The sequence below is a fragment of the Methylocystis sp. genome (assembly GCF_051061225.1).
GTDB lineage: Bacteria > Pseudomonadota > Alphaproteobacteria > Rhizobiales > Beijerinckiaceae > Methylocystis.
This window is the reverse complement of sequence record NZ_JBPFEB010000082.1, coordinates 1-57,671: the sequence shown is the minus strand read 5'-3', so window position 1 is coordinate 57,671 and position 57,671 is coordinate 1. Positions and strand designations below refer to the sequence as shown.

Here is a 57,671-nt window from a genome sequence, read left to right as displayed (position 1 = left end):
GATTGAACGATCCCCGACAGCCCTGTCGGCCGCAGGCAAACTGTCCGGCTATTGTCTTGAGAGGCAGCGCGCGGCGATGTCCTGCATGCGTTTCATGCGCGCGGCCTGATCCGTCACGCCGGCAAGCGCGGCGCCGCGCCCGGCCTCGGCCGCCGTGCAGCCGCAGAAGCTGTGGCAGAAGCTCTGGCGCGAGCCCTCCGCCACGCAACTTCTTTCGCATTCGGCGATGAAGGCGGTCGCGTTCGGCGCCGGCGGGGCGACCGCCAGCAGCGCCGTGAACAGGCCGAAAAGCAGCGGCTGATGGATGAGATAGATCAGCAGGCTGTGACGGCCGAGAAAGGCGAGCCCCTTCTCGCCGGGCGCGTGGGGACGCGGCGTCGCGGGCGCGGCGGCCCCGGTTTCCGCGCGAAGACGCAGGCGCGCGGCGCCGACGCCGAGCAGCATGGCCCCCGCCCAGGGGAAGAAGGGCCGCCAGTCCTGGGTGAAGGGCTCGGCGGTCCCGAGCCCCAGCCATTGCAGCCAGCCGGCGTTGAATAGCGGCGACGCCAGCACATGCGGCGCGGCGAAGGCAAGGGCGCCAGCCGCCAGCGTCACGGGCCAGGGCGCGCGCAGAAAGACCGCCGACAGCAGGCTCGCCGCCGCGATACAGTGGAGAATTCCGAAAAAGACGAAGGCCGACGGGAAGACCAGCCAGGTGCCGAGGCTCACCAGCGCCGCCGCTCCCGCGACGATCCCGAAGCGTCGCCAGAAGGCGCGCCAATGCATGTGGTCGCGGTGGGCGAGAACCAGCGACACGCCGGCGATGAAGAGGAAGGCGAAAGCGATGGTGTGACCGAAGGCCTTGACCGGCGCCGACCAGGGAATCGCATGGTCGATATAGCCGAAATGGGCCAGGTCCCAGATCAGGTGAAAGACGACCATCGCCACGACGGCGAGGCCGCGCGCGGCGTCGAGTCCTCGCCAGCGCCCGCTCATTTCGCCGGGGCGCCCTGGAATTTGCCGAACACCATGTCGGGCGCCGACAGATTGTGCCGCGACGGCAGATGGCGGCCGACCCAGACTTCCGTGGCGTTGGCGCCGTGGAAGTCGATGACGGGCGCCTCCTCCCAGCCCTTGCCGCGCTTGGAGCGCCAGGCGACGATGGCGGCGTCGCTCATGGTCTCCATCGCATACATGGAGCGCAGCGCCGCGAAGGGGCGCCCGCCCGGCATGGCGTCGTTGAAGGAGACGTCGAGCGCCAGCCGCTCCTGATCCGCGTTCCGGATCGACAGCCGCGCCTCGCCGCCGCGCTTGAATTTCATAGTGAAGCTGCGGCTCTCCGGTTCGACGACGATTTCCTCGAGATCGACGATCGGGCGGTCCTGGGTCTCGACGGGACCGACCAGGAAGGAGGAGCCATAGGCCGTCCAGCGCATGTCCTCGAAGGGGAGCGGCCGCGCCCGCCAGTAGCCGTCCGGCGGATAGAAGACGAGAATCTCCTCCGCGCGTTCGCGGTACCACATCCACACCTGCACGAGATGGAAGCCGCGCTCCACTTTGTCGCCCACGCGCACCGGCACGTCATTGGGCCGCCAGAAGGAGGGGAAGGTGTAGCCGGTCATCCAGAATTCGGGCGTCTCCCAGAAGGTGCGCCGCTGCGCCTTCGAGAACGCCTTGGGGTCGGGCGAGAGATCGCAGCTCGACCAGTCGGGCGCCCAGCGATCCGAGACGATGGTGTTGATGTAGGACGGATGCACCGCCTGGATTTGCAGGCCGCGAATGCGCGACGAGATGAAGTCGATCTCGATATTGTCCTTTTCGGCGCAGAGCTCCGGAACGGACTTGTTTTCGACGCGCACCTGAAGCTCGTCGGCGTAGTCCTGCGCCGAGGGCTGCGCCAGGGCGCGCGAAAGAGGCGGCGTGAGGGAGAAGGCGCCGGCGCCAAGGAGAAAGCGGCGGCGATCAAAAGGCGCGGTCAAGCTCGGCGGACCCTGTGGATGAGTGGCGGACGCCTTCTATTCCACGCTCCGCACGGCAAAAACAAGGAGGGGGACGTCGGCCGTCGAGCGCCTCTCCAGCCACGGGGGCGTTTCGCCGCGCGCCAGCGTCGCGGCGAGCCCCGCGGGCGCCGCCGTGGCGAGCGGCGAGGGCTCGGCCCCGCGCGCGCACCAGACGATCAGCGTCGCCCCCGCCCGGCGCGCCAGCGCCTCGGCCTGCTCCGGGGCGGCGAGAAAGACGTTCGCGGCGACGAGATTGCCATGGTTGTTGCGATGATAGGGCGCGGCGAACGCCGCATGCGGCGTATGCGCCAGGATATACGAGCCGAGACTGAAGGGTCCGAGCACGCGGCCCTCCGGTTGGGCGGCGAGCGGCGCCAGCGCCTCCGGCGTCAGGCATGCGGCGTCGCCCTTGCGCGCGTCGCGGCCGTCTCCCGCGAGCGTCAGCGCGAGGCCGATCGGCGAGAGGAAAAACGCCAGCGCCCCGGCGCATGCGTTGCGCAGCGCCGGCGAAGCGCGCAGGCCCCCGGAAAGGAACGCGATCGCCTCCGCGAGCGCGACCATCGCGAGGGGCGTCACGGACGACAGCACGCGGATGTGCAGGGCGCCCGCGCAGAGGCCGATCGCGATCGTCGCGGCGGCAAGGCCGAAGCGGCGCCGTTGCAGGCCGGCGCTGGCGTGGGCGCGCCACAGCGCCGCCACGAGCCCCAGCGTCACGGGCGCGGCGAGGACGGCGGCCTCGGCGGGGGAACGCGCGGCCAATTGGCTGAGCGGCATGACCTCCGTCACATGCGCCAGCCACAGCTCCCGCAAAAGCGGATCGAGGTCCGCGAAAGGCCCGCCGAGGCACCTTGGCGCGAGGCCGGCGAAGACGGCGAGGCTCGCGGCAATCGTCGCGCCGACGCCGATGGCGCGGCCGCGCATCCGCGTCAGCCGGGGCGCGGCGAGGGCCAGCGCGACGAGGCCGAGCGCGGCCGTGACGATCGCCGCGAGCCAGGGCGCGGAATTGGCGTCGCAGGCGGCGACGGCCCAGGCCGCCGGCGCCACGGTCGCCGCGAAGACAAGCGGGAAGGCGAGCAGCGCGCCGGCGGCGAACCATGCCAGCGGCGCGCGCGCGCCGTCGGCGAGGAAGAGCCACGCCAGCGCTCCGGCCATGGGCGCGAAGAAGGGCAGATTTTCGAGGCTGATTCCCATGGAGAGCGCCATCAGCGCCGCGCAGGCCGCGAGCCAGGCGGCGCGCGCCGGGTTCAGCCCCTGCGACAGGCAGCCGAAGGCGGCCATCAGGGTCACGATCTGCGGCGCGTGATGATCGATGCGGCCGGGCGCGAATTGCCCGAACATCGGCCCCGACAGCGTCACCAGCCAGATGGCGAGCAGGCGCGTCCGCGCGCCGCCGGGACAGGCGGCCACCCAGCCCGACAGCGCGAGCAGCATGGCCAGCAAGGCCAGCGGAAAGGCGAGGCGCATGGCGCGCTCGGCCTGATCCGGCGCGAAAACGGAAAGGAAGGGCGCGCGCAGCGCCGCGAGCGCCACATCGACGATCCGGGACCAGTGCATCGGCAAGCCGCTGGGCGGATCGAGACGGGTCGCGGTCACGTCGAACCAGCCCTGGCCGGCGAGGAAATCCCGCAACTCAACGGCGCGCAGGGCGTCGTCCGGATCGAAAAAGGCGCCTGTCCGCCAGACCGTCCCGACGCGCGGCGCCGCCAGCGCGCAGGCGAGGGCGAGGGCGCCGAGCAGGGTCAGGGCCAGCGCCGCGCGGCCCGACGTCGCCCCCGGCGAGGCGCTCCCGCTCACGCGGCGCGTCCTCCCGAAAAGAGCAGCGCGCGCCGCGCCGTGAAATTGAAGAGGAAGACGAGGCCTGAGGTCGGAATCTTGGCCAGCGGCGCGTCGAGCCCGATCCGGTCCACGAAGAGATACATCAGCGCCTCGGTGAGCAGGAGACCGGCGAGGCCGGTGAGCAGAAAGCCGCCGGCTTCGGCGCCGCCCGAAAGGCTGCGGCGGCCGGAAAAGACGTAGCGCACGCTCAGGCCGTAGATCAGCGCCAGTCCCGAGAGGAAGCCGATGGCCGCCGAAAGGAGATGGCCAAGCCCGAAGAGCCGATGGCAGATCATCAGCGCGGCGACGTCGAGCGCGAGCGCCAGCCCGCTGGCGAGTCCATATCCGAAGAGATCGAACATCACCTGCGCGCCGCGCCGGCGCGGCCCGGCCAAAGCGCTCATGACGCCGCCCGGCGCGGCGCAAGCCGTTCGCTCGCCAGCGCCTCGCGCGCGCCGGAAACGCCCGCCTCGGAATATTCGGCGTCCTCATTGACCGCCCAGACGTCGAACATCTCGGCGCCGCGCACGATGTTTAGGGCGGCGAGCAGGCCCGTCATCATGGCGTGGTCCTGATTATTGTATTTATGCATGCCGTTGCGGCCGATCGGATGCAGCGTCGGAAAGCGCGCGGCGATGTCGCGGCGGATCGCCTCAACGTTGCGGGCGTAGTCCTCGTCATAGACCGGATAGGCCTTGGGCTGGCGAACCACGCAGGCGTCCTCGACCTCTGCCGGGTTCATCAGTCCGATCCGGCCAATCTCGCTCCTGGCGAGGGCGATCAGCTCTGCGTCGGAGGCGGTCCACAGGCCGTCGCCCTCGAAGCAGAAATATTCGAGGCCGAGGCAGGTCGAGACCCCATCGGGGATCATCTCCGGCGACCAGCTCCGGAAATTCTGCACGCGGCCGACCTTCACCGACGGGTCGTGGATATAGACCCAATTGTCCGGCAGCTCCTTCTGCGGCCGGCCGATGAGCACCACGGTGAGAAAGTCCCGATATTTGAGCGCGCGCGCGTTGAACAGGCTGAGCGGCGCCGGCGTCAGCGCGTTCATCAGGTCGCGCAGCGGCGCCGAGGACATGACGTGCCGGGCCTGGAACGTCTCGACCGCGCCCTCATGCGTTCTGGCGCGCACGGTCCAGAGCCCCGCGCCTTCGTCGTAGGCGAGCGCGTCGACGCCGCGCCCCATGAGCAGGCGTCCGCCTCTCTCCTGCATCTTGCGCGCGGCGGCCTCCCACATCATGCCGGGGCCGCGACGCGGATAGCGAAACGATTCGATCAGGGTCTTGGCGCCCGCCCGGCCGCGCAGGCCGAGCGACCGGCGCAGTCCGTCGAGGATGGCCGCGCCCAGCGAAAGCCCCTTGATGCGCTGCGCCGCCCAATCGGCGGAAATCTCGTCGCAGCTCATGCCCCAGACCTTCTCGGTGTAGGTCTTGAAGAAGATGCCGAAGAGCCGCTCGCCGAACTGATTGCGCACCCATTGATGGAAGGTGCGGGGCGCGCGCACGGGGAAGGCTTTGGCCCAGGCGAAGGAGGCCATGCACAGCGCGCTCTCGACGAGCCCCAGATTCTTCAGCGCCTCGAAGGCGCGCAGGGGATAGGCGTAGAAGGCGCCCCGATAATAGATGCGCGACAGACGCGGGCGATCGAGAAAATCGTCGGGCAGGAGTTCATTCCAGAGGTCGACGATCTCCTTCGACTTCGAGAAGAAGCGATGGCCGCCGATGTCGAAGAGGAAGCCCTTGTGCTGCGCGGTGCGGGAAATGCCCCCGACATGGACGGGGTCCTGCTCCAGAACCAGAACCGGGCGGCCATGTTTCGCGAGCGTATAGCCCGCGGTCAGGCCAGCCGGACCCGCCCCGATGATGATCGTTTCGATGATATCGCCCATGCCTGCCCTGCAAGGGCCGCCGGCGATGCGCCGGGGGCCGCCTTTCCGCGCGGCCCTCAATGGCTCCGCTCAAGGCGCAGTCTGCGCAGGCATGGTTAAGACACTGTTACGCTCACGTCCGCTTGTCGACAGTCGTTTAGAACCAGGAGAGCGGCTGCGCCTGCCAGCTGCGCACCGTGCCGCGCGAATGATGGCGGACGGGAGCATAGGCGAGGGCGTGGCTGCGGCCGCCGTGACGCAGGCTGGCGTAGCGGGCCGGATTGTGATGATGGACGCGGGCGAAGCGCGTCCGGCTGGCGGGCGGCGCGCCGCTGATGGCGATGCTGCCGCCTTCGCTCTGGACGATTTCATAGAGCCGCTTGGCGTTGCCCGGCGAGAGGCGGACGCAGCCAGGCGACGCCGGACGGCCGAGCGCGCCCGTGGCGTAGGTGCCGTGAATGGCGTAGCCCCCCCGGAAGAAGATCGAATAGGGCATGGGCGACATATGGTATTTGCGGGAGTAATGCATGCGCTCCATGCCGGTGGGCGCATAGGAGCCCGCGGGCGTGGAATAGCCGGCGCGGGCGGTCGAGACGGGCCAGTCATAGCTGCCGGAGCCGGAGTCGACATGCATTCTCTGCGTCGACAGGTCGATGTGAATATAGGCGGTGGCGAAGGCGAGGCTGACCATCGCGAGCAGCGCCGCGGGCGCCAAAATGACAAGTTTCAAACGCATGACTGGAACTCCGTGAAACGCGTGCGGCCAAGATAGTGGCGCAGCCTTGGCGCGTCGGCAACGTAAATGAATCATTAAGGTTTACGGCGAGACCCGGCGCCGCCGGGGAGTCTTCGACAGGAACGGGGCGACAGACACATGCGCGCATGGGCGAGGGTCATTGCGGCGACGGCGCTGGGGCTTTTCGCGGCCTCCGTCGGCGCCCAGGAAAAGGGGACGCTCGACCCCAGGCCGCTCCCGCCGCTCGCGCATCCGTCCGATCCCGCGACGCCCGCCAAGGAGTTGTTCGGCCGGGCGCAGGACAGCGCGCCGCTCGACCCGGACCCGATCGGTTTCTATTCGCGCGGCTGTCTCGCCGGCGGCGAGCAACTGCCGGTCAACGGCCCCAGCTGGCAGGTCATGCGCCTCTCGCGCAACCGCAACTGGGGCCATCCCGAACTCGTCCGGTTTCTGGAGCGTTTCTCAGGGAAAGCCGCGCGGGCGTCGGGCTGGCCCGGCCTGCTCATCGGCGACATGTCGCAGCCGCGCGGCGGGCCGATGCTCACCGGCCACGCGTCGCATCAGATCGGACTCGACGCCGACATCTGGCTGACCCCCATGCCGACGCGCGAGCTCACCCGCGCCGAACGCGAGGACATGTCGGCGACGGACGTCGTGCGCGAGGATCTGCTCGACATTCGGCCGGACGTCTGGAGCGAGGGCCATCTCGCGGTGATCCGCGCCGCCGCCATGGAGCCGAAGGTGCAGCGCATCTTCGTCAATCCGGCGATCAAGCGGGCGCTGTGCCGCGAGGCCGAGGGCGAGGCCTGGATGCGCAAGGTGCGGCCCATGTGGGGCCACAACTATCATTTTCATATCCGGCTGTTCTGCCCCGACGGATCGAGCTGCAAGGATCAGGACCCGACGCCGGCCGGCGACGGCTGCGACCAGTCTCTCGCCTGGTGGTTCACCGACGAGGCGCTGCATCCGAAGAAATCCGGCAAGAGCTGGCCGCCCATGACCATGACGGCGCTTCCTGCGGCCTGTCGGGAGGTTCTCAAGGCCGAATGAGCCCGACGCGGGCCTCTCAGCCAGCGCCGGTTCCCGTCGGGCAGGACAGGCCCGTGCCGCCGAGCCCGCAATAGCCGCCGGGGTTCTTCGCAAGATATTGCTGGTGATAGGCTTCCGCGTAATAGAAGGGCGGAGCCTCTGCGATCTCGGTGGTGATCGCGCCATAGCCGGCGTCCGTCAATACGCGTTGGTACTGCGTCCGCGACGCCTCGGCGACGGCGCGTTGCTGCGGCGTCGTCGCAAAGATCGCGGAGCGATATTGCGTGCCGACGTCATTGCCCTGGCGCATGCCCTGGGTCGGATCGTGGCTTTCCCAGAAGAGTTTCAGCAGGCTCTCGAAGGAGATCGCCTCCGGAAAATAGACCACCCGCACCACTTCGGCGTGGCCGGTGCGGCCGCCGCAGACGTCCTCATAAGTGGGGTTTCGGGTCGTTCCGCCGGCGTAGCCCACGGCGGTCACGAAGACGCCGTCGCCGGCCTGCCAGAATTTGCGCTCGGCGCCCCAGAAACAGCCCATGCCGAACAGCGCCTCCTCGGTTCCGGCGGGGAAGGGCGGGTCGAGCGGATGGCCGTTGACGAAATGGCGCGCGCCATGGGCGACGGGCGCCGGGCGGTCGGGAAGGGGGCCGAGGAGACGGGCGAGGTCGAGCTTGTCGAAGAGAGCCATGCCGGAAAAGATAAGGCAGGGCTCAGCGGCGCCAATAGCGATCCGCTTCCTGCTTGTGGCTGAACACGATGAGCAGCGCGCCGAGCGTTCCCAGCGTGAGGCTGATCGGCAGCGCCATCAGCATCGACACCGCGTCGAGAAGGTAGGCCGATTTGGCCCCCGCATCCGCCTCGAGCGCCTTGTAGAGGGCCGGCGTCGTCTCCGACAGGCCACGGCGCAGCGTCGTGACGAGAAGCTGACCCCCGGCGATCGAGCGCGTGCCGTCGACGATGAGGGCGATGAACCCTCCCGCGAGCAGCAGCAGGCCGAGAAAACGTGTGAGCAGGCGAAGCATCGCGTCGACCATAAGCGCGCGCCCGCCGCCTGTCCACGCTGGCGACGCATTCGAACATAAGCTCGGCTTTTTGGCGAAGCGTTAACCTTAACCGTATTTGAATGAGGACAGTTGGGCGCGCGTCGCGGTTGGCGCTGCGCCCCGGCAGGTTCAGTCATGCGCAATCGTCTCGAGGGTTCCTACGTCGACGCTTCCGGAGATCTCTTCGTGCCGCTCGCGCGCGGCAACCGCATTCGCAATTACCGTGTGTCCCCGACGGCGCTGATCGGGACGGTCGGAGCCCTCGCGCTTGTCGTGGCGGCGATCGCCGTCGCGGCCGGCTATCTGATTTTCCGCGACGGGCTGCTCGCCGGTCTGATCGAGCGCCAGACGAAGATGCAATACGCCTATGAGGACCGAATCGCCGCCTTGCGGCTGCGTCTCGATCAGATTGCGAGCCGCCAGGTCATCGATCAGGACGGCGTCGAGGGCAAGGTGCAGAGCCTCGTGCTGCGGCAGGCGCAGCTCGAAACGCGGGCCGCCGTCGTCGCCCAGCTTCTCGAGCGCACGCTCTCGCCTGGCGCGGGGCTGACCACGCTCGTGCCGACCCGCCCGGAGGCGCCCGCCGCGAAAATGGTCGGCGCGGCCCAGAAGCAGGCGGCGCAGGCGCGCTCCGCCATCGAGTCGCCCGACACGCCGGAGAAGCCCCAGCCGCAGGGTCTCGAACTGCGTGGCGGCGACGGCGCGGGGAAGCCGGTTCCGCTGCCGCCCGCCGATTCCGCTCCCAGGCGGCAGGGCGCGGCGTCGCTGGGGGCGCCCCGCGCCGCCACGGTCCAGGCCGCCGCGCTGTTCCACGCCGCCCCGCTCGCCCAGGCCGCGGACCCGGCCGCGCCGCTGCCGGATCGGCTGGAGCGTCTCACCCTCTCTCTCGACAGGATCGAGCGCGACCAGACCCGCCGGCTGTCGGGACTCGTCCGCCCCGCCGTCGAAGCGGCGACGCGCCTGCGCGCGGCTTTCGACATGGCCGGGCTGCCGGTCGAGCGCTATCTCTCTCGCGCGCGCCGCAAGGAGAGCGCAACGGCGGTCGGCGGCCCCTTCGTCGCGGCCCCCGCAAAGGCCACCGAGGGGCTCTTCGAGCAGAATCTCGCCGCCGCCCAGACGGCGGTCGCGACCCTCGACGGCCTGCGCCGCGCGCTGCCGGTCACACCGCTCCGCAAGCCTCTCGCGGGCGCGCTGCAAATGACCTCCGCCTTCGGCTATCGCACCGACCCCTTTTTCGGCCGGCCGGCGCTGCACAGCGGCGTCGATCTGCGGGAGGACTATGGCGCGCCCGTCAAGGCGACGGCGGCGGGCGTCGTCACCGCGGCCGGGCCGCAGGGCGGCTATGGCAATCTCGTCGAGATCGACCATGGCGGCGGCCTCGCCACGCGCTACGGCCATCTTTCGGCGATCAACGTCGCGGTCGGCCAGCAGGTGGCGCCCGGCGCCGTCGTCGGACAGGTCGGCTCGACCGGCCGCTCCACCGGTCCGCATCTGCATTACGAGGTGCGCATGGATGGCGAGGCGGTCGATCCCGCCCGCTTCCTCAGCGCGGCCTCGGCGCTGGGCGGCGTCCTGCAGTAGAGGCGACTTTCCAGCCTCGTTGTGCATACGCAGATTGACAGGCGGTCGGGCAGGTGGGACCCTGCCGGGATGGGGACGACGAAGGTTTTCAAGTCCGGCAACAGCCTCGCGGTGCGCCTGCCGCGCGGCGTCGCCTTTCCCGAGGGGGCCGAGGTGGTGGTGACGCGCCAGGGCGAGAGCCTCCTCGTCTCACCCGCCCGGCTGAGCATGAATGAGCTGGTCGCGCGGCTGGGACTGGGTCCGGCCCCGGGCGCCCTGGAGCGGCCGGCGTTCAAGCCCCCCAAAGCGCGACTGGGCGGGGGAGGACTGACGTGACCCGCTATCTGCTCGACGCCTCGACCGTGTTCGCCACCGCCAGCGGCGAGGCGGCGACGCTGTCGAAACTCGCGCGCCTGCCCATCGACGCGGTGGCGATCCCGGCGATCGCCTATGCGGAATTGCTCACCGCCGCGGCCTCGGCGGGACGGCGTCCCAGACTTTCGGAAAATCTGGCGCTGCTCGGCCAGAACCTCGACATTCTGCCCTTCGACCGCAAGGCGGCCGAGGCCTATGGCGCGCTGCTGCGCGAGATCGAGCCCAAGCGGCGGCGCATGCTGGACCGGATGATCGCCGCCCAGGCGCTGGCGGAGGGCCGCACGCTCGTGACCCTCGCGCCGCAGGATTTTTCCGGCGTCCCCGGCCTGTCGCTCGAAAGCTGGGCCTGAGTCCGGTCAGTCCACGTCCTCGATCTTCTCCGGCCCGCCGCCATAGATGCGCTGCGCGAGAGAGGCTTGCATGAAGTCGTCCAGATCGCCGTCGAGAACCTCCGACGGCGTGCCGGAGGTCGTGCCGGTGCGCAAATCCTTCACGAGCTGATAGGGTTGCAGCACGTAAGAGCGGATCTGGTGGCCCCAGCCGATGTCGGTCTTGCTGGCGGCGGCCTTGTTGGCCTCGGCCTCGCGCATTTCGAGTTCGCGCTCATAGAGCCGGGCGCGCAGCATGTTCCACGCCGTGGCGCGGTTCTTGTGCTGCGAGCGCTCCGCCTGACAGGCCACGACAATCCCGGTCGGCATGTGGGTGATGCGGATGGCCGAGTCGGTCGTATTGACGTGCTGGCCGCCCGCGCCCGATGATCTATACGTGTCGATACGGCAGTCCGACTCATTGATGTTGATCTCGATCCGGTCGTCGACGACCGGATAGACCCACACCGAGGCGAAGCTCGTATGGCGGCGCGCATTGGAGTCGAAAGGCGAGATGCGGACGAGGCGATGCACGCCCGATTCGGTCTTGGCCCAGCCATGGGCGTTGTGGCCCTTGACCAGCAGCGTGCCGGATTTGATGCCGGCCTCTTCGCCGGCGGTCTCCTCGATCACCTCGACCTTGAACTTCTTGCGCTCGGCCCAGCGGGCGTACATGCGAAACAGCATGCGCGCCCAGTCCTGGCTCTCGGTGCCGCCGGCGCCGGAGTGGATTTCGATGAAGGTGTCGTTCCCGTCGGCCTCGCCCGAGAACAGCGTCTCGATCTGGCGGGCCTGGGCGTCCTTCAGCACCGCCTTGAGCGCTTCGATCCCTTCCTTTTCGGTCGCCTCGTCGCCGGCTTCCTCGCCCAGTTCGACAAGGGTGAGAGCGTCGTCGAGATCGCGCCCGAGCTTTTCGACCGCCCCCATCTGCTCTTCGAGCTGGGTGCGTTCGCGCATGAGCTTCTGCGCTTCCTCGGGGTCGTTCCAGAAGGCGGGGTCTTCGGCCCTGACGTTCAGTTCGGCGAGACGGCGGGTCGCGGTCTCGACGTCAAAGATGCCTCCTCAGCAGCCCCACCGACTGCTCGATCTGTTCCTTGAGCGCAAGCGGCTCGGCGCGCATTGACATGTTCTTTCGTCTGGATCGGGAGCGGCGCCCCCGCAGGCGCGCGGAAATTAGGCGCGGCGCGCGGGGATGTAAAGCCGCCTCCGCCCGCCGCGAGACGAGCGTCAGAAGCTCTCGTCCGCCGGCCTCGAAACCGGCGCTTGCGGCCGGGGGCGGCTTTCCTCCGAGTCCGCGTCGCTGGTCAGGCCCCAGCGGCGCATGAGGAGCAGCACGAGCCCGGCCGCCACGAAGCAGATCATGGCCGCATAGACCGTTCCCTCCTCGCTGTCTGCGAAGGGGAGATTCTTCAGATTCATGCCGAAGAAACCGGTCACGAAGGTCGCCGGAAGCAGCAGGGTCGTCACCACCGTGAGGACATAGAGCCGGTCGTTGGTTTCGAGGTTCAGGATGGCGTTCAGCTCGTCCTGGAGCAGGCGGGCGCGATCCTGAAGGCTCTGCATGTCGCGGCCGAGCGAATCGGTGTGCTGCACGAGCCTGGCCGCCATTTCCCTCAGTTCGTTGTCGGTCGCGTCTTCGGGGTCGTCCTCGATGCTCTCCAGGCGGGCCAGCGTCGACACCAGCCCCCCGACCTGGCGCGAGAGACGCACGGCGTCACGCCGCGCCGCGCCGAGCAGCGGCCGGGCCTTGCGCCCGCGCCCGTCGATGATGAGATCCTCGGCGCGGTCGAAGGCGGCGCCGACGTCATTCGCCATGCGGCTCAGCTCATCGACGAGATCGGTCGCCATCCGTTCGAACAGGGCGAGCGGCGATTCGACCGCGGCGCCGCGCCCGATCAGGCCGCGCACGGCCTCGACGCTGCTCATCGGGCGGCGCCGCGCCGTGACGATGAAGCCCGGCCCGATGGCGAAGCGCAGGAAATCCGTGCGCGCGGCCGGGCCGGCGAGCGTGCGCTCGTGATCGAGCAGCGCGCCGCTGACGAGCCCTTCGGAATATTCGAGATATTGGTGGTCGAGCGGGTCGCACAGCGCCTCGCGGGCGTTTTCCGAGAGCGCGGCGATGCGGCCGATGAGCGGGCGGGCGCGCACGTCGGTGAGGTCCATGTGCAGCCACACGAAGCCTTCGGCCGGGGCGCCGAGCCTGTCGAGATCGGCCGCCGTTCCGGGCGTCGCGCGCCCATCCCCGTCGAAACGCAGGATCCAGAGACAGCCGGGAATGTCGGCGTGAAGGGCGTCTCTGAATTGGCGGTCGGCGATCTGTGTCTGGCGCATGCCGATCAAAGCGCGCCGATCGGTGACAGTTCTATGACAGGGGGAGGCGCCGCCCGGGCGTCTCCCCGACGTGCGCCGCCTACATGCCGCCGAGATGGTCGGCGACGGTGAAAATGTCCTTGTCACCGCGCCCGCACATGTTCATGACCATGAGGTGATCCTGAGGCTTCTGCGCCGCGAGCTCGAAGACCTTGGCGAGCGCGTGGGAGGGCTCCAGCGCCGGGATGATGCCTTCGAGCTTCGAGCAGAGCTGGAAGGCGGCGAGCGCCTCCCGGTCGGTGGCGCTGATATAGGTCACGCGCCCCGATTCATGCAGCCAGGAATGTTCCGGACCGATGCCGGGATAGTCGAGGCCCGCCGAAATCGAATGGCCCTCGAGGATCTGGCCGTCGTCGTCCATCAGGAGATAGGTGCGGTTGCCGTGCAGCACGCCGGGCTTGCCGCCGGTCAGCGAGGCGGCGTGGCCATTCGGCACATTGATGCCATGGCCGGCGGCTTCCACGCCGTAGATTTCGACCGTGGGATCGTCGAGGAAGGGGTGGAACAGGCCGATGGCGTTGGAGCCGCCGCCGATGCAGGCGACGAGCGAATCAGGCAGGCGCCCCTCCATCTCCTGCATCTGGACGCGGGTCTCGTTGCCGATGATCGACTGGAAGTCGGGCACCATGGCGGGGTAGGGATGCGGGCCGGCGGCGGTGCCGATGCAGTAGAAGGTGTCGGCGACATTGGTCACCCAGTCGCGCAGCGCCTCGTTCATGGCGTCCTTCAGCGTGCGCGCGCCCGACTGCACGGGAACGACTTCGGCGCCGAGCATCTTCATGCGGAAGACGTTGGGCTTCTGGCGCTCGACGTCGACCGCGCCCATGTAGACGACGCATTGCAGGCCGAAGCGGGCGCAGGCGGTGGCGGTGGCGACGCCATGCTGACCGGCGCCGGTCTCGGCGATGATGCGCTTCTTGCCCATGCGCCGCGCGAGCAGGATCTGGCCCAGCACATTGTTGATCTTGTGCGCGCCGGTGTGATTGAGCTCGTCGCGCTTGAAATAGACCTTGGCGCCTTTGCCGGGCTCCGCCCTGGCCCGCACATGCTCGGTGATGCGCTCGGCGAAATAGAGCGGGCTCGGGCGGCCGACATAATGCTTGTGGAGGCTCGTGAGCTCGGCGTGGAAGGCGGGGTCGTTCTTCGCGGTCTCGTAAGCCTGCTCCAGATCGAGCACGAGCGGCATGAGCGTCTCGGCGACGAAGCGGCCGCCGAAAATGCCGAAACGGCCGTTTTCGTCCGGGCCGGCGCGGAAGGAATTCTGAAGCGGCTTGCTCACGGGGCGCGATCCTTTTTGGCGGCCTTGCCCCCTCCCTGTCCCTCCCCCGCAGGCGGGAGAGGGGACGCTCACGACCCGCCTTCTCGATGAAGGCGCCAATCTGCTCCCTCTCCCGCGCGGCGGGGGAGGGGTGGGGAGGGGGCAGGCCCGTTTTCTTTCTCTCTGCCGAATCTTTAGAGCCTTCGCGCCGCGAATCAAAGCGATCGAACGGCCTTCACGAAGCTTTCGATGCGCGCCGGGTCCTTCACGCCGCGTTCGCGCTCGACGCCGGAGGAGACGTCCACGGCGGGGGCTTTGGTCAGGCGCAGCGCCCCGGCGACGTTTTCGGGGTCGAGGCCGCCCGAGAGCATCCAGTTTGCTGCACTGATGTTGCGCAGCAAATTCCAGTCGAAGGCGACGCCGGCCCCGCCGGGAACGGCGGCGTCCGGGGCGGGCTTGGCGTCGAAGAGCAGCACGTCGGCGACGTCCCGGAAGGCGCCGGCGCGCGCCACGTCCTCGGCGGTCGAGACGCCGATGGCCTTGATCACGGGAAGGCCGTAGCGCGCCTTGACCGCCGTGACCCGCTCGGCGCTTTCCCGCCCGTGGAGCTGGAGCATGTCGGGCGCGAGCGCCTCGACGATCTCGTCGAGCGCGTCGTCGCGCGCGTCGACGGTGAGGGCGACGCGAAAGATGCGGTCCTGCGCCATTATCCCCAGCGTGCGCGCGGTTTCGAGATCGATGTGGCGCGGGCTTTTCTCGAAGAAGACGAAGCCGGCCATGTCGGCGCCGGCGGCGATGGTCGCGAGCAGGGTCTCGGGGGAGGAAAGGCCGCAGATTTTGACGAGCGTTTTTTTCATGTCCCGCGCCCTGTCCGCGCTTTGACTCTATCCTGGCGGAATGATCCCCATACCTCCCCTTGACGGGGAGGCCGGCGGTCGCGGACCGCCGGGTGGGGTTCGCGCCGCCACAGCGATGATGGGGCCTGATCCCCACCCGACCCCGCCTTCGGCGGGGCCACCCTCCCCGCGAGGGGGAGAGACGGGCTCACGACCAGCGTTCGGAGCGAACAGCTTTCGATTTACCCCCGATTATACACGTCCTCGAAGCGGACGATGTCGTCCTCGCCGAGATAGGAGCCGGTCTGCACCTCGATGAGCTCCAGGTCGATCTTGCCGGGATTGGTCAGGCGGTGCTTGCAGCCGATCGGCAGATAGATCGACTCGTTCTCGTGAACGAGATGAAGCTCCTCGTCGCGGCCGACCTCGGCGGTGCCGCGCACCACGATCCAGTGCTCGGCGCGGTGGAAATGCTTTTGCAGCGACAGCCGCTCGCCGGGCTTCACCACGATGCGTTTCACCTGATAGCGCTGGCCCTCGTCGATCGACTGATAATAGCCCCAGGGCCGGAAGATGCGCTTGTGCGCTCCCGCCTCGCGCCGGTTCTGGACCTTGAGCTCGTCGACGAGTTGCTTCACCCGGTCGCCATGGTCGTGGTTGAGCACGAGCACCGCGTCCTGCGTCGTCACGACGATCACGTCGTCCACGCCCACCACGGTGGTGAGAATGTCCTCCGAGCGCACATGGACGTTGCGCGCGTCCATCACCACGCCCTCGCCGCGCACGGAATTGCCCGCCGCGTCGCGCTCGGAGAGCTCCCAGACGGCGCGCCAGGTGCCGACGTCCGACCAGCCGATGTCGGCGGGAATCAGCGCGGCCTTCTCGGTCTTCTCCATGACGGCGTAGTCGATGGATTTCTTCGGGGCGCGCGCGAAGGCCTCGGCGTCGAGAACGAGGAAGCCGAGATCGTTCTTGGCGGCGTCGATGGCCGCCTCGGCGGCCTCGAAGATCACCGGCTCGAAGCGGGCGATTTCCGCCTGCATCACGTCGGCGCGGAAAATGAAGTTGCCGCTGTTCCAGAAATAGCCGGCCTCGATATAGCGCTCGGCCGTCTCGCGGTCGGGTTTTTCGACGAAGGCGTCGAGCTTGAGCACCTCGCCGCCCGGATGGATCGGCGCGCCGGGGCGCAGATAGCCATAGCCCGTCGCCGGGCTGTCGGGCTTGACGCCCAGCGTGACGATGAATCCTTCAGCGGCGGCTTCGCCCGCCTTCTTGCACAGATCGACGAGGCCGGCGCGATCGCGCACGACATGGTCGGCGGCGAGCACGACGACGACGGTGTCGGGCGCGCGCCGCGCCGCGAGGCCCGCCGCCACCGCGACCGCCGGACCCGAATCGCGGCGCGAGGGTTCGAGGATGATGTCGGCCTGCGCGCCCACCTGGCGGAGCTGGTCGGCGATCAGGAAGCGGTAGTCGGCGTTGGAGATCACGATCGGCTTTTCAAAGGCCGGGTCGGCCAGCATGGCCATCGTGGTCTGGAAGGTGGAGCGTTCGCCGACGAGCGGGATGAACTGTTTGGGCAGGGTCTCGCGCGATTCGGGCCAGACTCGCGTGCCGGAGCCGCCGCACATGATGACGGGCAGGATCTTTCTCATCTCAATTTCCCTCCAGCCCCTTGCGATTCACGTCGCGCCTCGAAGGCGCCGCCGCAGGCGCGCCAACGGCTGAGAGTCACCGGGATCATGGCTTCAAGCAATCGCCGGCTTTGCGCCGGTTCTCGATAAAAGAGGTGATGAGCGCCGCACGGGCGCTTTGTCGCCTGCGCCGCAAGGGCGCGCCGGCTTCGGCCGAGCCAAGTCAATCTGCCCGTTTCTTGGCGAGAATTTGACCGAAACCGGAATGCGCCTGTCAGGATTTGCCTTTCTTCTCGAGCTCGGCTTTGAGCGCGGCGAGCTTGGCGAAGGGCGAATCGGGGTCGGGCTGGCGCTCCCGCTTCTCGGCGGGAGCGAAGCCGCCGGGACGCCCGCCACGGCGGTCGTCGCGCGGCGCGCCGCTGCGTTCGCCGCGCGGCTTGTCGAAACGCGGCTTGTTGTCGAAGCGCGGCTTGCCGCCCGGGCGCGGGCCGCCCTCGGCGCCTTCCGCCTGGCGCGGCCGGTAATCGCGGCGCGGCGGACGCTGTTCGCCCTCAGCGCCCGCCTCGCGCGGGCCGCGCTGCGGACGACGCGGGCCGCCCGCATGCGCGTGGCGGGCCGGGGTCCAGACGTCGATCGTCGCAGGCGATTCCGCGGGGTTCTCCGCGGCTGGCGCTTCCGCGGCCGCCGCTTCGGCCGGCTCAGGCGCCTCCGTCGGGACTTCGGAGGAGACTTCGGCGGGGGCTTCGACGACGACCGCCGCTTCCGGCGCGGCGGCTTCGGCGACGGCTTCCGCCGGGACGGCCTCTTCGGGCGCGGCCTCGGCGGCGCCCGGCTCCGTGGCGGGCTTCGGCGCGAGCGGCTCGGTCGCGGCCGCCGGGATCAGCGGCACGGTGATGGCCGGGCCGGGGCGCTGGCTGGCGGCGTAGCCGAGCGATTTCAGGATGGAGGAAAAGGCCTCGCCCGAGCAGCCGGTGAGCGAGGTCATGGCGACGGTGACGACAAAGCCCTCGCCATCGGCGGCGCCGGCCGGCGGATCGCCGGCGGTGACGCCCGGCTTGTAGGCGATGGCCGGGCGAATCAGATCGGCGAGCCGTTCCAGAATGTCGACGCGCACCACGCGCTCGCCGCACACCCGGAAGCCCGCGGCGCGGTAGAAGCCCTTGTGGATCGAGGCGTCGGCGGCGAAGGAGGTGCGCCCCGAGGCCGCGAGATGCGGCACTTCCTCGAGCCCTTTCACATTGTCGAGCCCGCCGTGGTGGAGCGCCCAGAGCAGCGAGGCCAGCGTGCGCGGCGCGGGCTTGAGGAGCTGCGGCAGATAGCTGTGATAGGCGCCGAAGCGCACGCCGAGCTTGCGCAGCGCGCCACGGTCCTCCTGCGAGAAGGCCTTCACCTCCCTGGCGACCCGGGCGCGGTCGAGGACGCCGAGGTCCTCGGCGAGCTGGAAGGCGACGCCGCGCGTCACGCCTTCGAGGCCCTCGCCCTTTTCGAGCGTCTCCAGCGGCCCCAGCAGCTTCTTCACATGCTGGGCGAGCCAGAGATTGAGGCGGGTCTGGACCTTCTCCAGCCCCGCGCCGGTCAATTGCTCATCGGCGAGAATGCGGGTCGTGGGGGTCAGCACCCCGGCGCCGGCGGCGATCTTGGCGACGGGCTCGCCCAGCCAGCGGATGACGCCGTCATTGCCGAGCACGAAGGCGTCGTCGACGGCGTCGAAGACGCGGGTGGCGCGCGCCTCGAATTCCCCGGCAAGGGCCTTCTGGGCGGCCGCGCTCAGGGCGCGGGCGGCTTCGCCAGACGCGCCGGGATCGGGCGTGAAGCGAAAACCCTGGAGGCTCCCGACGTGCTGGCCTTCGACCAGGACGTCGCCGGCGGCGTTAATTTCGGCTTCGAGCATCGCGTTCTCTCTTAAGCGGCGCATCAGCACGCTGGTGCGGCGATCGACGAAACGCTGCGTCAATCGGTGGTGCAGCGCGTCGGACAGGCTGTCCTCTACCCGACGCGCGACGCTCTGCCAATGCTCGCCGTCATCGAGCCAGCCGGATCGATGCGCGATGAAGCTCACCGTGCGCACCTGCGCCAGCCTGTAGGAGAGGGTGTCGATGTCGCCGTCGATGCGGTCCACGGCGTCGATATGCCGGGCCATCCAGTCCGCCGGAATCTTCCCCTTGCGGGCGATGAAGCCGAAAATTTGCAGCGCAAGGTCGGCATGGGCCTGCGGCGAGGTCTTGCGGTAGTCGGGGATTTGGCAGGCTTCCCAAAGCCTTGCGACATCCGCCGCGGTCCGGGCGTTGCGGCTGGCGATCTCGTCACGGCTCACGGCCTCGAGCGTGAGCTGATCCACGGCGATCGGCGCGCGGGTGAAGCGCGGATGCTCCGGGGTTTTGTCGAGCGAATGCGTCAGGGCGCGAATCGATGAAAAATCGAGGTCGCTGTTGCGCCACTGGAGCAGCTGGACGGGATCGAAGCGATGATCCTCCAGCGCCTCGATCAGCTCTTCCTCGAAGGGCGGGCAGCGCCCGGTCGCGCCAAAGGCGCCGTCGCTCATATGACGGCCCGCGCGCCCGGCGATCTGGCCGAATTCCGCCGGCGTGAGGCGGCGATAGCGCCATCCGTCGAATTTCCGGTCGGAGGCGAAGGCGACGTAATCGACGTCGAGATTGAGCCCCATGCCGATGGCGTCGGTCGCTACGATGTAATCGACGTCGCCGGACTGGAAGAGCTCGACCTGCGCGTTGCGGGTGCGCGGCGAGAGGGCGCCGAGCACCACCGCCGCGCCGCCGCGCTGGCGCTTGATCCATTCGGCGATGGCGTAGACCTCCTCCGCCGAGAAGGCGACGATGGCGGAGCGCGGCGGCAGGCGGGAAATTTTCTTGTCGCCGGCGAAACTGAGCCGCGACAGGCGCGGGCGGGTGAAGATCGGCGCGCCGGGGAAGAGTTCGCCAATCATGGGCGCCATGGTGGCGGCGCCGATCAGCAGCGTCTCCTGCCGTCCGCGCCAGCGCAGCAGCCGGTCCGTGAAGATGTGCCCGCGATCGAGATCGGCGGCGAGCTGGATCTCGTCGATCGCCAGAAAATCCACGTCGACGTCGCGCGGCATGGCCTCGACGGTCGAGATCCAATAGGCCGGGGCGCGCGGCTTGATCTTCTCCTCGCCGGTGACGAGCGCGACATTCTGCGCGCCGACCTTCGCCACGACGCGATTGTAGACCTCGCGCGCCAGAAGGCGCAGCGGCAGGCCGATCGCGCCGCTCGGAAAGGAGAGCATGCGCTCGATGGCGTGATGGGTCTTTCCGGTGTTGGTGGGGCCGAGTACGGCGGCCACGCCTGCTGCGGCGGGGCGGCTTCCGGGCGGGAGCGGCGGCATGACCTTCTGTCGCTTCTTGTCTTTATGGAGTCCCGAACGCCCGTCGGCGCCTGTGCGCGTGTCTCATAAAGGAACTTTCGGCGCGGCGCGACTTTACCTTTCGAACAGCCCGCGAACGAATCACGGACGAATCGCTGACCGGCCCGAAATCGCGTTCCGTTCCCACAGCATATAGGGCGCGCCGGCGCATTTCGCCCAGAGCCTTCGTCGCCGCGCCGCCCCTTCTCGCCCGCGCCCCGCGGCCTTTATGAACGGCCGCCGGGCCGGCGCCGCTTTCACGGCTGCTTAAGCTTTACGTTAACTATTCGTAAGCCATAGTCGACGACAGCAAAGCCCGCGCTGGCGCGGGAGCCCGCCGGAGGCGCTTCCGGCGCCCCTGGAAGACGGTGTGATGAAGGCAGTGGTGCTCGCGGGCGGTCTGGGCACGCGTCTGGCGGAAGAGACGTCGCTGCGCCCCAAGCCCATGGTCGAAATCGGCGGCCGTCCGATCCTGTGGCACATCATGAAGATCTATGCGGCGCACGGCGTCACCGACTTCGTGCTGTGCCTGGGCTACAAGGGCTATTGCATCAAGGAGTTCTTCTCCAACTATTTCCTGCATATGGCGGACGTCACCTTCGACATGCGCACGCGCGAGATGGAGGTGCATCGCGGCGCGGCGGAGCCCTGGCGGGTGACGCTGGTCGACACGGGCGAGGCCACCCAGACAGGCGGCCGCATCCGGCGCATCCTCGATCATGTGAAGGACGACGACGTCTTCGCGCTGACCTATGGCGACGGCCTCGCCGACATTGATCTCACCGCCGAACTCGCCTTTCACCGCGCCCATGGCAAGCTGGCGACCGTCGCGGCGGTGCGCCCCGAATCCCGCTTCGGCGCCCTGACCCTCGACGGCGCGCGCGTGACCGCCTTCGTCGAAAAGCCGGTCGTCGAAAGCGGTTACGTCAACGGCGGCTTCTTCCTCCTCTCCCCGAAAGTCGCCGACCTCATCGACGGCGACGACACCGTCTGGGAAAACGAGCCTCTGCAAAGGCTCGCCCATGACGACCAGTTGCGCGCCTTCCATCACGACGGCTTCTGGCGGCCGATGGATACGCTGCGCGACAAGATCTACCTCGAAAACGAATGGAACAGCGGAGGCGCCAAGTGGAAACTCTGGTGATCTCCTCGGCCTTCTGGCTCGGCAGGCGTGTGTTCGTCACGGGCCATACGGGCTTCAAGGGCGCATGGCTCTCGCTCATGCTCTCGCGCCTCAATACGCGCGCGACGGGTTTCGCGCTCGCGCCGCCAACCACGCCGAGCCTGTTCGCGCTGGCGGGCGTGGCGGATCATATCGACGACAGACGCGGCGACGTGCGCGATCTCGCCGCGTTGACGGAGGCGATGCAGGCGGCGGCGCCGGAGATCGTCATTCACATGGCGGCGCAGCCGCTCGTGCGCGAATCCTACAACGACCCCGTCGCCACCTATGCGACCAATGTGATGGGGGTCGTGAATGTGCTCGACGCCGCGCGTCACACGCCGAGCGTAAGGCTCGTTCTCGTCGTCACCTCGGACAAATGCTACGACAATCGCGGCTGGGCGTGGGGCTATCGAGAAACGGACGCGCTCGGCGGGCGTGACCCCTATTCCAGCAGCAAGGCCTGCGCGGAGCTCGTCGCCGCCGCCTGGCGCGACAGTTTCCGCGAGACCGGCGTGGCCATTTTCTCGGCGCGCGCCGGCAATGTGATCGGCGGCGGCGATTTCGCGGCGGATCGCATTCTGCCCGATGCGCTGCGCGCCTTCAGCGCGGGCCGCAGCCTGAAATTGCGCAACCCCAAAGCCGTGCGCCCCTGGCAGCATGTGCTGGAGCCGCTTACGGGCTATCTGCGCCTGATCGAACAGGCGATGACCTCGCCCGGCGCGGCGGCCGAACTGGAAGGCGGCGTCAATTTCGGACCCGGGCCGGAGTCGGAGCGCAGCGTCGAGGATCTCTTGACTCAATTCGCGTCGTGTTGGGGGCCGGGTCCGGGCTGGGAGACGGAAGGCGGCCCGCATCCGCATGAGGCGCGTCTGCTGAGCCTCGACACCGCGAAGGCCCGCGAACTCCTGGGCTTCGCGCCCATTCTCGATTTCGAGCAGGCGACGCTGTGGACCGCGCAGTGGTATCGCGCCTTCCTCGACACGGACGACATCGTCGCGCTGACGATGAAGCAGATCGACCGCTATCTCGGCCGGCGCGTGCGCCTCTCTTCGCCCTTTGCGCAGGCCGCTTTCAGGGACGCCCAGGATGACAGACGCATCAACGCCCGCTGAGGCGCTGCGCGCGCAGATTCTCGATCTCGTCAGCGACTATCATCGCCTCGCGCATGGGACGGAGCGCTTCGTTCCCGGCGAGACGCCGACGCCCGTTTCGGGCCGCGTCTATGACGCGCGCGACATGCGGATGCTTGTCGATTCGGCGCTGGATTTCTGGCTGACGACCGGGCGTTTCAATGCGGCCTTCGAGGCGCGGCTTTCGGCCTATGTCGGCGCGCGCAAGGCGCTGACCGTCAATTCCGGCTCCTCGGCCAATCTCGTCGCCTGCGCCGCTCTGACCTCGCATCTGCTGCGGGATCGCACCCTGAAGCCGGGCGATGAAATCATCACCTGCGCCACCGGCTTTCCGACGACGGTCAATCCCATCCTGCTGTTCGGCATGGTCCCCGTCTTCGTCGACGTCGATCTCCCGACCTACAACATCGACGTGGCGGCGGTGGAGGCGGCCATCACGCCGAAGACGCGCGCCATCATGGTCGCCCACACGCTCGGCAATCCCTTCGACGTGCGCGCCATCAGCGCGCTCTGCGCGCGCCACGACCTCTTCCTGATCGAAGACTGTTGCGACGCGCTCGGCGCGACGGTCGACGGCCGGCATGTCGGGACCTTTGGCGACATTGGAACGCTGTCCTTCTATCCCGCGCATCACATCACCATGGGCGAGGGCGGCGCGGCCTTCACGAGCGACAATCATCTGGCGAAAGCGATCGAGTCGTTTCGGGACTGGGGCCGGGACTGCTATTGCGAGCCGGGCCGGGACAACAGCTGCAACAAGCGCTTCGGCTGGCGCCTCGGCGATCTGCCGAAGGGGTACGATCACAAATATGTCTATTCGCATCTCGGCTTCAATCTGAAGATCACCGACATGCAGGCGGCGGTCGGCCTCGCGCAGATGGATCGGCTCGATGGATTCGTCGCGGCCCGGAACCGCAATTTCAACCTGCTGAAGGCGGGGCTCGGTCATCTGGAGGATCGTCTCATCCTGCCGCGGGCCACGGCCGGAACGCAGCCCTCGTGGTTCGGCTTTCCGCTGACGCTGCGCGCCGACGCGCCCTTCACGCGCGACGAACTGGTCATTCATCTCAACGCCAGGAAGATTGGCACGCGGCTGCTCTTCGGCGGCAATCTGCTGCGCCAGCCGTATATGAAAGGCCGTAACTATCGCGTCAGCGGCGCCTTGCGGAACGCCGACATCGTCGTCGACCGCACCTTCTGGATCGGAGTCTATCCGGGCCTGGGCGAGGCGCAGATCGGCCATATGATCGAGACGATCGACGCCTTCTGTCGCGGAACGGCGACACAGGCGGCGGAGTGACGGGAATGCTGGACGCCAGTCCCGACGGCGCGGCCCTGACGCGGCATCCGCTGTGGCGGGCCGATATTGCGCGTATCCTCTCCGCGAGGCTTCCCTGGGAGACGTTCGAGGGCAAGACCGTGCTCGTCGCCGGCGCCAATGGCTTTCTGCCGGCCGCGATGGTCGAGACGCTGTTGACGCTCAGCGCCGTTATACCGGGTGTGAAAGTCGTCGCGCTGGCGCGGTCGCGGGAGAATGCGCTGCGCCGCCTTGGCGGCTGGCTCGGCCATCCGGCGCTTTGCCTGCGCATCGCCGACGTCAGCGAGCCGCTCGATCTCGATGGTCCCGTCGACATGATCATCCACGCCGCGAGCCAGGCGAGCCCGCGCTTCTACGACGCCGATCCGGTCGGCACCGCCCTGCCCAATATTCTCGGGACGCAGCGACTCCTCGAACTTGCGCGCCACAAGAAGGCGTCGCGCTTTCTCTATCTGTCGAGTTCGGAAGTCTATGGCGCGATCGACGGGCGCGCGCCGATCCGGGAACAGGATTTCGGCCCCCTTGATCCGGCGACGCTGCGCGCCTGTTACGCCGAATCGAAACGCATGGGCGAAACGCTGTGCGCGAGTTACGGCGCGCAATATGGCGTCGATTGCGTCATCGCGCGCCCCTTTCACACCTACGGACCGGGCATGCGTCTCGACGACGGCCGCGTCTTTGCGGATTTCGTGGGCGACATCGTGCGCGGGCGCGATCTCGTGCTCAACAGCGACGGCGCGGCGGAGCGCGCCTTCTGCTATCTCGCCGACGCCGTCGAGGCCTTTTTCACCCTGCTGCTGAAGGGCGAGGCCGGAGCGGCCTATAATGTCGGCAATGCGCGCGCCGTGATGTCCATCCGCGATCTGGCCATGCTGCTCGCCGGGCTCTTTCCCGAGCGAGGGCTGCAGGCGCGCTTCGCGCCGCCGCGCACGGGGTATCTCGCAAGCCGGGTGACGCGCGCCGCGCCGGACACGACGCGGCTGGAGTCGCTCGGCTGGCGCGCGCGGACCGACGCCGCCGAAGGCTTTCGCCGGACGATCGAGATCTATTCCGACATTTTTGGGCCGTCCGCTCTGGGAGCCAGCGCATGACCACCGGGCCTTCCGCCACGACCGCCGCTCCCATCGATTGGCGCCGTCGCTTCGACGCGGGCGAGCTCGATCGTCTTGCGCTCTGGAAGCGTTTCGCCGAGCGGCACAGGCTCATCGCTCAACATTCGGCCGTGCTGGCGGGGACGGACATTGCGGCGCTCGCCGTTGACCCCGCGGGCCTGTCCGTGTCGCTGACAAATGGCCTCTGCTTCGGGCTCGATCCCGACGCCTTGCGCGAAGCGCCCAATGTCATCCTGGCGCAGGGCGGCTATGAGACCTTCGAGACGTCGCTGATTCTCCGGCTGGCCCGCGGCGCGCGCACCGTTTTCGACATCGGCGCCAATATTGGCTGGCACAGCCTTCATATCGCGCAGCAGGAGCCGCAGGCGCGCGTCTACGCCTTCGAGCCCGTGCCGTCGACGCATGGCCGCCTGCGCGCCAATCTCGCGCGCAATGCGGCCGGCGCGCGCGTCACCGCGATCGCGGACGGCCTCTCCGACAGCGCGGGCGTGTTCGACATGTTCGTGCCGGCGACCTCCGGTTCGCCCGCCGCCTCGCTCTCCGAGTTGCATCCGAGCGAAGGCAGCCTGCGGGTCTCCTGTCGCTTCACGACCCTCGACGATTTCGTCGCGGCGGAAGGCGTCGCGACTCTCGATCTCCTCAAATGCGACGTCGAAGGGGCCGAGCTGCGCGTCCTCAGAGGGGCCGAAGCCGCGCTCGCCCGTTTTCGGCCAGCGATCGTCATCGAACTGCTGCGCAAATGGTCGGCGGCCTTCGGCTATCATCCAAACGACGTCATCGATTTCCTGGGTCGGCTCGGCTATGTCTGCCATGGCGTCGGGGACGGAGCGCTGACGCCGATGACGCGCGTGACAGAAGAGACGCGCGAGACCAATTATCTCTTTCTCGATCCGGCGCGGCATCGTCCGACCGAACTCGTTGCGGACGGTTGCTGACATGCGCCGGATGGCACGCATATGGAGCCTGCGTTTCGCGCGCTACCTGATCATGGGCGCGGTGAACACGCTCTTCGGCTATGGCGTCTTCTATCTGCTTCTCCGCCTGACTGTGCCGCCGAGCCCGGCGCTGGCGGCGGCGACCGTGCTCGGCGTGCTGTTCAATTTCGTGACGACCGGGCGGGTCGTCTTCCAGAATGCACAGACGTCGCGGCTCGGGCGCTTCGCAACAGCGTATCTCGTGGTCTTCCTGTTCAACGACGCGCTGCTGGAAAGCGCCATGACGTTCGGCGTCACGGCGGCGGCGGCGCAGGCGATGCTGCTTTTGCCCTGCGTTGTGTTGTCCTACGCGCTCCAGCGCGCCTTCGTCTTCGCGCCCGAGGCATCCAAGGCATGAAAACCATCTCGATCGTCACGCCCTGCTACAATGAGGACGCGAACATCCGCGAATGCCATGCCGCGATCCGGGCGCTGTTCGACACGGAGCTGAAGGCATACAGGCGCGAGCACGTCTTTTGCGACAACGCCTCCACGGACCGCACCGTCGAAATTCTCCGCGAGATCGCGGCGTCGGACAAGGACGTGAAGGTCATCTTGAACGCGCGCAATTTCGGCGCGATGCGCTCGAACTATAATGGTGTGATGGCGGCGACGGGCGATGCGGTGCTGCTGTTCTTCCCGGCCGACATGCAGGACCCTCCCGAGCTGATTCCGCAAATGGTCGCGCATTGGGCGCAGGGCGTGGAGGTCGTTTATGGCGTCCGCGAGATTCGCGAAGAAAGCGCCGCGATGCGCATGCTGCGCAGAGCCTATTATCGTCTGCTCACCTCGCTCTCCGAGCTGTCGTCGCCGCCGGGCGTCGGCGATTTTCAGCTCGTCGACCGCAAGGTCGTCGAGGCGATGCGCCGGATCGAGGACGCCTATCCCTTCATGCGCATGATGACCTTCGAATGCGGATTCACGTCGCGCGGCCTCCCCTATCGCTGGGTGGCGCGACGGCGGGGCGTCTCGACGAATACGTTGAAGAGTCTGGTTGATCAGGGTCTGAACGGTCTCGTGACGAATACGCTGGCGCCGCTGCGGCTGCTGCTCTTTTGCGGTTTCGCGCTGGCGGCGCTGTCCTTGCTGTACGCCTTCTTCAATCTCGTCATCGGCCTCATCTACTTCCAGAGCCTTGCCGCGCCGGGCGTGATGACGATCATCACCGCCGTCTTCTTCTTCGGCGGGGTTCAGCTCTTCTCCATCGGCGTGCTCGCGGAATATGTGCTCGCGATCTACGCCCAGGTGCGGCGCAAACCCGTCGTGTTCGAGCGCGAGCGCCTGAACTTCTGAAGGAGGATGGACATGACCCCGATCGCCGGTCCCGACGATGCGGCGGCGCCGCTGAGTCCGGCAGTCCCGAGGGCGATATCGCATTTTCAGCTTCTGTTCGCCGTCTCTCTCATCTTCATTCTGCCGAATGTCATCCTGGCGACGGCGCTGCGTCCGATCCCCGCCATGATCGTCGTCGCCGGTTGCGCGGGCGCCGTTCTGATCATGTGGCGGGAGCGGATGCAGGGCGCGTTTCTGCGCGCTTCCGCCGACGCCGGCCGTCTTGCGCTCTGTCTTCTGCTGGGCCTGAGCCTCTGCCTGCTCGGCGGCGAGGGTCATTTTTTCATGCCCACCACGGACTGGCTGACCCGCGACGCGGTTCTGTCCGATCTGCTGCGCAATGGCCTGACGGTCCTCTATCGGATGGGCGGGCAGGATTATGTGCTGCGCGCGCCGCTCGGCATGTATCTCCTCCCGGCGATGGTCGGGCGCGTGCTGGGGCTTTACGCCGCGCATCTCGCGCTGCTCGCGCAAAATTCGGCGCTGCTCGGCGTGGCCGCTTATTTCATCACGTCGATCGCCGACGTTCGGCGGGCGCCCATGATTTTCCTGCTCATCGGTTTCAGCGGCCTTGATCTCGTCGGCCTCGCCGTCGGCGAAGCGGTGGCGGCGATGAGGGGCGCAAATCTCTTCGGAATTGGACACACCGAATGGTGGCTGCTCGAAATCTGGCCGGTTCGGCTGCAATTTTCGAGCATCGTCACGCAGATCTTCTGGGTCCCCAACCATGCCGCGCCGGGCGTTTGGTTCGCGACGCTGACGCTCCTGCATCTGCGTCGCGCCATCAGCTTTCCAGCCGTGCTCGCCGCCTGCGGCCCAATGCTGCTCTGGTCCCCGCTCGCCATGGCCGGCGCGGCGCCATTTGTCCTTTTGTTGGCGGCGCGGCGCCCGTTGCGGGCTCTTGTCGCGCCGGGAGTTGCAGGCGCATGCGCGGTTTCTCTCTGCTTTCTTCCGGTCGCCGCCTATCTCGTCGCCGACGCCGCCGAGGTCTCGCATGAATGGCTGATCCTGCGAAAGGATTTTCTGGCGTTTTATCTGTGCTTCCTTGTGGTGGAGATCCCGCAGGCCGCTGTTGTGCTATCCCGGTTCAAGGATGTGCCGAAGGAGGACAGAGCGGTGTTTCTGCTGGCGCTCGCGACGCTTCTCGTTCTGCCCATCTACAGCCTCGGCCCCTCGAATGATCTGGCGATGCGGGCGTCCATTCCGGCGCTGTTCATTCTCGCCTTCCAGTTTGCGCGCATCGCCGTGCTCACACGCGGCGAAGCCGGCGCGCTGCCGGGCGTCATATCAACGCTGGTTCTGCTGTCCGCGGCGACGCCGCTCATGGAGATCAAATTCGCGCTCGTCGACAAACCCTACGCCATCAGCGACTGCAATATGCTGACGACGGTCGAGAAGTTCTTCCCCGGCGCGGTTCCCACCAATTATCTGGCGCGGCGTGAAAAGGCGCCGGCCTGGCTCGTTGATCTTTCGGGGGCGCCGGCGCCGCTGACCGTCGAGGACCGGACATGCTGGCCGGATCACCCCTGGCTCGAGGAGAAATTCCGCTAGAGAGCGAATCGCGGCGCGGATGGGCTTGTAAAAAAAATCTCCTGTGACATCCGCCGGGGCGGCGGGCCGGGTCTTTGACTTCCGCCGTCCCCCTTGGCTAAAAGCCTCGCTCCCATTGGAGAGAGGATGCAGATGACATCGATCGTCGAGCGGCTGAGCGTCGAACTTGCGGCGAAACCATGGCAAGTGGAGGCCGCGATCGGCCTTCTCGACGGCGGCTCGACGGTGCCCTTCATCGCGCGTTACCGCAAGGAGGCGACCGGCCAGCTCGACGACGTGCAATTGCGCAAGCTCGAAGAGAGGCTGCGCTATCTGCGGGAGCTGGAGGAGCGCCGCAAGGCGATTCTCGACTCGATCGAGAGCCAGGGCAAGCTCGACGACGCGCTCCGTCGCGTCATCATGGAGGCCGACAACAAGGCGCGCCTCGAAGACATCTATCTGCCCTACAAGCCCAAGCGCCGCACCAAGGCGCAGATCGCGATCGAGGCGGGGCTCGCGCCGCTGGCCGACGCGCTTCTCTCCTCGCCGGACAAGGACCCGAAAGCTCAGGCGGAAGCCTTTGTGAACGCCGAAAAGAATGTCGCGACGGCGGAGGCGGCGCTCGAGGGCGCGCGGGCGATTCTGGTCGAGCGCTTCGCAGAGGACGCCGATCTGATCGGCGCGCTGCGCGAGATCCACTGGGCGCAGGCGGTGATGAAATCGCGGCCGCGCGAGGGCAAGGAAGCGGCCGCCGCGAAGTATTCGGATTATTTCGAGTTCTCGCAGCCGATCTCCAAATTGCCGTCGCACCGCATTCTCGCGCTGTTTCGGGGCGAGAAGGAAGACATGCTCGAACTCGAAATGGCGCCGGAGGCGGAGCCGGGGCTCGGCGGTTACGAGAGCCGGATCGCCCGCCGCTACGCCATCGAGGATCGCGGGCGGCCCGGCGACAAATGGCTGCTGGAGACCGCGCGCTGGGCGTGGCGCACCAAGATCGAACTGCATCTTTCGGTCGACGCCCGTTCGCGCCTGTGGCGCTTCGCGGAGGAAGAGGCGATTCGCGTCTTCGCGGAGAATTTGCGCGACCTTCTGCTCGCCGCGCCCGCTGGCGCGCGCGCGACGCTTGGCCTCGATCCGGGTTTTCGCACCGGCGTGAAGGTCGCGGTGATCGACGCGACCGGCAAGATCGTCGCGACGACCGCGATCTATCCCCACGAGCCGCAGCGGCGCTGGGACGACTCGATCGCGACGCTCGCAAGTCTCGCGCGCCAGCACCGGATCGAACTCATCGCCATCGGCAATGGCACGGCGTCGCGCGAGACCGATAAGCTCGCCGGCGAACTCATGTCGAAGCATCCCGAGCTGAAGCTCACCAAGATCGTCGTTTCCGAGGCGGGCGCCTCCGTCTACTCGGCTTCGGAATACGCTTCAAAGGAGCTTCCCGATCTCGACGTGTCGCTGCGCGGCGCCGCCTCCATCGCGCGCCGTCTTCAGGACCCCCTGGCCGAGCTGGTGAAGATCGAGCCCAAATCGATCGGCGTCGGACAATATCAACACGACGTTTCCGATACCAAGCTGTCGCGCGCGCTCGACGCCGTGGTGGAAGACTGCGTGAACAAGGTCGGGGTCGATGTGAACACGGCGTCGGCGCCGCTGCTGGCGCGCGTCTCGGGCCTGGGCGAAACGCTGGCCGCCAACATCGTCGCGCATCGCGACGCCAACGGCCCGTTCCGCACCCGCGCGGCGCTGAAGGAGGTGCCGCGTCTGGGGCCGAAAGCCTTCGAGCAGAGCGCCGGCTTCCTGCGCATCATCGACGGCGACGATCCGCTCGACCGCTCGGGCGTGCATCCGGAAGCCTATCCGCTGGTGCGGCGCATTCTCACGGCGGTGAAGAGCGACATCCGCGCGCTGATCGGCAATGCGACGGAGCTGCGCAAGCTGAAGCCGGCGCAATTCGCCGACGAGACCTTCGGCCTTCCGACCGTGTCCGACGTTCTGGCCGAGCTGGAAAAGCCTGGCCGCGATCCGCGCCCGGCGTTCAAGACGGCGACGTTCCAGGAGGGCGTCGAGACGCTCAACGACCTGAAGCCGGGCATGGTGCTGGAGGGCGTCGTCACCAATGTCGCGGCCTTCGGCGCCTTTGTCGACATTGGCGTGCATCAGGACGGGCTCGTGCACATCTCTGCGCTGTCGAAGGACTTCGTGAAGGACCCGCGCACGGTGGTGAAGCCCGGCGACATTGTGCGGGTGAAGGTGATGGAGGTCGACGCGCCGCGCAAGCGCGTCTCGCTTACCATGCGGCTCGACGATGCGCCCGGACAGGCCAAATCCGGTCCCGGCCGTGATCCGCGCCCGCGCGGGCCGCAGCAGCCCCCGCGCGGCGGCAAGCCCTCGGGCGGGCCGGGCGGATTGGGCGAGGCCCTGCTCGCCGCCATGAAACAGAAGGGCGAGCGGTAGCGCCGTCGAGGACGCCCCTCCCGTCTGCCGACCGGCGAGGGAGGGGGCGCCGCGAATCGCGCGGCGTCGTTCGGGGAGGGGAGCGCTGGAGCGGGTGAAGGGAATCGAACCCTCGTATTCAGCTTGGAAGGCTGCTGCTCTACCATTGAGCTACACCCGCACGCCTTTTCTATGCCAAGCCGCGCGCCGCTTTGCAATGCCGTTGCGCAGGGCCGCGCTCCCGCATTTATCCATTTGACAGCGCCGCCGGAGCCAACTAACCCGAGCGCCCGACGGTCAATCATCAGGCGGGCGTTCACGCTGCTTCTTTTCGCAAGGATCACCGAACCGTGGCCAAACCCCAACTCGGCGCCAAGCGCCAATGCCAGTCTTGCGCGACGAAATTCTACGATCTCAATCGAGAACCGATCGTCTGCCCGAAGTGCGGGACCATCTTCCAGGTCGCGCTCACCCGCGCCCCGGCCCGCGTCGAGGCGGTGGAAGACGTCGAAACTGAAAAGGAAGGCGTCGACACCGTGTCGCTGGATGAGGTCGAGGAGAGCGAAAACGCCGCCGAGACCATCGACGTCGATGAGGACGTGGAACTTGTCGACGACGCCGACGACGACACCTTCCTCGAGGAAGAGGAAGGCGAGGACGACGACGTCGCGGGCCTGATCGACGGCGACATCGAAAGCGACGACGAAGTCTGAACGCCTGGTCCGACTCTTGCGGAACGATCGGCCCGTGCGGGCCGGCCGCAGCGGAATGAAAAAACCCGCGGTCTTTTCAGGCCGCGGGTTTCATTTTCCTGACGCTGCCGCGCACTTACTTGCTGCGGCGGCGGCGCTGCTGGCCGAGGCCCATCTGCTTGGCCAGATTGGAGCGGGCCTGGGCGTAATTGGGCGCGACCATCGGATAATCGGCCGGCAGGCCCCATTTCTCGCGATAGTCCTCCGGCGACAGGCCGTATTGCGTGCGCAAATGCCGCTTCAGCGATTTGAATTTCTTCCCGTCCTCGAGGCAGATGAGGTAGTCGTTGTGGATCGACCGCTTGACCGGCACGGCCGGCTTGGGGGGCTCCGCCGGCTCGGCGACGACGCCGGCGCCCACGCGCAGCAGCGCGTTGTAGACGTCGCTGATCAGGCTCGGAAGATCAGACGCGGGAACAGAATTGTTGCTGACATAGGCAGACACAATATCCGCCGCGAGCTCTATATTGTTATTCAGGGTCATAGGGGCGCCTGTTGCCTCGAGGTTGACTTCGATTCCACTGAAAGCCACTGAGAACTTGAGCGGAAGCGTGGCCCCTTCCGTCAGAGCTCGAACAAAACCATCCCACCCAAAAGGTCCGTCGAACAAACCAAGATTAGCTTTTCATTTAACGCTTTTTTGCTGCTCCAGCAAGAATTATCCCCTGATTATTTGCTTGAAACGAGGCAAGGCGTCAGATGTTTCCTTGTTTTCCTCTGAGGCGCGCGGCGCCCGAAAGAGCAACCACAAGTTTAGGACGGCGGCGTTTGTAGACTAGCCGTGACAGGGGCTTTAGATGAGCGGGGCCGTCGCCAGACCGGCGCGACGCGGCCGGATGGAGCATCATGACCTCGTTCAAGGCGATCCGAATCGACAGCGCCGACGCCCCGGACGGCGCCCGCTACGTCGAGATGTCGGAAGACGCGCTGATGCCGGGCGACGTCGATCTCGACGTTCTCTATTCCGCCATCAACTACAAGGACGGGCTGGCGGTGACCGGCAAGGGCCGGGTCGTGCGGCGCTTCCCCATGATCCCCGGCGTCGATCTCGTCGGCCGCGTCACGCGGGCGGCGCATCCGGACGTCGCGCCGGGCGACGTCGTCGTCGCCACGGGCTGCGGGATCGGCGAAGCCCATTACGGCGGTTTCGCGCAGAAGGCGCGATTGCCCGGCGACTGGCTCGTGAAGCTGCCGGAACGGCTCACGCCGGCGCGCGCGATGACGGTGGGGACGGCCGGATTGACCGCGATGTTCTGTGTGTTCGCGCTGGAGCGCCACGGGCTGACGCCGGCGGCGGGGACGGCGGTCGTGTCGGGGGCGTCGGGCGGCGTCGGCTCCTTCGCCGTGGCGCTGCTCGCCAGTGCCGGCTGGCGCGTCGCCGCCATCACCGGCCACGCCGCCGAGGGCGACTATCTGAGATCGATCGGCGCCGCCGAGAGCCTCGCCCGCGACGACTTCTCGCAGCCGGGCAAGGCGCTCCAGACGCAGCGCTTCGCGGCGGGCGTCGATACGGTGGGCGGCGTCACCCTGGCCAACATCCTGTCGCAGACCGCTTTCGATGGCGCCGTCGCGGCCACGGGCAATGTCGGCGGCATGGATCTGCCGGCGAGCGTCGCCCCCTTCATCCTGCGCGGCGTGTCCCTTCTCGGCGTGGAAAGCGTGCGGCCGAGGATTGCGCTGCGGCGCGCGGCCTGGGCGCGCATCGCGACAGACCTCGACGCCGCCATGATGGACGCCATGTGTGAGATAATCCCCTTCGATCAGGCGCTGGAGCGGGCGCGCTCGATCGTGACGGGAAAGATCAGGGGGCGGGTCGTGATCGAAATGCCCTGAGTCCGGCAAAGCCTTCAGCGTGACGCCTATTGTCGCAGTGATGACGCGCGTTCTCGACTTTCGACGCCGGCTCAGTTGTAATGACCGCCATTCGGCCCATGAAAAGGCGCTTCGCCAAGGCGCTTCGCCAAGGCCGGTTGTTTTGGCGGGAACAGGCGCGACGGAACAGAAGAGCCGGAGCCGCAAGGTTCCCCGGGGCCGTTTGTTTTTCTTGCCCGCGCGGCGCTAAAGGTAGGACGCATGAGTTCGGCTTTCACGAAAGAACAGGAAGACGACAACCCCCGCGAGGATCTCCCCGATCGCCCGGTCAGTCCGCATCGCAATCTCGTCACGCCGGAAGGTTTGCAACAGATCGACGATGCGCTGACGCGGCTGCACGCGGAGATTGCGCGGGCGACCGCGGCCGACGACACTCACGCGCTCGCGGTCGCGCAACGCGATCTGCGCTACTGGAGCGCGCGCCGCGCCAACGCCGAAATCGTGCAGCCCATCCGGGACCACTCGCATGTGCGATTCGGCCACCGCGTCGTCGTCGAGCTCGACGGCGGCGAGACGCGCGTGTTCCGCCTCGTGGGCGAAGACGAGGCCGATCCGGCCAGGGGCCTCATCCCCTATGTAGCGCCGCTGGCGCAGGCGTTGATGGGAAAAAGCGTCGGCGACAAGGCGGAGGTCATTCACCATAGCGCCGTCATCGTCGAGATCGGCTGAAACGCTCCTTCGCCGCGCGGCGTCGCGCGGCGAAAGTGAGACCGGGCAACTTGCGCCTTGCGCGGCGCGGTCGCGCTCGGCGACCGGCGCTGGCCGTCAGGCGGCCTTCCTGGGCTGCTTCTTCTGCGCGCTCTTTTGCGCCGGGGCCTTGGGCGCGGGCGCGGTCTTTTCCGCGATGGCCGGTTTTGCTGTCGGGTCGGCCTTGGCCGCGGAGGGTTTCGCCGGGCGGCGCAGACGGCGCTTGATCGACCCCCACAGCTCCTTCATCTCCAGCGCCGCCACGCCGTCGGGATTATATTCCGTGACGCCGAGACCGAGCCGCGCCGCCTCCTGATAATCGACGCGGGCGGAAACGAGCGGCGCGAGAAGGCCGCCGATCGCCTGAAGCGCCTTGGCGCCGAGTTCGACGCGCGCGCTTTGCTGCGACGGCGGGCACTGATTGAGCAGAAAAGCGTAATCGACGCCGGCCTCTTTCACCGTCGCGCGGGTGATTTCGCTGGCCCAGAGATCGAAGGCGTTGGGCCGCGCCGGAATGACGCAGAGATCGGCGGCGCGAATCGCGGCGAGCGTCTCCTCGCCGCCTTGTCCGGGCGCGTCGATCACGACGAGCGTGACGCCCTTCTTCTCGAGCGCCGCGAGCGTCTTTGCGAGCTTCGCGGGAGAGGTGTGCTCCACGGCGAGATTGGCGTCGCGGCGCGTCGCCGACCAGGTCACGAGTGTCTGCAGCGGATCAAGGTCCATGACGACGACGCGCTCGCCGGCCGCGCAGGCCGCCACGGCGACGCTGCTCGCGAGGGTGCTCTTGCCGGCGCCGCCTTTTTGCGTAACGAAAGCTATGGTCCGCATTGGTGATTTTCCGTGGTCGGCAGGTCGCGGAGCCGGGGAGGCCCCACGCGGATGAACGGAGTTTTCGGCGCCGCGAGTCCGAATCATTTACTTGTACAAAGGGTAATCGTTGGTTAACGCGCCGTCGAGGTGGTAATCGACTGTCAACTTCTCCAAGTATTCATCGCCCGCATGACAGGTCGCCATGTCTGATCTCTTCGCAGTTGCGAAACTCGATGACGCCGCGCCGCGTCCGCTCGCCGATCGCCTCCGGCCGACGCGTCTCGAAGAGGTCGTGGGCCAGGATCATCTGCTCGGGCCGGACGGCGCGCTCACGCGGCTCGTTCGCGGCGGCGCGCTCGGATCTCTGATTCTCTGGGGACCGCCCGGCTCCGGCAAGACGACCGTCGCGCGCCTGCTCGCGCATGAGACCAATCTGGCCTTCGTGCAGATCTCCGCGATCTTCTCGGGCGTGGCGGATCTGAAGAAAACCTTCGAGGCCGCTCGCGCCAGACGCGCAACGGGGCAGGGCACGCTCCTTTTCGTTGATGAAATTCACCGGTTCAACCGCGCGCAGCAGGACAGTTTCCTCCCCGTGATGGAGGACGGCACGATCACCCTGATCGGCGCGACGACGGAAAATCCCTCCTTCGAACTCAACGCCGCGCTTTTGTCGCGCGCGCGCGTGATGACGTTCCGGGCGCTGGATGAGGCCGCGATCGAGAAGCTGCTGGCGCGGGCGGAGGCGGTGGAGGGCAAGCCCTTGCCGCTCGATCCCGACGCGCGCGCGGCGCTCGTCGGCATGGCGGACGGCGACGGCCGCGCGGCCCTGACGCTGGCGGAGGAAATCTGGCGCGCGGCGCGCCCGGACGAGACCTTCGATCGCGCGGCGCTGGCCGACGTCGTTCAGCGCCGCGCGCCGATCTACGACAAGGCCCAGGAGGGCCACTACAATCTGATCAGCGCTCTGCACAAATGCGTGCGCGGATCCGATCCCGACGCCGCGCTCTATTATTTCGCCCGGATGCTCGACGCCGGCGAGGACCCTCTCTTTCTGGCGCGGCGCATCGTGCGGATGGCGGTGGAGGACATCGGCCTCGCCGATCCGCAGGCGCTCGTCATCGCCAATGCGGCGAAGGAGGCCTACGATTTTCTCGGCTCGCCGGAGGGCGAGCTCGCGCTGGCGCAGGCGGTGATCTATGTCGCGACGGCGCCGAAGTCCAACGCCGGCTACGTCGCCTACAAGAGCGCGCGCCGCCTTGCGCAGGAGAAGGGCTCGCTCATGCCGCCCAGGATCATCCTCAACGCGCCGACCAAGATGATGCGCGAGGAGGGCTATGGCGCCGGCTACGAATACGACCATGATTCGCCCGACGCCTTTTCAGGCCAGGATTACTGGCCGGAGGCCCTCGGCCGGCGGAAATTCTACGCGCCAGCGGAGCGCGGATTCGAGCGCGAGCTGGGCAAGCGACTCGATTATTGGGAGAGACTGCGGCGCGAGCGCAACAGTAAATAGAAATTGATTGTCATTTCGCCCCGAATGCTGTTGCGTTTTTGTCACGGAGCCCCGCAAACGCGCTGCACAAGGCTTGATCAGGCCGCCTTTCCGTTGACCGCTCCGGACGATCGGCCGTAAGTCTTCTGTCGAAAGCGGAACGACGCGCCTGCGCCGCGCCGCGTGATATTTCAAGGGACTCGAGGGGGTCACAGATGGCCAAAGCTTCTTATCTCGCCGGCGTTGCGCTGGCTCTTGCCGCCGGTTCCGCGCTCGCGGCCGATCTCCCCTCCCGCAAGGCGCCCCCGCCGGCCTTCGTTCCCCCGCCGCCGGCCTTCAGCTGGACCGGCCTCTATGGCGGTGTGAACATCGGCTACGGCTTCGGCGCCAGCAGCTCCATCCGCGGCGGCGAGCTGCTCACCCAGGTCCCGGGCGCCGGGCCGTTTGCCGGCGCTGTCGACGTGGCGGCTGGCGCGTGGAACATGCCGACCAATCTCAATGGCGTCCTCGGCGGCGGCCAGATCGGCTACAACTATCAGTTCAGCCCGTGGCTGGTCGTCGGCGTCGAAGCCGATATCCAGGCTGCTGATCTGCGCACCTCGCAGGCCGCTGGCGTGTCCTACATCTCCCCGGTCACCGGCGCCGGCGTCACTGGCTACGCCAACGCCAATCAGTATGTCGACTGGTTCGGCACGGTCCGCGGCCGCCTCGGCCTGACCCTGCCGTCCTGGCCGAACCTGATGATCTTCGGCACGGGCGGTTTTGCTTACGGCAGCGTCGAATCGGCGCATCGCTACACCCGCTTTGACGGAAGCGCGCCGCTTTTCGCCACGCAGGCTTCCGCCACCACCACCAGCACCAACACGGGCTGGACCGCGGGCGGCGGCGTCGAATGGACCCCGATGGCCTTCCCGGCCTGGTCGCTCAAGGTCGAGTATCTCTACACCGACCTGGGCTCGATCAATCAGGTGGGCACCGGCTTCTACAGCGCCGGCGCGTTCGGCGGCCCGGCCACCATGCTGGTCACCGGCAATCAGGCGAACTTCCGCTGGCACACGGTTCGCGCTGGCGTGAACTGGCACTTCAACCCGTTCGGCTCGTCCGCGCCGGTTCTGGCCAAATACTGAGATCTTCGCTGACGCGAATCGAAAGAGCCCGGCCCTGCCGGGCTCTTTTGCTTTCCGGGCCGATTCTGGCCGGCCGCGCCTTGCGCATCTTTGTCGCAGCCATATCTGCGGCCCATGGACGCGCGCGGCGCAAGACGTTAAGAATCAATCCTCAAGCAAGGCAGGGGATAAGCCCGCGCCCGGCCTTGCCGCCAATGGTTTCCCGTACGGGCAGATGCTAACCCTGAACAGGTCCAGCGCCGCCCTCCCGGAGCTTTCCGCCCCACATGTCCCGCAAGCTTGTCTTCTTTCTGGCGATCGTGGCGAGCCTCGCCGTCGGCGCGGCCCTGCCGGGGCTCGTGGCGCGATTCGGCGGAGCGGGCGCGCCTGCCAATGGAGGAGGGCCGGAAGCCGTCGCGCCGGCGCCGCAGGGACTCATCCCGCTTTCGGCGGCGCAGATCGAAGCCGCCAAAATCGGGATCGCCAAGGCGGGTCCGGGGGTGATTCGCCGCCAGATCACCGTCCCGGCGGCCGTGAAGCCAGATCCCGACCATCTCGCCCGCGTCGCCGCCAAGGTCGCCGGCGTGGTCGCGGAGATGCGCAAGAAGCTGGGCGACGAGGTCGCCAGGAACGAGACCATCGCCATCATCGATTCGCGCGAGGTCGCCGACGCCAAGAGCGAATATCTGGCCGCTCTCGCCAATTACGACCTGCAATCGCAACTGTTCCAGCGCGAGAAGGGTCTGTTCGAGAAGAAGATCACCGCCGAGCAACTGTTCCTGAAGGCCAGGGCGACCTTCACCGAGGCGAAGCTGCGGCTCGATCTCTCGCGCGGGAAGCTTGCCGCGCTCGATCTGTCGGAAAGCGAGATCGCCGCGCTCGGGTCGCAGCCGATCGCCCGCCTGCGCGAGAAGGAGATTCGCGCGCCGATCAAGGGGCGCGTCATCGAACGCCTGACCAATATCGGCCAGCCGGTGACGGCGGAAAGCCAGCTCTACGTCCTCGCCGACCTCTCCGAGGTGGAGGTCGAACTGGCGGTTCCGGTCGCCGATCTCGCCAGCGTGCGCGTCGGCCAGCCGGTTCTCCTCAAGGGGACGGGCGGGCGTTCGTTCGAAGGCGCCGTGCGCGTCGTGCATTCGATCATCACGCCCGAGACGCGCACCGGCCATGTTGTCGCCACCTTCAAAAACCCCGATTATGCGCTGCGCGCCGGCGCCTTGCTCAATGCGGAGATCGCGGTGGAGCAGAGCCCGGCGAAAGTGCTGGTCCCCCGCGCGGCCGTGCAGCTCGTTCACAATGAGCCGACGGTCTTCGTGCGGGTGAAGGACGGGTTCGAGAAGCGGGTCGTTGAGCTGGGCGACGGCGACGAGACCTCCGTCGAGATCATCAAGGGCCTCGCGCCGGGCGAACGGTTTGCGGTCGCCAACAGCTTCGTGCTCAAGGCGGAAGCCGGCAAGAGCGAAATTCCAGAGGAGTGACGGGCGCCAGACCATGATGCAGCGGATCATCGCCTTTTCGGTCCATAGCCGCTGGCTGGTCGTTCTGCTGGTGTCGCTGGTCGGCGCCTTCGGCATGTTCGCGCTCGCGCATCTGCCGATCGACGCCGTGCCCGACATCACCAATAATCAGGTCCAGATCAACGCGCGCGCGCCCGCCCTCTCCGCCTTCGAGATGGAGAAGCAGGTCGTCTATCCGATCGAGAACGCGCTCGCCGGCATTCCCGGTCTCGAATACACCCGCTCGCTGTCGCGCAACGGCTTCGGGCAGGTCACGGCCGTGTTCGCCGACGGCGTCGATATTTACTTCGCGCGCCAGCAGGTGAACGAACGCATCATGCAGGCGCGGGAGGATTTCCCGCCCGCAGTGGAGCTGCGCCTGGGGCCGATCGCCACGGGCCTGTCGGAAATCTACATGTGGTCGGTGCGCTACCGCGAGCCGCATGTCGTCGCCAGGGAGGGCGAGCCCGGCTGGCGCCGCGACGGCGCCTATGTCACGCCCGAGGGCGCGGTGCTGCGCACCCCGGTGGAGCTCGAATCCTACCTGCGCACGGTGCAGGACTGGATCATCCGCCCGCAGCTTCGCACCGTGCCGGGGGTCGCCGGCGTCGATTCGCTCGGCGGCTACATGCGGCAGTATCACGTGCAGCCGGACCCGGCGAAGCTCATGTCGCTCGGACTGTCCTTCGGCGACCTCGCGACGACGATCCAGAAGAACAACGTCAGCCGCGGCGCCGGCTATGTGGAGCGCAATGGCGAGGGTCTGGTCGTGCGCAGCGGCGGCCGTCTGGAGACCGTCGAGGACATCGGCAATGTGGTGGCGACGACGCGCAATGGCGTGCCGGTGCGCCTGCGCGAGATTGCGTCGGTGTCGATCGGCAAGGAGCTGCGCACGGGCAGCGCCAGTCTCAACGGCGACGAGGTGGTGATCGGCACGGCGCTGATGCTGATCGGGGCCAACAGCCGGACGGTTTCGGCCGCCGTCGATGAGAAGATGAAGGTCGTCGCCCGGTCGCTGCCGCCGGGAGTCGAGGTCAAGACGATCCTCAACCGCACCCTGCTGGTCGACGCCACCATCAAGACGGTGGCCAAGAATCTGACCGAGGGCGCGGCCCTCGTCATCCTCGTGCTGTTCGTCATGCTCGGCAATTTCCGGGCGGCGGTGGTGACGGCGACGGTCATTCCGGTGACCATGCTGTTTCTCGCCATCGGCATGTATGTCTTCAAGATCAGCGCCAATCTGATGAGCCTCGGCGCGCTCGACTTCGGCCTGATCGCGGACGGCGCCATCATCGTCGCCGAGAACTGCCTGCGCCGCCTGTCGGAGCGCCAGCACGCCGCCGGGCGTCCGCTCACCACCGAGGAGCGGCTCGACACCGTCATCGATTCGGCGGTGGAGATGCGGCGGCCCACCGTTTACGGCCAGTCGATCATCATCCTCGTCTATCTGCCGATCCTGAGCTTCTCGGGCGTCGAGGGGAAGATGTTCCACCCCATGGCGATGACGGTGATCATCGCCCTGCTGTCGGAATTTCTGCTCTCGCTCACCTTCTTCCCGGCGATGATCGCGCTGTTCGTCTCCGGCGAGGGCGAGGAGGGCGAGAACAGCATCGTTCATTGGCTCAAGCGCCGGTACGAGCCGCTGCTGCGCTGGGCGATGCACGAGCCCCTCAAGGTCATGGCGATCGGCGCGGGCTCCTTCGCGCTGGCGGTTCTCCTCTATCTGAGCCTCGGACAGGAGTTCATCCCCAAGCTCGACGAGAAGAACCTCGCCATGCAGGCGAACCGGATTCCGAGCACCTCGCTGTCGCAGTCGCAGGCGATGCAGCTCGATCTGGAAAACGTCATCCGCAGCCTGCCGCAGGTCGATTACGTCTTCTCCAAGACGGGAACGGCCGACATCGCGACGGATCCGATGCCGCCCAATCTGACCGACACCTTCATCATGCTGAAGCCGGAGCACGACTGGCCCGATCCGCATCTCCCGAAAGACAGGCTGATCGAGAACATCAGCGAGAAGATCGCTCAGCTTCCCGGCAACGCCTATGAATTCTCGCAGCCCATCCAGTTGCGGTTCAACGAGCTGCTGGCCGGCGTGCGCGGCGACATCGCCGTGAAGGTCTTCGGCGAGGACTTCGACGCCATGCTGAAGGCGGCCAATCACATCGCCGCGATCCTGCGGTCGACGCCGGGCGCGGCGGATGTGAAGGTGGAGCAGGTGACCGGCCTGCCGGTTCTCGACATCAAGGTGGATAAGGCCGCCATCGCCCGATACGGCCTGAGCCTCGGCGCCGTGCAGGATACGATCGGCGCCGCCATCGGCGGCGAGCCGGCGGGGGTGATCTTCGAGGGCGACCGGCGCTTCCCGATCTTCGTGCGGCTGCGCGACAATCTGCGCGAGGACGCGGGCGCGCTGGAGGCCATCCCCGTCTCGCTGCCGCCGGACGCCCAGGGCCGCATCTCGACGGTGCAGCTCAAGCAGGTGGCGAGTTTCTCGACGGTCGATGGCCAGAACCAGATTTCGCGTGAAAACGGCAAGCGCCGCGTCGTGGTGAGCGCCAATGTGCGCGGACGCGACATTGCGTCAGTCGTCACCGAGGCGCCCGCCAAGGTCGACGCCAAGGTGCAGATCCCGGCGGGCTACTGGATCGAATGGGGCGGGCAGTTCGAAAATCTCGCCGCTGCGCGCGCGCGGCTGATGATCGTCGTGCCGATCTGCTTCTTCATGATCTTCCTGCTGCTCTATTCCGCGCTCGGCTCGGCGCGGGACGCGCTGCTCGTCTTCACGGCGGTGCCGCTGGCGCTTATCGGCGGCGTGCTGGCGCTGTGGCTGCGCGGCATGCCCATGTCGGTGTCGGCGGCCGTGGGCTTCATCGCGCTGTCGGGCGTCGCCGTGCTCAACGGCCTCGTGATGCGCACCTATATCCATCAGCTCATGGTCAGCGGCGTTCCCGAGCGCGACGCGATCTTCCGCGGCGCCATGACGCGACTGCGGCCGGTGGCCATGACCGCGCTCGTCGCCTCGCTCGGCTTCGTGCCCATGGCGCTCGCGACGTCGACCGGCGCCGAAGTGCAGCGGCCGATCGCCACTGTCGTGATCGGCGGCCTGATCAGCGCGACGCTGCTGACGCTGCTCGTGCTGCCGGCGCTCTACGCCTTCTTCGGCGAGGACGAAAAAGCTCTGACCGCGGCGCGGGAAAGGGCGGCCGGTTGAGACGCCTGCCGCTCTTCCTCCTGCTGGCGGCTGTCGCCGTTGCGGCGCCGGCGCGCGCGGAGACGCTGGATGGCGCGCTTCTGCGCGCCTACAACAACAGTCCGGTGATCAATTCCAGCCGCGCCGGCGTGCGAGCGCTCGACGAGAAAGTGCCGCAGGCGCTCTCCAGCATGCGGCCGCGCGCCAGCGCCAACGCCTTTCTCGGCGTGCAGGAAAACCGGATGGTCACCAAGCAGCAGGACATCCCGCTCACGGATTCGACGCTGCAGGGTCCGGTCAAGAGCGTTCAGAGCGGCGGCAGCGTCCCGCGCTCGGCGGCTCTCTCCATCGAACAGCCGGTCTTCGACGGCTTCAAGGGGATGAACGCGACGCGCATGGCCGAGACCGGCGTGTTCGCCGGACGCGAAAGGCTCAGGCTGACCGAGCAGCGCGTGCTGTTTGGCGCCGCCTCCGCCTATATGAACGTCCTGCGCGACACGGCCGCGCTCAGATTGCAGGAGAGCAACGTCTCGGTGCTGGCCGAACAGTTGCGGCAGACCCGCGAGCGCTATGTGGCGGGCCAGATCACGCTCACCGACATCGCGCAGGCCGAGGCGCGGCTCGCGGCGGGGCAGTCGCTGGCGAGCCAGGCGCGGGCGGCGCTGGAGGCGAGCATCGGCGCCTATCGCCAGAGCATCGGCGTCGAGCCGAAGAAACTCGCGCCCGGCGCGCCCGTCGACCGGCTGATCCCGAAATCGCGCGAGGAGGCCGAGCGGATTGCGCTCGCCGAACATCCGGTCATTCTCGCCGCGCTGCACGACGCCGACGCCGCCGACATCGACATCAAGGTGATCCAGGCGGATTTCATGCCCAAGCTGTCCATCGTCGGCAATGTCTTCACGCAGACCGACGTCGCCGGCATCTACAACCGCAATGTCGGCGGATATGTCGGCGGGCGCCTCAACGTGCCGATCTACGAGGGCGGCCTCACCTCCTCGCAGGTGCGCGAAGCCAAGGAAGTCGCAGGCCAACGGCGTCTCGACGTGGACGTCGCCCGCGCCGACGTTCTCGCGCTGGTGCGCGCCAACTGGGGCGCGCTTCAGGCCGCCAAAACCCAGATCAGCGCCGCGCAGACGCAGATCGCCGCCGCCGAGCGCGCCCTTTACGGCGTGCGCGAGGAGGCCAAGGCCGGCCAGCGCACGACGCTCGACATTCTCAATGCCCAGCAGGAATTGCTCAACGCCCGCATCGGGCTGATCATCGCGCAGCGCGAACGCGTGGTCGCGTCCTACGCCGTGCTCGCCGCCATGGGGCGCCTCACCACGGAAATCCTCGCTCTCGAGGCGACGGGCTACGATCCCGCGATCCATTTCGAACAGGTGCGGGGATTGTGGGGGGGCATGGACACGCCCGATGGGGCGCGTTGAAGACTTTTGCCGCAAAGCGTTTTACTCTGCGCGCCAATCGCAGGAAAATGCGACGCAACAAAAGAGGAAACCCGATGCGAGGCGTATTCTTGAAATTTCTGGCCGTAACGCTCGCCGCGACGCCGCTCGCGGCCGGATCGGCGCAGGCCTATTGCATGTTCGGCTGCGATCCGACGGAGGACCAGGCCAAGCAGATCCTGGAGAATCTGCTCAAGCAGCGCTTCGACAAGCCGGCCAAGATCGTCGATTTCAAGCAGACCATGTCCGAGAAGCTCGAAATGCACGCCACCGGCGAGAAGGGCTTCGAGATTTTCTTCAACGCCAAGGTGCTCTTCCCCGAGGGCGCCAATCTCGAGTGCAAGCCCGACGACGCCGGCACATTCAAGGAAGGCTGTTCGCCGAGCAAGCATTATGTGACGGCGCCGCGCAACTCGGACCCCAAGGGCAAGCAATATGTCGCGCCCGGCGAGACCGTGCTGTTCGATGAGGAATATCGCTTCTACGAGGACCCCAAGGGCTGGAAGGGTCCGGACGGCAACGTCTATTCGCAGTAAGACGGCGCTTGTGCGGTCGTTTGCGATCGCGGCCCTCCCCTCTCCCGCCTGCGGCGAGAGGGGAGGGGCATGTCCCTGTCTGATTGACCCGGATTCGCGCGCGCCTTGCCGATAAAGGCTTAAATCCGCGCTTCTTCCCGTCTGCGGGGCGGGGGGCGAACGAGGATCAGGCCTGCGGGCTCGCAGACGCCGCGTTCTTTTGAAAATGCAAAAAATTATGGGCGCGCAACGCGTGCGCGCCCGAATCTTTGAGAGCGTCTCCGATGCGGAGACAGGCTCCTGCGGATCTTACTTCAGAAGGCTGTCGTTCTGCGAGCAGCCGGCCTTCTCGTTGCAGGCCTTGAAATTGGCGCGGAGCGTGTCCTTGTCGGCGCCGTAGTTCTGCGCGCGGGCGAGATACTCGTCATAGCACTTGGACGCAGCCGCAGCCTGCTTGTCCTCGTCAGCCTTGCGCGTGTCGCAATCGGCGAAAGCCGGGGTCATCATGCCGGCAAACAGGGCGGCCGCCGTGACAAAGGCGAATTTGTTCATCTTGACGTTTCCTCTTCTTCCACATTTCGGCTGTCGCCCGCGCTGGGCAGAACCCTCCCGCCGATATCAGTAGCGGTCCCTCGTAACGCGCGAAGCGGCCGAACACTGGGGGAAGAACGCGCCGCTGTCAATCGGAAGTCAGTTTCGTGACGTCGCATTCGCGCCGCTGTCCGGCAACGCCCAATGGCGGGCCGGGCTATTGGAACCAATGAAGCGGGACCACGGCGCCCAATTCCGCGCCTCTGGCGCGGGCCGCCCAAAGGATCGGCGGCGCGAAAGAGAAGGGCGCGCCCGAAGCGCGCCCCATATGCAAGCCATCCCCGTCGGAGGAAGGCCGTTAATCTCAGAGACCCTTCGAATTCTGCGGGCAACCGCACTTCTCGTCGCAGGCCTTCTTGCTTTCCTTGACCTTCGACATGTCGGCGGTCCAGCCCTGCTGATCCTTCAGATAGGCGTCCTCGCACTTGGAGGCGCAGACGGCCTGATCGTCTTCCGCGTGGGTGTCGCAGCTCGCGAAGGCCGGGGCGGTCATGGCCGCAAACATCGCAATCGCCGTGGCAATGGAGAACTTCTTCATCCTCGGGTTTCCTCTATTTCCCATTTTCTTTTTTGCTTCTTGCGCCGCCTCGACTGCGCCGCCGGCCGGCGGCGCGGGAGCTCCCACGCTTGAGCGTCACGAAGATGTCGTATCGAAACTGGGCCGTCAACGCGCCGAGCGGGCGCGTCACGAGGCAAGTTGTCGCAGGACGTAGGGCAGGATGCCGCCGTTGCGGAAATATTCCAGCTCGTCCAGCGTATCGATGCGCAGGAGCAGCGGCGCTGAGACCGTTTTGCCGTCCGGGAACGTGATTTCCGCAACGAGGGTCTGGCGCGGAGAGAGGCCCGCCTCCAACCCGCGGATGGCGACGGTCTCCTCGCCGGTGAGGCCGAGCGTGGACCAGCTCGTCCCGGCTTCGAAGGTCAGCGGCAAAACGCCCATGCCGACGAGATTGGAGCGATGGATGCGCTCGAAGCTCTGGGCGATGACGGCGCGCACGCCGAGCAGCGCCGTGCCTTTCGCGGCCCAGTCGCGCGAGGAGCCATTGCCGTATTCGGCGCCGGCGAAGACGACGAGCGGCTTTCCTTCGGCCTGATAGCGCATGGCGGCGTCGTAGATCGAAAGCGTCTCGCCGCCGGGGTAGACTTTCGTGAGCCCGCCCTCCGGCACGACGCCGTCCGGCCCCTTCATCATGTTGTTCTTGATGCGGATATTGGCGAAGGTGCCGCGCATCATGACTTCGTGATTGCCGCGACGGGTGCCGTACTGGTTGAAGTCGGCCTGCGTCACGCCATTGTCGAGCAGCCATTTGCCCGCGGGCGAGGAGGCCTTGATCGAGCCCGCCGGCGAGATGTGGTCGGTGGTGATCTTGTCGCCGAACAGGGCCAGAATCCCGGCGCCCACGACGTCCTTGATCGGCTTCGGCGTCTTCGTCAGCCCGGCGAAATAGGGCGGGTTGCGCACATAGGTCGAGTCGTCGTCCCAGGCGTAGGTTTCGCTTTCCGGCGCCGCGACCGCGCGCCAGTGCGCGTCGCCCGCGAAGACATTGGCGTAGGTCTCGCGGAAGAGGTCGCGCGTGACGTTCGCGCGGATGAAGCTGTCGATCTCGCTGCTCGCCGGCCAGATGTCGCGCAGGAAGACCGGCTTGCCGTCCGAGCCCGTCCCCAGCGGCTCCTTCGTCAGGTCGATGGACACCGTGCCGGCCAGCGCGAAGGCGACGACCAGCGGCGGCGAGGCGAGATAATTCGCCTGCACGTCCGGGTTCACGCGGCCTTCGAAATTGCGGTTGCCGGAGAGCACCGACGCGGCCACGAGGTCATGGGCGTTGATGGTCTTCGAGACCGGCGCCGGCAGCGGGCCGGAATTGCCGATGCAGGTCGTGCAGCCGAAGCCCACGAGATTGAAGCCCAGTTCGTCCAGCGATTTCTGCAGGCCGGAATTGGCGAGATATTGCCCGACCACCTGGCTTCCCGGCGCGAGCGAGGTCTTCACCCAGGGCTTGACCTTCAGGCCTTTCGCCACGGCGTTGCGGGCGAGCAGGCCCGCGCCGATCAGGACGCTGGGGTTCGACGTATTGGTGCAGGAGGTGATGGCGGCGATGACCACGTCGCCGTGGCCGAGGTCGTAATTCGTCCCCTCGACCTTGTGGCGCGGCCCCAGCCCGCCGTCCTTCTTGTATTCGCCGGCGAGCGCGGTCTCGAACGCCTTGCCGACCTCTTCGAGCGCCACCCGCCCTTCGGGGCGCTTGGGCCCGGCCAGCGAGGGTTTGACGTCGGCGAGATCGAGCGCCAGCGTGCCGGTGAAGTCCGGATCGGGCGAGGAGGCGCTGCGCAACATGCCCTGCGCGTCGGCATAGGCCTCGATCAGCGCGATGCGCTCGGCGGCGCGGCCGGAAGTGTTGAGATAGGCGAGCGTCTCGGCGTCCACCGGGAAGAAGCCGCAGGTCGCGCCATATTCCGGCGCCATATTGGCGATGGTGGCGCGATCGGCGAGGGTGAGGTGATTGAGGCCCGCACCGTAAAACTCCACGAATTTGCCCACCACGCCCTTCCTGCGCAGCATCTGCGTCACGGTGAGCACCACGTCGGTGGCGGTGACGCCCTCCTTCGGCGAGCCGGTGAGCTTGAAGCCGATGACTTCCGGGGCCAGCATGGAGAGGGGCTGGCCGAGCATGGCCGCTTCGGCCTCGATGCCGCCGACGCCCCAGCCGAGCACGGCGAGGCCGTTGACCATCGTCGTGTGCGAATCAGTGCCGACGAGCGTGTCGGGATAGGCGACCTCGGCGCCGTCCTCGGTCCGGGTCCAGATCGTCTGGGCCAGATATTCGAGATTGACCTGATGGCAGATGCCCGTGCCCGGCGGCACGACGCGGAAATTGTCGAAGGCCGACTGGCCCCATTTCAGGAAGCGGTAGCGCTCGCCGTTGCGCTCATATTCGAGCTCGACGTTTTGCTCGAAGGCCTTGGGCGTGCCGAATTCGTCGACGATGACGGAATGGTCGATGACGAGATCGACGGGCACCAGCGGATTGATCTTCTGCGGGCTCCCGCCCAGCGCCACCATGGCGTCGCGCATGGCCGCGAGATCGACCACGGCCGGGACGCCGGTGAAATCCTGCATCAGCACGCGGGCCGGGCGGAAGGCGATCTCGCGTTCGGTCTTGCCTTTTTCCGTCAGCCATTTGGCGAAGGAGAGGATCGTGTCCTTCGTGACCCAGCGGCCGTCCTCGTTGCGCAGCAGATTCTCGAGCACGACCTTGAGGGAGTAGGGCAGGCGCGAGACGCCCGCCAGGCCATTGGCCTCCGCCGCCTTCAGGGAGAAATAGTCATAGGTCTTGTCCCCCACGACGAGCTTCTGGCGGGACTTGAAACTATCGACTGAGGTCATGGAGAGATCCTTGCAGGCATAAAAGGCGGGCGCCGCCTTTCTAGAAAATTCCGTGCCATGCGCACAAGCGGCCACTTCAGGTCGATAATTGGGTCGACCTGCCCAAAAGGACAGCAGAAAGGCGCGAGGGCTGCTTCCGGCATTTGATCGAGGCGCGCGCGACGCGCCGGCTTGCTCCTCGATGAGCCGCAGGCCCAGGCGGTAGGGGGCGCTCAGGAATCGGCCTTCGCGGGCGCGGTGCCATGCCGCCGCTCGCCCCGCAGCGGCAGTTCCTCCATCCGCGCCATGAAGGCGAAGGAGAGCGCCATGCAGACCGCAAGCGCAGCAAAAACAAGCCGGAAGCTGCCTTGCAGGCGCATGAACTCCTCGGCCGTGAGTCGCGCTTCGGCGAGATAGGCGGCCCGCCCGCCGCCCAGCGCCAGCGCCGCGAAAAGGGCGACGATGACCGAGGCGCCGAGCTGGCGGAAGAATTGGGTCGTGGCCGTGGCCGTGCCCAGATCGCGGGGGAGCACGGCGTTCTGCACCGAGACGGTGGCGACCGGGAGCATGGCGCCGACGCCGAAATTCACGATGACCAGCAGCGCGTTGAGGGTGAAGAAGGAGACGCTGTCGATCTTCCAGGCGGCAAGGGCGGCGGCGAGCGCGCCCACGCCGAGACCGGCGAGCGGGACGATCTTGTAATGGGTCATCACCGACATCATCCGCCCGGACAGGGTGGCGCCGACGACGGTCGCCGCCATCAGCGGGATGAGCACGAGCCCCGAATCATGGGCGCTGAGCCCCGCGCCGACCTCGTAATAGATCGGCATCACCACCGAGAGGGCGACGAAGGCGCCGAGCCCGAAGGAGCTGGAGGCGATGGCGTCGCGCACGATGCGCAGGCTGAGCACGCGCAGGGGGATGAGCGGCTCTTCCACCGTGCGCGTGCGAAAGGCGAAGCCCGCCCAGAACAGGGCCGAAAGGGCGAGCAGGCCGATGATGTGCGCCGAGGTCCAGGGGTAGCGATTGCCGCCCCAGCTCAGGCCGAGCACGAGCGACCCCGACGCCGTGACGAGCAGGGCGGCGCCCCAGTAATCGACGCGGTGCGGATGGCGCCGCTCCGGCAGGCGCTTCAACCGCGCGTTCGTGATGATGAGCGCCGCGAGGCCGAGCGGCAGATTGATCCAGAAGATCAGCGACCAGTGCAGATATTGCGCGAAATAACCGCCGAGCGCCGGCCCGGCGACGCTGGAGGTGATGAAGACGGCGGCGAAATAGGTCTGGTAGCGCCCGCGCTCGCGCGGCGACACCAGATCGGCGACGATGGTCTGCGCGAGCGAAATGAGCCCGCCGCCGCCCAGTCCCTGCACGAGCCGCGCGGCGGCGAGCGCCGTGACGCTCGGCGCCAGCGCGCAGGCGATCGAGCCGACGATGAAGATGGCGAGCCCCGCCAGCAGCACGATCCTGCGGCCGTAAACATCGGCGAATTTGCCGTAGAGCGGCGTGACCACGGTGGCGGCGACGAGATAGGCGGTGACGATCCAGGGCAGATTCTGCGGCTCGCCGAGATCCGCGCCGATGGTCGGCATGGCGGTCACGACGATGGTCTGATCCAGCGCCGACAGCAGCATGGCGAGGCCAAGTCCCACCATCACCTGCCGTATCTCGGCAGGCGGTTGCGTCACGGCGGCTGTCATGGGCGGCGTCACCTTGGCTCGGAGGATGTCGAGCCGTTCTATCGCATTGCAGCGCGGGGGCAAACGCCGGCGCGCGCCAATCCGCCGCGCGTCAGACCATGTGATAGGCGCCGGCCACGGCCCTGGCGGCCAGATCGATCGCCGGGGCTGTGGCGTTCCAGCCGGTGACCGCCATCTGCGCCACATCGGCGCCGGAGAGCGCCGGCGCGCCGCCGGCCGCGCCCCCGCCAAAGGGATCGGACGCCCCCGTGAAATCGGCGAAGTCGCCGTTTTTCCCCGTCGCGGTGGGGTAGAAGCCGAGCGAGGTCGCGCCGCCGTCGAGGCTGAAGAAGGACTGGCGGCCGGCGCCGGGGGCGGCGGGGGCGAGATCGAGATAGGGGGAGCCGCTGGCGCCGTCCCGGCTGTAGTGGAAGAGATCGAGCGCCGTATAGACGCCCGCGCCCTGCTGCGCGCCGAGACTGCCGACGCGCCCCATGACTTCCGTGAATTCATGTTCGAAGGCCGCGACCGCGTCGAATTTTCCGGCGACCGCGCCTCCCGTGTAAGTCATCGGCAGCGCCGAGGAGAGGCCCGCATAGCCATCGACGGGCGCGGAATATTTCGGCGTGAGCCCCAGCGCCCGCGCCTGGGCGCTCGACGCCAGGAATTTGCCGCCATGCGTCGGGTCCGCGTCCGGCAGCCGCGCCGCGATGCTGGCCTGAAGCGAACTGTTGGCCGCGTTGCGCGTGAGCGCGCCGCGTATATCCGCGTAACTATAAAAGCCGCCGACCGCCGCCATGCTCATGGCGACGGCCGAAGACGAGATCTTCTGGTTGCCGACGCGGCCATAGGCGACGGAAACGCTCACTTGCACAGTGTTGGCGATCTGACCGGAGAGCCGCGCCGCCGCATGGACGGCGGCGTTGCGGAAGCCCGCCGCCGTCGCGGTCGAATCCCAGGCGAGCTTGAAGGACAGCCCGCCGGAGGCGCCGACGACGAGCGACTGGCCGGCAAGCTGTTTCGCCGTCAGCGCGTTGATCTGGTCGCCTGAGAGCGTCGTCGCCGCGCTGGCGAGGAAGGTCTGCGCCGCCGCCGCCGAGAGCTTGCCCGTTTGAGCCGTGGACAACGCCTTGATCTGAGCGGTGGTGAAATTGGCGGCGGTTCCGGCGGTGAGGCCGCCGAGCTGCGCCGTGGTCAGCGTGCGCGCGTCCAGCGCGTGAACGTCATCGCCGCTCATCGCGTTGATCTGCGCCGCCGAGAGGCGCGACGCCGTCGTCGCCGACATGGCTGAGACCTGCGAGGCGTTGAGCTGCGCGGTGTTGAGCGCCGCCACCAAAGACGCGGTCAGGCTGTTGATCTCATTGGCGGTCAGCGCCTGGGTCTGCGTCGCGCTCATGCCATGGATCTGCGTGGCCGAGAACTGGTTCGCGGTGGTCGGTCCGAGCGCTCTGATCTGATCGGCGGAGAATTTCTCCACGCCGATGCTCTGCAGCGCGGGTTTCGACAGCGCCGCCATCTGCGTCGCCGTCAGGGCGTGGACCTGATCGGCAGAGAATTTCCCGATCTGGCCGCTCGAGAATTTGGCGATCGTCCCGGTTTTCAGCCCGGCGAGCTTTTGCGCCGACAGAGCGGCGACGTCGGCCTTTTGCAGGCTGCGCAGGTCGAGCGCGTCGATCTGCGAGACCGTCATCTGTGCGAGATCGACCGTCGTCGAGGCGGAATTCGGCGCCCCGCGCGGCGCAAGCGACGCAATCGAAACCATCGACGCCCCCCTTTCCCAAGGCTTGCGGGAGGAGACGCTAGACCGGCTTCTCCTGTGCGCGCCTTAATGGGCGCCGCCATCCGGCCGTCGACATAAATGGGCCGCTAACGCGGGCGCGTCTTTTCGCGAGTCATGCGCGTTCGGATCGAATGACGCGCAGGAACGCCTCCGCCTCGGGCGCGTCGTCGAACAGCGGGTCGTCCGCGCGCGCCGGGCGCCGCCGGGCCAGCTCCCGCAGCGCCTCGTCGCTCATGATCTTGCGCGCGGCGCGGCGATGTTTGCGGGCGAGCGCCGCCCGTTCCGCTTCCAGCGCGCGCAGCAGGCGCATGTCGGCGACGGTGAGAGGGGGAGGCGCGGCGGCCTCCTCCAGCCGAAGGGGCGCCTGCTCGGGCGCCGGATCGGCGGGCGGCTCCTCGACGGGCGCGGCGGAAACTTGCAGGAGACGGCTCTCCAGGGCGGCGCGCCAGCCGAGCCCCCGGGCGCCGAGCCGCCGGGGCCAGGCGAGCGGCCCGCCCCGGCAATGGTCGCACCGGCCGCAGGGCGCGCTCTCCTCGCCAAATTCCGAGAGCAGGGTCTGGAAGCGGCATCCGGACGTCACGCAGAGCCGCGCCATGGCCTTGCGGCGCGCATAGGCGCCGGCGGCGGCTTCATCGTCCGGCGCGAGCTGCGGGACGCCCCAGCGCAGCGCCAGCTCGCGCGGCTCGAACAGCGCGAGCGCGCGGGCGGGGGCGCCGTCGCGTCCGGCGCGGCCGATCTCCTGATAATAGCCCTCGATGGAGGTCGGCAGATCGGCGTGAATGACGAAGCGCACGTCCGGCTTGTCGACGCCCATGCCGAAGGCGATGGTCGCGACCATGATCGCGCCCTCGCGCGCGAAGAAGGCGTCCTGATGCGCCCCCCGCGTATCGGCGTCGAGACCGGCGTGATAGGGCAGGGCGTCGAGGCCCTGCCGCGCGAGGGCGGCGGCGAGCGCGTCGGCCATGCGGCGGGAATTGCAATAAACGATCCCGCTTTCCTTCTCGCGGCCGATGGCGTCGACGATCTGCTTGAGGCCCCGCCGCTTGCGGGCGAAGGCGAGCGAAAGATTGGGCCGCGCGAAGGAGCGCAGGAACAACTCCGGCTCGCGCGTGAAGAGGCTTTGGCGAATGTCGGCGCGCGTGCGGGGTCCGGCGGTGGCGGTGACGGCGAGCACCGGAGCGCCGAGCTTGCGGGCGATGTCGCCGAGCCCGCGATAGTCCGGGCGAAAGTCGTGCCCCCAGTGCGAGACGCAATGCGCCTCGTCCACCGCGAACAGCGTGACGCGATTTTTGCGCAGCAATTCTTGCGCGCCGTCCTGCGCGAGCCGCTCCGGCGAGGCGTAGAGAAGACGCGCCCGACCCGTGGAGACGGCGTCCATCGCGCCCGCCGCCTCGGCGTCGTCCTGCGCGGAATGGAGCGCCACGGCGGGAACCCTGTCGGCGAGCGCGCGAAGCTGGTCGCGCATCAGGGCGATGAGCGGCGACGCCACCACGACGAGCCCCGGCCCAATGGCCGCGGGGAACTGATAGAGGAGCGACTTGCCGGAGCCCGTCGGCATGACGGCGAGCGCGTCGCGCCCATCGAGCGCCGCCGCAATCACCTCCGCCTGGCCAGGCAGGAAATCGGCATAGCCGAAAATGCTGCGCAGCAAATCGCGCGCGGACCCGTGTTCATGCTGCGCAAAATCTACTCGGTCCACGTTTCCATCCAGAGCGCCTGACGCGCGGTCAGCTCCATCTCGCACCAGGCCTGAATCGGCGCGGCCATGGAGCCGTGATCGGTCGCCCAGGCCTGAACGCAGCGCGCGTCGCGAAAGGCGATCCAGGCGCGCTGGGTCTTGCGCAGATTGTCGGCGCCGTCCTTCTCCATACCGTCGAGGGCCTTGCGATAGGCGGCGTTGAGGCGCTGGTCCCAGACGGCCGCCTCGCGTCGCGCGCATTGGCTGCGGGCGCCGTCGGACGTTCCGTCCCTTTGTTCGCAGGCGATAGCGACCACGCCGATGCAGTTCGCCGGTTCGAGGGGCGCCCTCAGCGCCGCCGCGGCGAGACGCCCGGCCGGCCCCGGCGTTTCATCCTTCTCGACGCCCGCCTTCTTCTCATTGTCTTTCACGCGCGCGAGGCAGGCCTCCACCGCCGCAACATCCGGTTTCGCCGGCGGCTCGCCGGCGCGGGCGGGAAGAGCGACAAGACACGCGGCAAGACACGCCACAAGACATGCCATCAGACACAGCGCGGCGCGGGTCATGCCCAGCCTCCTTTACGGACAGGCGGCCAGCAGCGCCGTCGCGATCTCGGCCCACTCCTCATCGAGCGGGGCGTCGCGCGGCGGACGACCGGCCCGCGCGTACCAGTAGCGCGCGTTTGAAAGATCGCCTTCCTTGCGGTGAAGATAGGCGTGCACCCACATGCTGTCCGTGTCCTCGCGCACGTCGACGCATTTGTGCGCGCCATCCCAGTCGCCGCGCGCGTCGAGCCAGAGGGCGCGCAGGGGCGCAGCGTCGGGGGGCGGATCGCCGGCGGCGAGGGCGGCGCGAAACGAGGCGAGCGTTCGAGGCACGGGCGCGACCTTTCCGATCGGGGCGCTTCATTCTTAGGACTTTTGCCGGTCGGAGGGAATCCTGGCGCGCAGCGGCTGTCCGCCTTAACGCAAAATTTGGCAACTCGGGCGCATCATCCCATTCGACCAGCGCGCGCAGCGTTGGACTGCTTGCCAAAGCGGGCGGCATGACGCCGCGCGAGACCCCCGGACATGATGTCGACAGACGCGGACTGCGGCAACGCTCCGGAAGGATCGCCATGGCGAAAGATACTGCTACGACAAGACAGCCGACCGGGCAGCTCCTCTACGGCTGGGAGAAGCTTCTTCCGGGCGTGGTCTTTTTTGCATGCGGCATAGCCATTTGCGGCATGCAGTTCGCGGCGCATGGCTTCGTGTCGACCTATGGTCTGATCGAGGCGGCGGCGTTCTCGGCGGCGGTTGTGACGATCAACCTTTACGCCGTCAAAGCCTCACAGGTCGCCGCGCTTCCGTCGCGCGAAGCCGAATTGAGGCTCGCGGTGCTGGCGCGGGCCGCCGGCCAGCTCCTTGCCGACTCGCAGGTGCAGACGGGCCTCGAAGCCAATATGAACGATCTGCGCTCGCGCCTCGAGGCGTTCGGCATGCCCCGCCGCGAGGGCGACCAGCTCTATTATGGCGACCGCCTGATCAATGACGACACGGAGATTGTCGACGAGGTCGCGCGCGCCCATGGCGGCCTGGCGTCCGTCATTCTGGGAAACAGGCGCATCGCCACGAACGAACTGGGGCGGGATGGAACGCGCGCCGTCGGCGCCGAATTCGAGGAAGGCCCGGCGCAGGAAGCGCTTTATGTCAACGGACGCATCTTCGTCGGCGAAGCCGTCATCTTCGAGAAGAACCATCTGTCGATCTACGAGCCGATCGCCATCGGGGAAGAAGTCGTCGGCGCGCTGTTCGTCGGCGTCGAGCGCGTCGACAAGGAGCTGTTGCTGAGAGCGATCGCCTCCTATGAAGATCGCGCGGAACGCATGCTGGACTCGATTGAATCGCTGCACAGCGCGCTCGCGGCCCGCGCCGAGGTCGAGGCGGCGGCGCTCGCCGACCGCTCCGCCTTCGCCGAGGCCGCGCGGCGCGCGGAAGCCGAACGCACCCGCGTCGGCAGGGTCCAGTCGATGGCGATGGAAGTTCTGAGCCGGAGCCTGAAGCTCTTCGCGCAGGGCGATCTCACCGTCCGGCTCGGCCGCGACTTCCCCGCCGAATTCGCGCGGCTGCGGGAGGATTTCAACGAAGCGGCCGAGAGGCTGATGGGCCTGGTCCGCAGCGTCGTCTCCAGCGCCGGCTCCATTCATTCGACGACGACCGACATTTCGACGTCCGCCGACGAGCTTGCGCGCCGCACGGAGCAACAGGCGGCCAATCTCGAGGAGACCGCGGCCGTGCTCAGCTCGCTGACCGAGTCGGTGAAGAAATCGGCCGAAGGCTCCGAACGCGCGGCGAAGATCGCCGAAGGCGCCGATCGCGAGGCGAAACAGGGCGGCGTCGTGGTCCGACGCGCCGTGGAGGCGATGCAGACGATCTCCGACTCCTCGCATCAGATCAGCCAGATCATCGGCGTCATCGACGAGATTGCCTTCCAGACCAATCTGCTTGCCCTCAACGCCGGCGTCGAGGCCGCGCGCGCCGGAGAATCGGGTCGCGGATTTGCGGTCGTCGCGGCGGAAGTGCGCGTGCTGGCGCAACGCTGCGCGCTCGCCGCGAAGGACATCAAGGACCTGATCCAGAAGTCGAGCCAGCAGGTCGATTCCGGCGTGGAAATGGTCTCGAACACCGGCGAGGCGCTCGACCGGATCATCACGCAGGCCTCCGAAATCCATCGCGTGGTCGTGGACATCAGCGAGACCGTCAAGGAACAGGCCATCGGCCTGCACGAGGTCAATGTGGCCATGGGACAGATGGACACCATGACCCAGCAGAACGCCACCATGGTCGACGAGTCGTCGGCGGCGACGCGTTCGCTCTCGTCCGAAACCAAGAAGCTCGCCGAACTCGTCGCGCAATTCCGCACCGGGGATGAGGGGAAGGGCGGGCAAGGACGGTCCACGAAAGCCGCCGGCGCGTCACAGCGCGAGCGGCGCATCGCCTAGAGACCCTTTCTCATCATGAGACAACGCAACCGCGCGACGTCGTTTCGCGCGGGCGCCTGCCGGACGCAACCGGCGGCGCGGCCGGGCGCGCGCCTGAGCGCCTGAAAGGCGCCGAAGCAGGCGTCAGGCTTGCGGAACCTATTGTCAACACAGGCTTTTCGTTTTTCACGCCATTGTTCGGCTCAAGGCCGGCGTGTAACGTGGAGACAGAGCCGAAACGCTGCTGGGGAGATGCATGACTGCCATGGAGTCGTTTTATGAGGTCATCCGGCGTCAGGGGATTACGCGGCGCAGCTTCACGAAATTCTGCTCAGTGACGGCCGCGAGCCTCGGCTTCGGCCCGCTGGCGGCGTCGAAGATGGCGCATGCGCTGGAGAACAATCCGCGCGTGCCGGTGATCTGGATGCATGGCCTCGAATGCACCTGCTGCTCCGAGAGCTTCATCCGTTCGGCGCATCCGCTGGTGAAGGACGTCGTCCTCTCCATGATCTCGCTCGATTACGACGACACGATCATGGCGGCGGCCGGCCACCAGGCGGAAGCGATCCTCGAGGAAACGCGGCGCAAGTACAAAGGCAAATATATTCTGGCCGTCGAAGGCAATCCGCCGCTCAACGAGGACGGCATGTTCTGCATCGACGGCGGCAAGCCCTTCGTCGAGAAGCTGAAGGCGATGGCCGAGGACTCCATGGCGATCATCGCCTGGGGCGCCTGCGCCTCCTGGGGCTGCGTGCAGGCTGCGAAGCCCAATCCCACCCAGGCGACGCCAATTGACAAGGTGATCACCGACAAGCCGATCATCAAGGTTCCCGGCTGTCCGCCGATCGCCGAAGTGATGACGGGCGTCGTCACCTTCATCACCACCTTCGGCCGGCTGCCGGAACTCGATCGCCAGGGCCGGCCCAAGATGTTCTATTCCCAGCGCATCCACGACAAATGCTACCGGCGGCCGCATTTCGACGCCGGCCAGTTCGTCGAGGAC

General features: G+C 67.5%; 48 protein-coding genes and 1 tRNA gene. 24 read left to right on the top strand and 25 right to left on the bottom strand.

What is annotated here, in order from left to right:
- Positions 1 to 48 precede the first annotated feature (48 nt).
- The 6 genes from ACR652_RS14440 to ACR652_RS14415 all read right to left on the bottom strand — a co-directional run bounded on the left by ACR652_RS14440 (position 49) and on the right by ACR652_RS14415 (position 6,400).
- Positions 49 to 975: a heparan-alpha-glucosaminide N-acetyltransferase gene (locus ACR652_RS14440; protein ID WP_434507170.1), complete on the bottom strand. Its 927-nt coding sequence runs from the start codon at positions 973 to 975 to the stop codon at positions 49 to 51.
- Positions 972 to 1,958, bottom strand: coding sequence for a hypothetical protein (locus ACR652_RS14435; protein WP_434507169.1), 987 nt, complete (start codon positions 1,956 to 1,958; stop codon positions 972 to 974). The genes ACR652_RS14440 and ACR652_RS14435 overlap by 4 nt, the downstream gene beginning before the upstream one ends.
- A gap of 36 nt (positions 1,959 to 1,994) precedes the next feature.
- On the bottom strand, positions 1,995 to 3,773 hold the full coding sequence (locus tag ACR652_RS14430; RefSeq protein WP_434507168.1) for a hypothetical protein: 1,779 nt from the start codon (positions 3,771 to 3,773) through the stop codon (positions 1,995 to 1,997).
- Positions 3,770 to 4,198, bottom strand: coding sequence for a GtrA family protein (locus ACR652_RS14425; protein ID WP_434507167.1), 429 nt, complete (start codon positions 4,196 to 4,198; stop codon positions 3,770 to 3,772). Before ACR652_RS14425 ends, ACR652_RS14430 begins: the two co-directional genes overlap by 4 nt.
- Positions 4,195 to 5,685: an NAD(P)/FAD-dependent oxidoreductase gene (locus tag ACR652_RS14420; protein WP_434507166.1), complete on the bottom strand. Its 1,491-nt coding sequence runs from the start codon at positions 5,683 to 5,685 to the stop codon at positions 4,195 to 4,197. The genes ACR652_RS14425 and ACR652_RS14420 overlap by 4 nt, the downstream gene beginning before the upstream one ends.
- Positions 5,686 to 5,821: 136 nt before the next feature.
- Positions 5,822 to 6,400, bottom strand: coding sequence for a L,D-transpeptidase (locus ACR652_RS14415; RefSeq protein ID WP_434507165.1), 579 nt, complete (start codon positions 6,398 to 6,400; stop codon positions 5,822 to 5,824).
- Between the two features lie 138 nt (positions 6,401 to 6,538).
- Here ACR652_RS14415 and mepA point away from each other — a divergent pair, with 138 nt between their 5' ends.
- Complete coding sequence (gene mepA / locus ACR652_RS14410; protein ID WP_434507164.1) at positions 6,539 to 7,450, top strand: penicillin-insensitive murein endopeptidase; 912 nt, start codon at positions 6,539 to 6,541, stop codon at positions 7,448 to 7,450.
- A 16-nt stretch (positions 7,451 to 7,466) separates the two neighbouring features.
- Here mepA and msrA read toward each other — a convergent pair whose 3' ends face one another.
- Both msrA and ACR652_RS14400 read right to left on the bottom strand, forming a co-directional pair.
- Entirely contained in the window at positions 7,467 to 8,117 is a 651-nt protein-coding gene (gene msrA / locus ACR652_RS14405) for a peptide-methionine (S)-S-oxide reductase MsrA (RefSeq protein WP_434507163.1), read from the bottom strand.
- A 22-nt stretch (positions 8,118 to 8,139) separates the two neighbouring features.
- On the bottom strand, positions 8,140 to 8,463 hold the full coding sequence (locus ACR652_RS14400) for a hypothetical protein (protein ID WP_434507162.1): 324 nt from the start codon (positions 8,461 to 8,463) through the stop codon (positions 8,140 to 8,142).
- A 144-nt stretch (positions 8,464 to 8,607) separates the two neighbouring features.
- Here ACR652_RS14400 and ACR652_RS14395 point away from each other — a divergent pair, with 144 nt between their 5' ends.
- The 3 genes from ACR652_RS14395 to ACR652_RS14385 all read left to right on the top strand — a co-directional run bounded on the left by ACR652_RS14395 (position 8,608) and on the right by ACR652_RS14385 (position 10,757).
- Positions 8,608 to 10,053 (top strand): M23 family metallopeptidase, encoded by a 1,446-nt coding sequence (locus ACR652_RS14395; RefSeq protein ID WP_434507161.1) that lies wholly within the window; start codon positions 8,608 to 8,610, stop codon positions 10,051 to 10,053.
- Positions 10,054 to 10,122: 69 nt separating this feature from the next.
- Positions 10,123 to 10,368 (top strand): antitoxin, encoded by a 246-nt coding sequence (locus tag ACR652_RS14390; protein WP_434507160.1) that lies wholly within the window; start codon positions 10,123 to 10,125, stop codon positions 10,366 to 10,368.
- Positions 10,365 to 10,757, top strand: a complete 393-nt coding sequence (locus ACR652_RS14385; RefSeq protein WP_434507159.1) for a PIN domain-containing protein — start codon at positions 10,365 to 10,367, stop codon at positions 10,755 to 10,757. The genes ACR652_RS14390 and ACR652_RS14385 overlap by 4 nt, the downstream gene beginning before the upstream one ends.
- Before the next feature lie 6 nt (positions 10,758 to 10,763).
- On the opposite strand, the gene prfB is transcribed toward ACR652_RS14385, so the two are convergent.
- From prfB to ACR652_RS14355, 6 genes are all read right to left on the bottom strand, one after another.
- A protein-coding gene (gene prfB, locus ACR652_RS14380; RefSeq protein ID WP_434507207.1) for a peptide chain release factor 2 occupies positions 10,764 to 11,895 on the bottom strand; the annotation gives its coding sequence in 2 pieces (ribosomal slippage) (positions 10,764 to 11,825 and positions 11,827 to 11,895; 1,131 coding nt in all).
- A 107-nt stretch (positions 11,896 to 12,002) separates the two neighbouring features.
- On the bottom strand, positions 12,003 to 13,106 hold the full coding sequence (locus tag ACR652_RS14375; RefSeq protein ID WP_434507158.1) for a CorA family divalent cation transporter: 1,104 nt from the start codon (positions 13,104 to 13,106) through the stop codon (positions 12,003 to 12,005).
- Between the two features lie 79 nt (positions 13,107 to 13,185).
- Positions 13,186 to 14,424, bottom strand: a complete 1,239-nt coding sequence (trpB, locus tag ACR652_RS14370; RefSeq protein WP_434507157.1) for a tryptophan synthase subunit beta — start codon at positions 14,422 to 14,424, stop codon at positions 13,186 to 13,188.
- Between the two features lie 194 nt (positions 14,425 to 14,618).
- Entirely contained in the window at positions 14,619 to 15,260 is a 642-nt protein-coding gene (locus ACR652_RS14365; RefSeq protein ID WP_434507156.1) for a phosphoribosylanthranilate isomerase, read from the bottom strand.
- Positions 15,261 to 15,481: 221 nt separating this feature from the next.
- On the bottom strand, positions 15,482 to 16,894 hold the full coding sequence (locus ACR652_RS14360) for a mannose-1-phosphate guanylyltransferase/mannose-6-phosphate isomerase (protein ID WP_434507155.1): 1,413 nt from the start codon (positions 16,892 to 16,894) through the stop codon (positions 15,482 to 15,484).
- A gap of 253 nt (positions 16,895 to 17,147) precedes the next feature.
- On the bottom strand, positions 17,148 to 20,234 hold the full coding sequence (locus tag ACR652_RS14355) for a helicase-related protein (RefSeq protein WP_434507154.1): 3,087 nt from the start codon (positions 20,232 to 20,234) through the stop codon (positions 17,148 to 17,150).
- A 391-nt stretch (positions 20,235 to 20,625) separates the two neighbouring features.
- On the opposite strand from ACR652_RS14355, the gene rfbF reads away from it, so the two are divergent.
- From rfbF to ACR652_RS14310, 9 genes are all read left to right on the top strand, one after another.
- Positions 20,626 to 21,396, top strand: coding sequence for a glucose-1-phosphate cytidylyltransferase (gene rfbF, locus ACR652_RS14350; RefSeq protein ID WP_434507206.1), 771 nt, complete (start codon positions 20,626 to 20,628; stop codon positions 21,394 to 21,396).
- A complete protein-coding gene (rfbG, locus tag ACR652_RS14345) occupies positions 21,381 to 22,529 on the top strand; it encodes a CDP-glucose 4,6-dehydratase (protein ID WP_434507153.1) in 1,149 nt (382 codons plus the stop codon). The genes rfbF and rfbG overlap by 16 nt, the downstream gene beginning before the upstream one ends.
- Positions 22,504 to 23,847, top strand: coding sequence for a lipopolysaccharide biosynthesis protein RfbH (gene rfbH, locus ACR652_RS14340; RefSeq protein WP_434507152.1), 1,344 nt, complete (start codon positions 22,504 to 22,506; stop codon positions 23,845 to 23,847). The genes rfbG and rfbH overlap by 26 nt, the downstream gene beginning before the upstream one ends.
- 5 nt (positions 23,848 to 23,852) lie before the next feature.
- Complete coding sequence (locus ACR652_RS14335; RefSeq protein WP_434507151.1) at positions 23,853 to 24,956, top strand: NAD-dependent epimerase/dehydratase family protein; 1,104 nt, start codon at positions 23,853 to 23,855, stop codon at positions 24,954 to 24,956.
- Complete coding sequence (locus ACR652_RS14330) at positions 24,953 to 25,912, top strand: FkbM family methyltransferase (protein ID WP_434507150.1); 960 nt, start codon at positions 24,953 to 24,955, stop codon at positions 25,910 to 25,912. Before ACR652_RS14335 ends, ACR652_RS14330 begins: the two co-directional genes overlap by 4 nt.
- A gap of 1 nt (position 25,913) precedes the next feature.
- Positions 25,914 to 26,309: a GtrA family protein gene (locus ACR652_RS14325; protein ID WP_434507149.1), complete on the top strand. Its 396-nt coding sequence runs from the start codon at positions 25,914 to 25,916 to the stop codon at positions 26,307 to 26,309.
- Positions 26,306 to 27,244, top strand: coding sequence for a glycosyltransferase family 2 protein (locus tag ACR652_RS14320; protein WP_434507148.1), 939 nt, complete (start codon positions 26,306 to 26,308; stop codon positions 27,242 to 27,244). Before ACR652_RS14325 ends, ACR652_RS14320 begins: the two co-directional genes overlap by 4 nt.
- A gap of 12 nt (positions 27,245 to 27,256) precedes the next feature.
- Positions 27,257 to 28,834 (top strand): hypothetical protein, encoded by a 1,578-nt coding sequence (locus tag ACR652_RS14315; protein ID WP_434507147.1) that lies wholly within the window; start codon positions 27,257 to 27,259, stop codon positions 28,832 to 28,834.
- Between the two features lie 132 nt (positions 28,835 to 28,966).
- A complete protein-coding gene (locus ACR652_RS14310) occupies positions 28,967 to 31,270 on the top strand; it encodes a Tex family protein (RefSeq protein ID WP_434507205.1) in 2,304 nt (767 codons plus the stop codon).
- Positions 31,271 to 31,356: 86 nt separating this feature from the next.
- Here the strand turns inward: ACR652_RS14310 and ACR652_RS14305 are convergent.
- A tRNA-Gly gene (locus ACR652_RS14305) sits at positions 31,357 to 31,430 on the bottom strand.
- A gap of 169 nt (positions 31,431 to 31,599) precedes the next feature.
- Between ACR652_RS14305 and ACR652_RS14300 the strand changes: the two genes are divergently transcribed.
- Positions 31,600 to 31,962 carry a TIGR02300 family protein gene (locus tag ACR652_RS14300; RefSeq protein ID WP_434507146.1) on the top strand — a complete coding sequence of 121 codons (363 nt, stop codon included), beginning with the start codon at positions 31,600 to 31,602 and terminating at the stop codon, positions 31,960 to 31,962.
- 115 nt (positions 31,963 to 32,077) lie between these two features.
- On the opposite strand, the gene ACR652_RS14295 is transcribed toward ACR652_RS14300, so the two are convergent.
- Complete coding sequence (locus ACR652_RS14295) at positions 32,078 to 32,485, bottom strand: MucR family transcriptional regulator (protein WP_434507145.1); 408 nt, start codon at positions 32,483 to 32,485, stop codon at positions 32,078 to 32,080.
- Between the two features lie 362 nt (positions 32,486 to 32,847).
- Here ACR652_RS14295 and ACR652_RS14290 point away from each other — a divergent pair, with 362 nt between their 5' ends.
- Both ACR652_RS14290 and ACR652_RS14285 read left to right on the top strand, forming a co-directional pair.
- The gene (locus ACR652_RS14290) at positions 32,848 to 33,834 is read left to right on the top strand and encodes an MDR family oxidoreductase (RefSeq protein ID WP_434507144.1); all 987 of its coding nucleotides are present in this window, start codon (positions 32,848 to 32,850) and stop codon (positions 33,832 to 33,834) included.
- A 240-nt stretch (positions 33,835 to 34,074) separates the two neighbouring features.
- Positions 34,075 to 34,542: a GreA/GreB family elongation factor gene (locus tag ACR652_RS14285; protein WP_434507143.1), complete on the top strand. Its 468-nt coding sequence runs from the start codon at positions 34,075 to 34,077 to the stop codon at positions 34,540 to 34,542.
- A 96-nt stretch (positions 34,543 to 34,638) separates the two neighbouring features.
- Here ACR652_RS14285 and ACR652_RS14280 read toward each other — a convergent pair whose 3' ends face one another.
- Complete coding sequence (locus ACR652_RS14280; protein ID WP_434507142.1) at positions 34,639 to 35,388, bottom strand: AAA family ATPase; 750 nt, start codon at positions 35,386 to 35,388, stop codon at positions 34,639 to 34,641.
- Positions 35,389 to 35,572: 184 nt separating this feature from the next.
- Here ACR652_RS14280 and ACR652_RS14275 point away from each other — a divergent pair, with 184 nt between their 5' ends.
- The 6 genes from ACR652_RS14275 (at position 35,573) to ACR652_RS14250 (ending at position 44,638) form a co-directional block, all read left to right on the top strand.
- A complete protein-coding gene (locus tag ACR652_RS14275; RefSeq protein ID WP_434507141.1) occupies positions 35,573 to 36,883 on the top strand; it encodes a replication-associated recombination protein A in 1,311 nt (436 codons plus the stop codon).
- 194 nt (positions 36,884 to 37,077) lie between these two features.
- Entirely contained in the window at positions 37,078 to 37,989 is a 912-nt protein-coding gene (locus ACR652_RS14270) for an outer membrane protein (protein WP_434507140.1), read from the top strand.
- Positions 37,990 to 38,255: 266 nt separating this feature from the next.
- Positions 38,256 to 39,446 (top strand): efflux RND transporter periplasmic adaptor subunit, encoded by a 1,191-nt coding sequence (locus tag ACR652_RS14265; RefSeq protein ID WP_434507139.1) that lies wholly within the window; start codon positions 38,256 to 38,258, stop codon positions 39,444 to 39,446.
- 13 nt (positions 39,447 to 39,459) lie between these two features.
- Complete coding sequence (locus tag ACR652_RS14260) at positions 39,460 to 42,678, top strand: efflux RND transporter permease subunit (RefSeq protein ID WP_434507138.1); 3,219 nt, start codon at positions 39,460 to 39,462, stop codon at positions 42,676 to 42,678.
- Positions 42,675 to 44,084: a TolC family outer membrane protein gene (locus tag ACR652_RS14255; protein ID WP_434507137.1), complete on the top strand. Its 1,410-nt coding sequence runs from the start codon at positions 42,675 to 42,677 to the stop codon at positions 44,082 to 44,084. The genes ACR652_RS14260 and ACR652_RS14255 overlap by 4 nt, the downstream gene beginning before the upstream one ends.
- A 74-nt stretch (positions 44,085 to 44,158) precedes the next feature.
- Positions 44,159 to 44,638 carry a hypothetical protein gene (locus tag ACR652_RS14250; RefSeq protein WP_434507136.1) on the top strand — a complete coding sequence of 160 codons (480 nt, stop codon included), beginning with the start codon at positions 44,159 to 44,161 and terminating at the stop codon, positions 44,636 to 44,638.
- A gap of 288 nt (positions 44,639 to 44,926) precedes the next feature.
- On the opposite strand, the gene ACR652_RS14245 is transcribed toward ACR652_RS14250, so the two are convergent.
- From ACR652_RS14245 to ACR652_RS14210, 8 genes are all read right to left on the bottom strand, one after another.
- Positions 44,927 to 45,169, bottom strand: coding sequence for a hypothetical protein (locus ACR652_RS14245; protein ID WP_434507135.1), 243 nt, complete (start codon positions 45,167 to 45,169; stop codon positions 44,927 to 44,929).
- 343 nt (positions 45,170 to 45,512) lie between these two features.
- On the bottom strand, positions 45,513 to 45,746 hold the full coding sequence (locus ACR652_RS14240) for a hypothetical protein (RefSeq protein WP_434507134.1): 234 nt from the start codon (positions 45,744 to 45,746) through the stop codon (positions 45,513 to 45,515).
- A 147-nt stretch (positions 45,747 to 45,893) separates the two neighbouring features.
- The gene (gene acnA, locus ACR652_RS14235) at positions 45,894 to 48,593 is read right to left on the bottom strand and encodes an aconitate hydratase AcnA (protein WP_434507133.1); all 2,700 of its coding nucleotides are present in this window, start codon (positions 48,591 to 48,593) and stop codon (positions 45,894 to 45,896) included.
- A 212-nt stretch (positions 48,594 to 48,805) separates the two neighbouring features.
- Positions 48,806 to 50,269: an MFS transporter gene (locus ACR652_RS14230; protein ID WP_434507132.1), complete on the bottom strand. Its 1,464-nt coding sequence runs from the start codon at positions 50,267 to 50,269 to the stop codon at positions 48,806 to 48,808.
- A 91-nt stretch (positions 50,270 to 50,360) separates the two neighbouring features.
- Positions 50,361 to 52,010, bottom strand: a complete 1,650-nt coding sequence (locus ACR652_RS14225) for a hypothetical protein (RefSeq protein WP_434507131.1) — start codon at positions 52,008 to 52,010, stop codon at positions 50,361 to 50,363.
- 130 nt (positions 52,011 to 52,140) lie between these two features.
- Entirely contained in the window at positions 52,141 to 53,727 is a 1,587-nt protein-coding gene (locus tag ACR652_RS14220) for a RecQ family ATP-dependent DNA helicase (RefSeq protein ID WP_434507130.1), read from the bottom strand.
- Entirely contained in the window at positions 53,715 to 54,272 is a 558-nt protein-coding gene (locus ACR652_RS14215) for a lysozyme inhibitor LprI family protein (RefSeq protein WP_434507129.1), read from the bottom strand. The genes ACR652_RS14220 and ACR652_RS14215 overlap by 13 nt, the downstream gene beginning before the upstream one ends.
- Before the next feature lie 12 nt (positions 54,273 to 54,284).
- A complete protein-coding gene (locus tag ACR652_RS14210; protein WP_434507128.1) occupies positions 54,285 to 54,584 on the bottom strand; it encodes a hypothetical protein in 300 nt (99 codons plus the stop codon).
- Positions 54,585 to 54,823: 239 nt separating this feature from the next.
- Here ACR652_RS14210 and ACR652_RS14205 point away from each other — a divergent pair, with 239 nt between their 5' ends.
- Entirely contained in the window at positions 54,824 to 56,689 is a 1,866-nt protein-coding gene (locus tag ACR652_RS14205) for a methyl-accepting chemotaxis protein (RefSeq protein ID WP_434507127.1), read from the top strand.
- A gap of 235 nt (positions 56,690 to 56,924) precedes the next feature.
- Positions 56,925 to 57,671, top strand: a 747-nt coding sequence (locus ACR652_RS14200) for a hydrogenase small subunit (protein WP_434507126.1), incomplete at its 3' end; no start/stop codon positions are given.

Coding starts and splice junctions, on each gene's coding strand:
- ACR652_RS14440 (WP_434507170.1), bottom strand. CDS start 975: ATGAGCGGGCGCTGGCGAGGACTCGACGCCGCGCGCGGCCTCGCCGTC.
- ACR652_RS14425 (WP_434507167.1), bottom strand. CDS start 4,198: ATGAGCGCTTTGGCCGGGCCGCGCCGGCGCGGCGCGCAGGTGATGTTC.
- ACR652_RS14420 (WP_434507166.1), bottom strand. CDS start 5,685: ATGGGCGATATCATCGAAACGATCATCATCGGGGCGGGTCCGGCTGGC.
- ACR652_RS14415 (WP_434507165.1), bottom strand. CDS start 6,400: ATGCGTTTGAAACTTGTCATTTTGGCGCCCGCGGCGCTGCTCGCGATG.
- mepA (WP_434507164.1), top strand. CDS start 6,539: ATGCGCGCATGGGCGAGGGTCATTGCGGCGACGGCGCTGGGGCTTTTC.
- msrA (WP_434507163.1), bottom strand. CDS start 8,117: ATGGCTCTCTTCGACAAGCTCGACCTCGCCCGTCTCCTCGGCCCCCTT.
- ACR652_RS14400 (WP_434507162.1), bottom strand. CDS start 8,463: ATGGTCGACGCGATGCTTCGCCTGCTCACACGTTTTCTCGGCCTGCTG.
- ACR652_RS14395 (WP_434507161.1), top strand. CDS start 8,608: ATGCGCAATCGTCTCGAGGGTTCCTACGTCGACGCTTCCGGAGATCTC.
- ACR652_RS14390 (WP_434507160.1), top strand. CDS start 10,123: ATGGGGACGACGAAGGTTTTCAAGTCCGGCAACAGCCTCGCGGTGCGC.
- ACR652_RS14375 (WP_434507158.1), bottom strand. CDS start 13,106: ATGCGCCAGACACAGATCGCCGACCGCCAATTCAGAGACGCCCTTCAC.
- ACR652_RS14365 (WP_434507156.1), bottom strand. CDS start 15,260: ATGAAAAAAACGCTCGTCAAAATCTGCGGCCTTTCCTCCCCCGAGACC.
- ACR652_RS14360 (WP_434507155.1), bottom strand. CDS start 16,894: ATGAGAAAGATCCTGCCCGTCATCATGTGCGGCGGCTCCGGCACGCGA.
- ACR652_RS14355 (WP_434507154.1), bottom strand. CDS start 20,234: ATGCCGCCGCTCCCGCCCGGAAGCCGCCCCGCCGCAGCAGGCGTGGCC.
- rfbF (WP_434507206.1), top strand. CDS start 20,626: ATGAAGGCAGTGGTGCTCGCGGGCGGTCTGGGCACGCGTCTGGCGGAA.
- rfbH (WP_434507152.1), top strand. CDS start 22,504: ATGACAGACGCATCAACGCCCGCTGAGGCGCTGCGCGCGCAGATTCTC.
- ACR652_RS14335 (WP_434507151.1), top strand. CDS start 23,853: ATGCTGGACGCCAGTCCCGACGGCGCGGCCCTGACGCGGCATCCGCTG.
- ACR652_RS14330 (WP_434507150.1), top strand. CDS start 24,953: ATGACCACCGGGCCTTCCGCCACGACCGCCGCTCCCATCGATTGGCGC.
- ACR652_RS14325 (WP_434507149.1), top strand. CDS start 25,914: ATGCGCCGGATGGCACGCATATGGAGCCTGCGTTTCGCGCGCTACCTG.
- ACR652_RS14320 (WP_434507148.1), top strand. CDS start 26,306: ATGAAAACCATCTCGATCGTCACGCCCTGCTACAATGAGGACGCGAAC.
- ACR652_RS14315 (WP_434507147.1), top strand. CDS start 27,257: ATGACCCCGATCGCCGGTCCCGACGATGCGGCGGCGCCGCTGAGTCCG.
- ACR652_RS14310 (WP_434507205.1), top strand. CDS start 28,967: ATGACATCGATCGTCGAGCGGCTGAGCGTCGAACTTGCGGCGAAACCA.
- ACR652_RS14295 (WP_434507145.1), bottom strand. CDS start 32,485: ATGACCCTGAATAACAATATAGAGCTCGCGGCGGATATTGTGTCTGCC.
- ACR652_RS14290 (WP_434507144.1), top strand. CDS start 32,848: ATGACCTCGTTCAAGGCGATCCGAATCGACAGCGCCGACGCCCCGGAC.
- ACR652_RS14285 (WP_434507143.1), top strand. CDS start 34,075: ATGAGTTCGGCTTTCACGAAAGAACAGGAAGACGACAACCCCCGCGAG.
- ACR652_RS14280 (WP_434507142.1), bottom strand. CDS start 35,388: ATGCGGACCATAGCTTTCGTTACGCAAAAAGGCGGCGCCGGCAAGAGC.
- ACR652_RS14275 (WP_434507141.1), top strand. CDS start 35,573: ATGTCTGATCTCTTCGCAGTTGCGAAACTCGATGACGCCGCGCCGCGT.
- ACR652_RS14270 (WP_434507140.1), top strand. CDS start 37,078: ATGGCCAAAGCTTCTTATCTCGCCGGCGTTGCGCTGGCTCTTGCCGCC.
- ACR652_RS14265 (WP_434507139.1), top strand. CDS start 38,256: ATGTCCCGCAAGCTTGTCTTCTTTCTGGCGATCGTGGCGAGCCTCGCC.
- ACR652_RS14260 (WP_434507138.1), top strand. CDS start 39,460: ATGATGCAGCGGATCATCGCCTTTTCGGTCCATAGCCGCTGGCTGGTC.
- ACR652_RS14250 (WP_434507136.1), top strand. CDS start 44,159: ATGCGAGGCGTATTCTTGAAATTTCTGGCCGTAACGCTCGCCGCGACG.
- ACR652_RS14245 (WP_434507135.1), bottom strand. CDS start 45,169: ATGAACAAATTCGCCTTTGTCACGGCGGCCGCCCTGTTTGCCGGCATG.
- ACR652_RS14240 (WP_434507134.1), bottom strand. CDS start 45,746: ATGAAGAAGTTCTCCATTGCCACGGCGATTGCGATGTTTGCGGCCATG.
- acnA (WP_434507133.1), bottom strand. CDS start 48,593: ATGACCTCAGTCGATAGTTTCAAGTCCCGCCAGAAGCTCGTCGTGGGG.
- ACR652_RS14230 (WP_434507132.1), bottom strand. CDS start 50,269: ATGACAGCCGCCGTGACGCAACCGCCTGCCGAGATACGGCAGGTGATG.
- ACR652_RS14225 (WP_434507131.1), bottom strand. CDS start 52,010: ATGGTTTCGATTGCGTCGCTTGCGCCGCGCGGGGCGCCGAATTCCGCC.
- ACR652_RS14215 (WP_434507129.1), bottom strand. CDS start 54,272: ATGACCCGCGCCGCGCTGTGTCTGATGGCATGTCTTGTGGCGTGTCTT.
- ACR652_RS14205 (WP_434507127.1), top strand. CDS start 54,824: ATGGCGAAAGATACTGCTACGACAAGACAGCCGACCGGGCAGCTCCTC.